Origin of the sequence: Shimia sp. R10_1 (assembly GCF_017744095.1) — a bacterium.
Taxonomy (GTDB): Bacteria; Pseudomonadota; Alphaproteobacteria; order Rhodobacterales; family Rhodobacteraceae; genus Shimia.
Window position 1 is genome coordinate 803824 of record NZ_JAGHQX010000001.1, and the last position, 56655, is coordinate 860478.

A 56655-nucleotide genomic window follows, 5' to 3' on the forward strand; every position below is an offset into this window, starting at 1 on the left:
CCCTCAAAGGACACGCCGTCTTCTCATTCACAAAATATCCTGGGGTAGACACCGCTTGCGGTGGCAGGGGCAACGCCCCTCCCTTCCTTCTCAGCGCAGCAGCGCCCGAAAGGTCAGGATCAGTCGTCCGCCTGCGCGTCCGCGCGGCTCATGCCCGCCACATCCATCGCCAGCGTCGCCGCCATAAACCCGTCCAGATCGCCATCGAGCACCCCTTTGGTGTCGCTGGTTTCATGGCTTGTGCGCAGATCTTTCACCATCTGATAGGGCTGCAGCACGTAAGAGCGGATCTGGTTGCCCCAGCCTGCATCGCCTTTGGCCTCATGCGCCGCGTTGATATCTGCGTTCCGGCGGTCCAGCTCCATCTGATAGAGCCGCGATTTCAACGCCTTCATGGCGATATCGCGGTTCTGGTGCTGCGATTTCTCCGAGCTGGTCACAACAATGCCTGTCGGCATGTGGGTGATCCGCACCGCAGAGTCGGTGGTGTTGACGTGCTGACCACCCGCCCCTGAGGAGCGGTAGGTGTCCACGCGAATGTCTGCCGGGTTCACCTCAATCTCGATGTTGTCATCCACCACCGGATAGACCCAGACCGAACTGAAGGAGGTATGGCGCTTGGCAGCACTGTCATAAGGCGAAATCCGCACCAGACGGTGCACACCGCTTTCCGACTTCAGCCAGCCATAGGCATTGTGCCCGGAAATTTTATACGCTGCGGATTTGATGCCTGCCTCTTCGCCCGGTGTCTCGGACTGCAGCTCAACCTTGTAGCCCTTCTTCTCCGCCCAGCGCACATACATCCGCGCCAGCATAGACGCCCAGTCACAGCTTTCCGTGCCACCCGCACCAGAGTTGATCTCAAGGAAGGTGTCATTGCCGTCCGCTTCGCCGTCGAGAAGCGCTTCAAGTTCTTTCTCCGCCGCCTTCTCCGCCAGCGTTTTCAACGCGGCCTCAGCTTCGGAAACAACCTCTTCGTCCTCTTCCATCTCGCCCAGCTCAATCAGCTCGACGTTATCAGACAGCTCGGTCTCGATGGATTTCACGGTGTCCATCGCATCCACAAGCAACTGACGCTCCCGCATCAGTTTCTGTGCGCCTTCGGCATCGTTCCACAGGTCCGGATCTTCTACGCGGGCGTTGAATTCTTCAAGACGATAGGCTGCCGTTTCCCAATCCATACGCTGGCGCAATAGGGTCAGGGATTTCTCGATCTCTGTAACAGTATTCTGAGCGTCCGCGCGCATGATCTTAGCCTCATTCCGGTTCAGATCAGGGTGATAGCGCAGAGCCGCAAAGGGGGCAAGGCACGAGGCGCGCCTCACAGCCAAACCAGAGACCATCAATGAAGATACATGACATGTTTTCGGAAAATTGTCGGTTGAAAGGCGCTCTGAATTTTACCGAAGGCTTAAGACTTTGTGGCAACAGGAGTGTAGATTTTTTCAGGATGCACCTTATGCGAAAGTTCGCCAAACTCTCCCTCTCCATCTTATTTTGCTTTTCTGGCGCTGCGGCAGCGATGTTTGGGGTACATCAGGTATCCGTTCCAATTGTGGAAACCCTGATGGAAGCGGATCTGCGCAAACACTCCGAACTCTGGCAACGCCGGGTGATCCTGCATCTTGATGACCCCGCGGGGACCTTCCTCAATGGTGAGCTGACCAGCAATAACATAAGCTACTTTGAGCTGCTGCCAGAAGCCTCCGATGTCTATCGCTTCAAACTCTATGACACCGAGGGGCTGGTGATCTGGTCCACACGCTCCGGCGACAAAGGGCTGTCGGATGCCGACACCTTCCCTGCGCAGGAGATCTTGCAAGGCAAGACCTCCTACCGCCGCACCCAGAAACCCGCCGCTGAAATCGATGGGCTGGCGCTCCACGCTCTCTCACAGGATGTGGCCACGCATGAGGTCGCAGAAATTTATGAACCCGTCATTTCTGATGGCCGCGTGATTGGCGCGCTTGAGTTTTACACGGACATCACCGACACCCGCGCCCGGTTCCTCATGCGGGTTCGCGTGCTTTTGGCAGGCCTCACCGCTCTGGCAATTGCAACGGTGACTGCCGTGGCCTTTGTGCTTTTCCGTGCAAACAGGCGCCAATATCAGGCCCTCACCCGTCGTACCACCAAAGAAAAGAAACTGCTCAGCGAGCAGCTCAAACTTGCCCGCGACGTCAAAATTCTGGGTGAGCTGAACGAATGGCTGCAATCCAGCCGCTCTCTGGATGAACTCTTTGACATGGTCAAACGCTTCATGACCCATGTGCTTCCGGATGCCGAAGGCAGCGTGTACGTCTACTCCAACTCCCGCGATGTGCTGGATGGCTGGGCCAGCTGGAACGGTGGCAACCACAAAGACCACATTCGCCCGGACGAATGCTGGGGCCTGCGCCGTGGTCGCACCTATGAATATGGCGATAGCGAGATCAATTTCACATGCTCGCATGCTGAGCCACACAACGATCACCCCTATTTCTGCTTCCCAATTCTGGCGCATGGCGAAACCGTCGGCCTGCTGCACCTACGTGCCAAAAGCAACGATTCAGAGATGTTTCACGCCAATCGGGATCTGGCGCAGATGTGCTCTGAGCAGATTTCGATGGCCATCGCCAATGTGCGCATGCGCGACGAGCTGCATGACCAATCCGTGCGCGACCCGCTCACAGGTCTGTTCAACCGCCGTCACATGAACGAAACCCTGCGCAAAACCATCGGTGACAGCCAGCGCAGCACAGAACCCTTTGCGGTGATCGCGATTGACGTGGACCACTTCAAAAAGTTCAACGACACCCACGGCCATGATGCCGGGGATATGGTGCTGCGCGCCGTAGGCTCGGTGCTGCAACAGGATTGCGACCGCGACGATGTGGCCTGCCGCCCGGGCGGCGAAGAGTTCACGCTTATTCTCCCGGGCACCGGGCTCGATCAGGCTCAGGAACGCGCAGAGAACCTGCGGCGCGCTGTGGAAAACATCAAAGTGCGCTATAGCGAGAAGACTTTGCCCCGCATCACCATCTCTGTTGGTCTGTCCATGTATCCAGAACACGGCACCCTGCCCCAGATGCTGCTGCGCAGCGCAGATGATGCCCTCTATCAGGCCAAGGCACTGGGACGAAACAAGGTGGTTGTGGCCGATAGTCTCGAGACCGGGGAACATGAGGGGGAGCCGTGGGAAAAAACAACCCCGACGGCCTTACCATCCGCGGCCACTGAAGCGCCTGAAGACACAGACGACGCACCCCAAAAGAAGGCAGGCTAAGGCTAAAAAACACCAAGCCCCACCAAATCTGGTGGGGTTTTTCTATTTTACAGAGGGAAATTCCCCCGCCCCTCCCTCTGCACAGGGCAGAACGCTTGCACCCAAGCCGCCACAAATCTTGACGAAAAATTAAACGTCATGGTGTACACTACAAATCTTCTAAATTTTGCCTAATTCTCTTAATACCCCTGCGGAAACCGTGGGGTCACTTCGGTTATAGTACATTTGGTTTGCGATCCGCTGTGGCTCACCACAGAAGAGATCGCCTAACGCGCACAGAGAAAGAATTTCACGTGCCCAGTTTCAGCATCAGTGGTGGCAATTCCACCACCTACACCGATCCAACACCGGGCAATGGTTTTGTCATCGACTTTGATCGTCTCGACAACAGCATCAATGTCCAAATCAACGGTGTGGATCTGTTTGTTGGCGGCCCTGCGGGCGCCCCGAACGAACTGCAGTTTCAAACAGCGGCCACAGCGGGGCAAACCGTGCGTTTCGCCGATGGCGACCGCTACGGCACCAACACGCCAGAGATCTGGCAGCTGCGCAATTCCGGGGTCGATCCCGACCCAGTGTTTCGACTTGAGATCAATCCCGACGGCACCATCGCTCTCTATGGCATGAAATTTAACAACGGCCCCCTCGAAGAGCTGGAGCTGTTCAATGGTCTCACCGTCAACTCAGCCGCCATCGCAAGCGCCTGGAACGACGATGGGCCCAACACCGTTGTCGTGGATCAGTCGGTCACCGGCCCCACCAACGCAAGTGGCGATTTTGAGGACGTGCCCTGTTTTGTCGCAGGCACCCAAATTGAAACGCTGCTTGGCTCCAAACCGGTTGAGGCGCTGCATGCTGGCGATCTTGTGCTGACCTATGACGGCACCTACGAACCCATTCGCTGGATCGGGTCATGCGCACTGGATGGCGCGCATTTGCGGGCCACACCAAAACTCAAACCGATCCTGATCAAGGCAAACGCCCTGGGGCTCGGGTATCCGCAACGCGATCTTTGCGTGTCTCCCCAGCACCGGATGCTGGTGTCCTCAAAGGTTGCCATGCGCATGTTTGGCACCAGAGACGTGCTGGTCCCGGCCCATAAACTTCTGCCACTGGATGGCATCGAGGTGCTTGGTGACACGTCGGAGGGCGTGACCTACTGGCACATCCTGTTTGATGACCATCAGGTCGTCTGGTCCAACGGTGCGCCCTCCGAAAGCCTATTCACCGGTCCGCAGGCGCTCAAAGCGCTCTCACCGGCGGGTCGCGCCGAAATCGAAACGCTGTTCCCTGAAATCTGCGCGCCCGGTTTCAAACCCACCTCCGCCCGCCACATCCCCGCTCAAGGCAAACGGGTCAAAAAAATGGTCGCCCGGCACCAGGCCAACAACATGCCGATCTATTGCCACTCCTAGGCTGAGGCGACGCCTCAGATAGAAATGGCCACTGCAACACTGACACCCTGCTGTTCCCCCGCACAGCCAAGCCTGACAAACCTTGCAAGCCCAATCGGAAAAGCCCCAAACGTGCGCCTCAAACACATTTCCGGCCATTTCGCTGTGGCAAAACTCCCATCGGACGCCGCGCTGCCGAGTTGGTTCACCGGCAGGGCCTTCTCTGCCATGGTGAGAGCGGAGGATGAGCTGACCCTTGTGTGTGAGGCCCATCTCGTCCCGCCAGAGGTCACAGCCCAGCGCGGATGGGCCTGCTTCCGCACGCTGGGTCCATTCGCCTTTGACGAAGCCGCCATTGTCGCCGCACTCATAGCGCCCATATCCGCCGCCGGCATTGGCGTGTTCGTGCTCTGCACCTTTGACGGAGAGCATATCCTTGTCCCTTCAGAGCATTTTGACAGTGTTCAGAACCTACTCACTGCACAGGGGCACGAATTTGTCGCCTAACGCCTGACAATCGGTCCGACAACGCCCCCTGAAACCAGCGTACCCGGTCTCAGGGGCTTTGCCAGACCACAGCCCTATGCGGCCATAAAAAGGGCCCCGGTCACCATCTGACCGGGGCCTCATCGTGTCACATGTTGCGCGTGTCAGGCGGTTAGATCAATAAAGCCCACCCGAACTCACCGTACCAAAGTCAGCCTTTGGCCCCACAATCCCGGTGCCACCGCTTGAGGTGGTCACCTCTCGGCCAGCCGATTTGGCAACCTCTTCCACCAGCGGCAGGTTCTGCCCCATCGCAAAACCACCGTCATAGGTGATGCCAAAAATCGGCTCTTCGCCATCGCGGAAATACTCCGCCACCACATTTGCGCCGCTGGCATCGCCATCCAGCCGTGCGCCGGTGTAGCGGTCAATCTTGATGAAATGCCCACCCGGCGGCACGCGGAACTTACCACCGCCGTATTTCTGCACGGCCTCTTCCATAAATTCCTGGAACACCGGCCCACAGGTGGTGCCACCATACGCCCCACGCCCCAGCGGCCGCGGCCGGTCATAACCGATGTAACAGCCTGCCACGATATTGCTGGTGAAGCCGACAAACCACACGTCTTTGGCCTCATTAGTGGTGCCGGTCTTACCCGCCACCGGTACAGGCAGGTTGATCTGGCTGCTTGCCGTACCGCGCGTCACCACGCCTTCCATCATCGAGGTCAGCTGATAGGCAGTCACCGCATCCATCACCCGCTCCCGATTGGTCACGATCCGCGGCCCCCGTGTGGCCGGGATACTTGGGTCGAGACAATCGGTACACTCGCGCTGGTCATGACGATAAATCGTCTTGCCATAGCGGTCCTGCACTCGGTCTACCAAGGTCGGCTCAACCCGCTCACCGCCATTGGCAAACATCGCATAGGCCGCCACCATCTGATACAGCGTGGTTTCATCCGCGCCCAGCGAGTTCGCCAGAAACGCCCCCATATTGTCATAAACACCAAACCGTTCTGCATAGCGCGCCACGGTCTCCATCCCGACCTCTTGCGCCAGACGAATGGTCATCAGGTTCCGGCTCATCTCAATGCCAGTGCGCAGCGGGGTCGGCCCGTAGAATTTGTTGGTCGAGTTCTTCGGGCGCCAGACCCCCTGCGGTGTGTTGATCTCAATAGGCGCGTCAATCACGATGGTCGCGGGGGAATAGCCGCTGTCCAGGGCCGAGGCATAGACAAAGGGCTTAAAACTAGATCCCGGCTGACGCTTCGCCTGCGTCGCGCGATTGAACACCGTGTCCTGATAGCTAAAGCCACCCTGCATGGCGATCACACGGCCGTTGTTCACGTCCATCGCCATAAAGCCGCCCTGCACCTCCGGCACCTGCCGCAAAGACCAGCGCACAAAATCGCCACTGTCGTCGTTAGTGATGGCACGTACCAGCACCACGTCACCCTCAGAAACCAGATCGCCCGCTACACGCGCCTTGCGGGCAAGCGAACCATCCGCAAGCCGTTTGCGCGCCCAGGTCACATCTTTGGCACTGATCCAATGGCCGTCGGCGTCATCTTCCACGCCCTCGATCCCGATCCGCGCATCATTGCTGCCAACGTCCAGCACAACCGCCGGATACCATTGCCCCTCAAGATCCACATCACGTGGCACCAACACATCCGCCAGCGCACCGCGCCATGCAACCTCATCTGTCAGCAGGCCGGCCTCAATCACCTCGCCTGTGCCCCGCCAGATGCCACGGCTGCGGTCATATTTTTCAAGCGCACGGCGCAGCGCTCGCGCCGCCACATCCTGCATCTCCGGGTCCTCGGTCGAACGCACGGTCATCCCGCCGGAGAAGAACTCGTCCTCGCCAAAGTCACGGCTCAACTGTCGGCGAATCTCATCCGTGAAATAATCCCGCGATGGCAGAGTTGATTTGAAGCTCTCATAATCACCATTCTGCACCGAGCGCAGCGGCAGCTCCTTTTCAGCCTCATAGACCGCCTGCGTGATATAGCCGTTTTCGGCCATTTCCTTCAGCACAAAGTTGCGCCGCGCCAGCACCCGCTCTTTGTTGCGTACAGGGTGAAACTTGCCCGGCGCTTTGGGCATGGAAGCCAAAGTCGCCGCCTCATGGGGGGCAAGCTCTTCCAGCGACTTGTTAAAATATGTCTGCGCGGCTGCGGCCACACCATAAGAGTTCTGCCCGAGGAAAATCTCGTTCATATAGAGCTCAAGGATCTGATCCTTGCTCAGCGTCTCCTCGACGCGGGTCGCCAGAATGATCTCTTTGATCTTACGTTCAATGCGCCGGTCACCTGACAACAGGAAGTTTTTCATCACCTGCTGCGTGATGGTCGAGGCCCCGCGCACGCTTTCCCCACGGCTCTGCACCGCTTCTACGGCCGCCGCTGCAATCCCGCGCGCATCAAAGCCCGAGTGGTAGTAAAAGTTCTTATCTTCTGCGGAGATAAAGGCCTCTTTCACCATATCCGGAATCTCTTCCGCAGGCACAAACAAGCGCCGCTCTTTGGCAAATTCATCAATGATATGGCCCTCACCCGAATAAATCCGGCTGATGGTCGGCGGCTTGTACTGCGCAAGGCTCTCATGGCTTGGCAGCTCTTGCCCATAGATCCAGAACACCGCCCCAATAGAGAGCGCCACAACGGCCAACCCCATGGTGACAAAGGTGAAAATGGTTCCGAAGAAAGACAGAATAAAACGTATCACGCCGAAGGCCCTTAAGTCGCAGCTCAGAGCCTCTCTATATAGGGGCGCGCCGGGCGGGTCAAAACACCTCTCTGTGCCTCAGGCAAATAAGCGCTGCGTCATACGGTGCTTTTCAAGACGCCGACGCGTTCTCTCGCTGCTCCAGATACTCCGCCAGCCGCGCTTTCATATTGGGCACCGCATTGTTCATTCGCAAAAACCGCGTCACATCCCACATGCGCCAGGCCTGCCCTTCCTCCCCCAGCCGCAAGCGGTTGATGTCCAGATCCGGCACTTCCGCCACAAAAAACCAAGTGACCACCTCACCCTGTCGTCCAGAAGCGTAGCGGCGTTTGTAGGTCAGCGCTGCTTCAGGCAGCGCCAACCCCAATTCTTCGCGCAATTCGCGCAGCACACAGGATTCGGGGCTTTCTCCATCCTCGCGCCCACCGCCGGGGAAATCCCACATGTTCGGAAACGGAATATCCGCCTTGTCGTCCCGCAGAATAGAGACCAGCTGATCGCCTTTCAAAAGCGCCATCTTGGCCCCGTCAAAATCGGTAAATTCGCGCATTTCGACCCGTCTGTTGTGTTCGTCTTCCCCCGGCAGCACTCGACGGTGTTTGCGGCGCAAAGGGAAGTCATCTTTCCTCAAGTTTGCGGCAATAGGCGGAGCTTTGCCACTCACAACCGCACATGTCTGGAAAGTCATTGGCTGGTGGCCGTCGCGCGGCGAGGCCTATTGGCGCACAAGCGCCCGTGTCGCTTTGTCCTCTTCGATCCACGCCAACAACCCGTCGCGCAAACCCGCCGCCATCGCCGCGCGCCATCCAGCATCCTGCAAATTGGCCAAATCCTGCTGATCTGACATGAAGCCCAGCTCAATCAGAACCGAGGGCACATCCGCCGCCTTCAAGACGGAAAAAGCGCCTTCTCTCAGGGGCTTACGGTTCAATCTTATACCACCTTCACGCAAGGAATCTGCCAAGGAATGGGCCAGTTTGTCGGTGCGCGGCTCCGTCTCCATCCGCGCCAGATCCAACAGCACATCGGTCACTTCATCATCCGCGCCGGACAGATCCACACCAGAGATGATGTCCGCGCGATTGTGCCGTTCTGCCAGCAAAGCAGAGGCCGCGTCACTCGCCTCTTCTGACAGGGTGTAAATCGTCGCGCCCTTGGCATTGCCCTGGCTCAGGCTGTCGGCATGCAAGGACAAAAACACATCGGCCTGATGCTGATGCGCCAATGCGACCCGCCCCTCAAGCGAGACAAACACATCCGCATCCCGAGTCATGATCACCTCAAAGTCCCCAGCCCGACGCAGCAGGTCACGCAGCTCGCGCGCAAACATCAACATCAGCGCCTTTTCCTGCACGTCCCCCCGCTCAGCTCCCGGATCAATTCCGCCATGCCCCGGATCAATCATCACCCGTGTCGGGGCCCAATCCGGGCGTGGCGCAGGCGCTGCCTCTGCTGCGGGCGCAGGCAAATCCCAGCGTGGATCATAGGGCGCGCCAGCCGCTGCCGCAAAAGCCGCCGCATCCGTCGGCGCCAGTCGCAGCGCCAGCGTCGCCGCCCCCGTGGCCTCGGCCACAGCCATCTCCGCGCTTTCCACATCAAATGGTCCCGCCAAATCCAGCACCATCCGACTCCACCCCGGACGATAGGCCCCAAAGCGCAACCCGCTCACGCCTTCTGCACTGCCGAGTTCCCCCGCCTTGAGGGTGCCCCAATCAACCTCGCGAAAGTCCAGCACAACCCGTCGTGGGTCGTCTAATGTAAACACCCGCCACGGCACCCCTTGGCTCAGACTGAGGCGCAGGTCCGTGACCCCACGCCGCCCGTCAGACAGGCCACTCTCGGCCACATCCAAACGCGCCAACGCGGAAAACCCATCCTCCTGCGCGCCCGCAAACGTCGGCCCCAAACCCACGCACAGCCCCAAAGCTGCCGCCCGTAGAAAGCTCATAGATCTGCCAAATCGCGCGCTCAAAATCATGCCTGCCCCACCGCTGTTCCGCGTGTCTTTGGGCACACCCTATATCAGCGCGACCGCCTATACCACGCCCGGTTTACCCAAGCTTGGACAGACCAGTGTTTCACACCTTTGGATCCGGGTTCACCGTAAAGCCATCCACGGCAATCACCTGCCCGCTGATCATCCGCGCTTTGTCGGAACTCAAGAATACCGCCATATCCGCCACATCACCCGCCTCCACAAAGGCGCCCAGCGCTGTGCCTGAGGCATAGCCCTCATAGACCGCATCCCGCGTCATGCCTTTGGCCGCCGCTTCCCGTGCCAGAACGCCCTCCATACGCGGCCCTTCCACCGCGCCGGGACAGATCACATTGGCCCGCACACCAAAGCTGCCCAGCTCCATCGCCAGCGTTTTGGTCAGCCCGATCACCGCCCATTTCGCCGCTGCATAAGGCGCGCGATACGGGTAGCCGTATTGCCCCGCCGTTGAGCTGGTGATCACAATCGCCCCCTGCCCGGCCGCCTTCATCATAGGTGCGGCATATTTGGCCGCCAGAAACGCGCCTTCCAGATTAACCGCCACGCAGGCCTGCCAATCTTGCAGTTTTATGTCCTCCACCGCCGCTGTTGGCCCAGCAACTCCGGCATTTGCGCAAAGCGCATCCAGCCCGCCCCATGCGGCCTCCACCTCCGCAAAAAGTGCGGCCACGCCCGCCTCATCCGTCACATCAAGCTGCGTCTTGCGCCAGCTATCCGGCACCTCCGCCAAAGCCGCGCCATCCAGATCCGCGACCCAGATCTGCCAGCCGTCGCGCGCAAAAGCCTCCGCCATCGCGCGCCCAATGCCAGAGCCGCCCGCTGTGATCAGAACCCGGCCGCTCATCGTGGCTGCCCCACATAGCGCCCAGCCCCTTCCGGAGCAGGCAGATCCGCCTGCGCGGCGCAGATCATCTTCAGATTGGCGGCGATCTCTTCGCTAAACGGCGCTGGCCGCCGCGTCTCAAGGCTCACATGAATCAGGATATGCTCCCCCGTCGCCAAGAGCTTTTCGCCCGCATACATCTCATGCCAGACATGCATCTTCTTGCCTTCGCCCATCAGCACGCGGGTGCGCACCTCAATCACGCTGCCCAAATGGGTCTCGTCAATGTGCCGGATATGGGTCTCGGCGGTGAAAAAGCTGCCACCCGTGGCGATATAGGCCTGATCACAGCCGATGATCTCCATCAGCCGGTCAGTGGCATCGGCAAAGGCATGCAGATAGCGGCTCTCGGTCATATGCCCGTTGTAATCCAGCCAGTCGATCGGCACCGCCCGGCGCACCGTCACAATCGGCTGGCTTGGGTCCGCAATCTCGCTGGCTGTGCGCACCATGCCCGCCTCGGCAGAGAGCTTGGCGTCATGCTTGTTCAGCACCGCACCGGAGGCAAAATCCTGCGCCTTCAAGGCCCGCATCATCGACACAAGATTGTTGTCGCGAATGCGCTCCATCTCACGAATGCTCATATGGCCGGATTGTGCGTCAGACTGCCCCGCAATCAGATCCACCAGCTCTTCGGTGAACTCCGGCACATCCATCAGCTTGGTCCAGGGCCATTCCAGCGCAGGGCCAAACTGCGCCATAAAATGCTTCATCCCGGCCTCGCCACCCGCCACGCGATAGGTGTCAAACAGCCCCATCTGCGCCCAGCGAATGCCAAAGCCCATGCGGATCGCCTCATCAATCTCCTCGGTGGTGGCAATCCCGTCTTTCACCAGCCACAGCGCCTCACGCCACACCGCCTCCAGGAAGCGATCCGCAATATGGGCATCAATCTCCTTGCGCACATGCAGCGGGAACATCCCCACCCCGGACAAAATCTCTTTCACACGCGCCACCATCTCCGGTGGGTTTTTCTCGGTGGGCACCACCTCTACAAGCGGCATCAGGTAGACCGGATTAAACGGATGGGTCACCACAATCTGCGCCGGTCGCGTCGCACAGCCCTGCAGCTCGCTCGGTTTAAAGCCACTGGTGGAGCTGCCAATGATGGCCTCCTCGGCGCAATGCTCCTGCAGCGTCTGATAGACCTTCCGCTTCAGCTCCAGCCGCTCGGGCACGCTCTCCTGAATCCAAGCCGCGCCGTCCACAGCTTCAGACATGGTCTCATGAAAACTTAGCGTCCCCTCGGCTGGCAAAGCCGTGTCACTCAACCCCGGCAGGCTCACCCGCGCATTGGCAATCACCTCGCCAATCTTGCGCTCTGCCTCCGGGTCCGGATCAAACACCCGCACATCCCAACCATTGAGCAGAAACCGCGCCGCCCATCCGCCGCCAATCACCCCGCCGCCAATAATCGCTGCTGTCTTTGTCATCCCGTGTCCTTTCCGCATGATACGGGTCGCTGCACCTCTGTGCGCGCCCTAGTCTCCCTCAAAAAAGGAGACCGCCTATGTCTGTTCATTTTCATCCGCTGCCCGCCGCCGAGGTGGCCGCAATCCGCGCGAGCGGCATCGACGCCTATGGCAACCCCGTGGAACGTGCGATTTGTGACGGCCCCGGTCATCCCTGCCGGTCGTGTCTGACGGAAACCGCCGCTGGGCAGCCGTTCCTCACGCTGGCCCACCGCCCCTTTGAAGGCCAAAACGCCTTCACCGAAACCGGCCCGATCTATCTCTGTGAAAGCTGTGCTGGCACGCCGCCAAGCGCCGCCCTTCCGGCGATCCTGAGCGCGCCCAGCCATATTGTGCGCGGCTACAGCGCGGAGGAGCGCATTGTCTACGGCACCGGCCAGGTCACCCCGACGGCAGAGATCAGCGCCTATGCCGCCACACTGCTCGCGCGGGACGACATCGCCTTTGTCGATGTGCGCAGCGCCTCCAACAACTGCTTCCTGTGCCGGATCAAACCCGCCTGAAACTCGCCGCTCTGCCGCGCGCAAAAAAGGCCGCGCAACGGCCTTTCTTAACCATTGCAGCGCCGACTCAGGGGCCGTTTTTGGCACCGACGCAATACCGTAGGGATACCGACGCGATACCGACGTGTTGTGTTTTTGGCCAAACAGCGCGCGGTAGGCACAAAAGCCTGCAAAGCTTACCCCGCCGCACGCAGCTGTTGCGCCGCCCTCCCGCAAGGCCTCAGCCCTTCGGCGCGCGTTTCACCAAGCCAAGCTTTTCGCGCACTTCTGCCGGGCCAATCACCCGCGCGCCCATGTTCTCAATGATGGTGCCCGCGCGCTCCACAAGCTGCCAGTTTTCCGCCAGCACCCCTTTGTCGAGCCACAGATTGTCCTCCAGCCCCACGCGCACATTGCCGCCTGCCAGCACCGCAGCCGCCACATAGGCCATCTGATTGCGGCCCAGAGAAAACGCGCTAAACGTCCACTCATCCGGCACATTGTTGACCATCGCCATAAAGGTGTTGAGGTCATCCGGCGCGCCCCACGGCACGCCCATACAGAGCTGAACAAGCGCATTGGGCTCCAGCACGCCATCTTTCACAAGCTGTTTGGCATACCACAAATGCCCGGTATCAAAGGCCTCAATCTCGGGCTTAACCCCCAGATCCGTCATCATTTTTCCCATCGCCGTCAGCATGCCCGGCGTGTTGGTCATCACATAATCGGCTTCGGCAAAGTTCATTGTGCCGCAATCCAGCGTGCAGATCTCCGGCAGGCATTCCGCCACATGCGCCACCCGCTCCGTGGCCCCCACCATATCTGTGCCCGCCACGGTGGGCAGCGGGGTCTCGACACCGCCAAACACCATGTCACCGCCCATGCCAGCGGTCAGGTTCAGCACCATGTCGACCTCACTGTCGCGAATGCGGTCGGTCACCTCGCGATAGAGGCCCAGATCACGGCTCGGCGCACCTGTTTCCGGATCACGCACATGGCAATGCACCACCGCCGCGCCCGCCTTGGCCGCCGCAATCGCGCTGTCGGCAATCTGCTTCGGGCTGCGCGGCACATGCGGGCTGCGATCCTGCGTCCCACCCGATCCGGTCACGGCACAGGTGATGAAAACCTCACGATTCATTTGCAGCGGCATGGCGATTCCTTTCTTGCTCCTTGCCCAACCGTACTGCTCTTGCGGCGCAACACTTTTCACCTTACGAAAATTACATGACTGAATCCGCAAAAATTGGCGTTTTTCACCCTAATCCCGCGCCGCTCAACACCGCCATTCTGGTGCTGGATGAGTGCAACACGCTGAGCTTTGCCGCCACCGTCGACCCCATGCGCGCCGCCAACCGCCGCGCCGGAAAAACGCTCTTCAAATGGCAGTTCTTCACGGCTGAAGGCACACCCGCTGCGCTCACAAGCGGCCTTGAAATCACCGGCCCTGCGCTGTCTGAGCTGGACAGATGTGATCTATTGTTTGTGGTGGCGGGTTTCCGTCTGGAGGAACAATCCACCCCGCGCCTGCGCGCCTCGCTGCGCCGTATTTACAATGCAGGCGCCTCGCTCGCCGCCATCGATGGCGGCCCCTGGCTACTTGCCCGCGCAGGGCTGCTCGATGGTCATGAGGCCACCACCCACTGGGAAGACCTCGAAAAATTCTCTCAACAGTTTCCGCAGGTTAAAACGCTTCAGGACCGGTTTTGCCTGTCAGGGCGCATCGCCACCTCGGGCGGCGCAAGCCCCTGCATCGACATGATGCTGCACCTGATTGCCAGCCGTTTCAGCCCCGATCTGGCCCGCCGTGTTGGAAGCGCCTTTCTCTATGATCCAATGCCCTCTCAGGCACAAAGCCCCACCTCAACCCCGCGCCAGATGCGCCAGCACCCGCAGGTCGGGCGCGCGCTGGATGTCATGGCCCGCGCGCTTGACACGCCGCTCTCCATCCCCGCTATCGCCTCCATCATCGGCACCTCAACCCGCACGCTGGAGATGCGCTTTGCCGCGCATTTGAACAGCTCCCCACAGGCCACATATCTGCATCTGCGCCTTGAAGAAGCCCTCCGCCTCGCCACAGACACCCGCCTGACAGTACGCGACATTGCGCTGGCAACAGGCTTCAACAGCCCCACCAGCTTCGCCCGCGCCTTCAAAAACGCCCACGGCAAGTCTGTCCGCGACCTGCGCCGCAGTCGAATCTAACTCCTTCATTTTGCTAAAAATACTCCCGCCGGCGGCATCGAAGTTTTAGCGCGCAGCCGCCAAGATGCCATCCACATCCAGATGTGTTTCCACATGATCTGCCAGACGATCCAGCACCGCCTGCACGGTGACGTCATAGCCCTCATTGCCCACCTGCGCACCCAGCGCAGTCAGCCAGGCCCGGCGGAAGACATCATCGCGGAACATGCCGTGCAGATAGCTCCCCGACACCTGCCCACCCGCAGAAACCGCGCCCTCATCACGCCCGTCCACCTGCGCAAAGGGCCGCGCCCGATCCGGCCCATCCGTGCGCCCGATGTGGATTTCATAGCCCCGGAAGGCCTCGCCAGAGGCCACATGCACGGCTTCGGTTTCCGTCAGACGTTTGTCCGGTGTCATCACCGTTTCCACGTCCAAGAGCCCAAGGCCTTCGGTTTCTCCAGCCGGGCCTTCGATGCCCTCAGGGTCCTTCACAACCGTGCCAAGCATCTGATATCCGCCACAAATCCCAAGAACATGGCCACCGCGCCGCACATGCGCGGCCAGATCAACATCCCAGCCCTGCTCCCGCAGAAACGCCAGATCACCACGGGTCGACTTGCTGCCCGGAATGATCACCACATCCGCATCGCCAGGAATCGGCTCACCCGCCCGCAACATGGTCAGCGACACGCCCGGCTCCTGCGCCAGCGGGTCCAGATCGTCAAAATTCGCAATCCGCGACAACCCCAGACAAACCACTTTCAAGCCGCCGTCCCGCTCGGCATTCTTGATATCAAGCGCATCTTCGGCGGGTAGTTTCCATGCCTCCCCGAAATAAGGCAACACCCCAAAACCATCCCAGCCTGTGGTCTCTTTGATCAGATCATAGCCATCATCAAACAGGCTCGGATCACCGCGAAATTTGTTGATCAGGAAGCCCACAACCAGCGCGGCGTCCTCTTCCGAAATCACCGCCTGCGTCCCGACAACCTGTGCAATCACGCCGCCCCGGTCGATGTCTCCAGCCAGCACCACAGGCACCTCTGCGGCCTGTGCAAAGCCCATATTGGCGATGTCTCCGGCCCGCAGATTGACCTCCGCCGGGCTGCCCGCGCCTTCTACAATCACCAGATCACTCTGCGATTTCAACCGGTTAAAGCTCTCAAGCACCGCCTCAAGCAACTGCGGTTTAAGCTTGGCATACTCCCGCGCCTTCACCGTGGTCAGCCGCTTGCCCTGCACCACCACTTGCGAGCCCACATCGGTTTCCGGCTTCAACAGCACCGGGTTCATATCCACGGTCAGCGCCTTGCCGCAGGCCAGCGCCTGCAACGCCTGCGCCCGGCCGATCTCGCCGCCATCAGAGGTCACAGCCGCATTGTTGGACATGTTTTGCGGCTTGAACGGTGCCACAGACAGCCCCCGCCGCGCCGCCGCCCGGCACAACCCCGCCACAAGCATCGACTTGCCCACATTGGAGCCCGTGCCCTGAATCATAATTGCCTTGCCCATGGCTCAGCCCTGTTTTGGGAGGAAGGCCTCCACCGCCGCTGAGGCAATGACAAGCACGTTTCCGTCATCGGGATTTGTCACATTCATCCCACCAAAGACCGCTTTCACCGCCGCGCACCCGCGTGGCAAATTCTTAACCAATGCGTCACAATCCACCTCTTCCGGTGCCTGTACCCCCACCGTCACCTGCACCCGCATCTCTTTGGAATCCTTACCCAAAGAGGCAAACATCGGGATCGAAGAATGGCGAATCGCATCCTCGATCGCACGGGCCGCAGCCTTGGTGTAATCCTGTCCGTATTGGTCGTTGCCCATGCCCATTTCGATGATGAAACGCTGCTCGCTCATGCCGCGACCTCCACATCCAAAGCCACCGAAATCGCCACATTGGCCATCACCGTTGGGTTGCCCCCATCCGTGCGCGGCACGTCCAGCCCGCCTTTGACCGGCACAACCGTGACCCGCCCATAAGGGAAGATCGCCGCAATCACCGCGGTGTCAATCTGCTCCGGTTGCTGCACCGCCACCTCAACGGTGATGATCATCTCTGATTTGTCCTTGCCAAAAAGCTCCGCCAGATTGATCGAATTGTGCCACAGCGCATCTTTCACAGCCCGGCTCGCCGCCTCGGTATAGTCCTGACGTCTGAGCGAAGAGCCCATGCCAAATTCGGTGAGCAGACGTTTGATCATTCAGATCTTCCTTTGAAATTTGAACGGACAAAGACGATCAAGGCTATGGCAACCAAAGCAAGTTCTACCTTGAAAGTCCAATGGGACAAGAACGACTTAATCCAGTGATCATGGGTTGCTTGCACAGTCACAAGCGTCATCGAAACCTCAGAAAAGGGCCAGCCCCAGGTCACCTTCCCAGCGATGCTGTCTAGCGCAAGATGCAAAAGCCCGCCGGCTCCAAGCCCTATCAGGAACCCCGCCTTAAAAAGCGCCCCGATAAGAAGTACAGCGGCCCATAAAATCGGGCGATGTGTCAGATAGTCGTGATGATGTGTACTGCCCTGATCGACCAAGTAGAACCACAACATATCCAAATCGGGCACCACACTCCCAAGCAAAACACCCCAGAAAACCGTGCGCGACGCACGCGCAACTACAGGCGATTTCGCGAAGAGATATCCAGCAGGAAGGTGCCCGATGAACATGCTTTAAAATTCCACCCCCGCCTGCGCCTTGATGCCATCGCGGAACGGATGTTTCAGCAGGGTCATCTCTGTTACCAGATCAGCGGCCTCGATCAGCTCCGGCTTGGCATTGCGGCCAGTCAAAAGAACGTGAGTCATCTCCGGCTTTTCGCTCAGCAGAAAATCGACCACTTTGTCGATGTTGAGATAGTCATTGCGCAGCGCGATGTTGATTTCATCCAGCATCACAAAGCGGTTCTCAGGGTTGCGGATCAGCTCCTTGGCCAATTCCCAGCCTGCTTCTGCTTTGGCAATGTCGCGCTCCCGGTCCTGCGTTTCCCAGGTAAACCCTTCCCCTGACACATGAAATTTCACTTCTTCCGGGAAATGCTCTTCCAGAAAGGCCCGCTCACCCGTGGCCATCGCGCCTTTGATGAACTGTACCACAGCCACCGGCATGCCATGTGCGATACAGCGCATAATCATGCCAAAGCCCGACGAGCTTTTGCCTTTGCCCGGCCCGGTGTGCACGATGATCAGACCTTTTTCCTCGGTCTTGGTGGCCATCATACGGTCCCGCGCTGCCTTGATTTTGGCCATCTTGGCCTTGTGGCGTTCGTTCTGATCCGTGTTTTCAGACATTCGTGCCTCTCCGTTCCCGCTTGACTTGGCCGCAATCATTGCCCATTCGAGGTGTCGTTGGTTCCTGCTCCCTCGGGGCAGGTGAAAAGGGAATGTGAAACGGGTCCGACGTCAAGGCCCAAAGCGCAGCCGCCCCCGCGACCGTGACCGGAGAGGTCCGCCACAGCCACTGGAGCGATCCGGGAAGGCAGGAGGGCCACCAGAGCGCAGGCTCTGAAATCTGCAAGCCGGGAGACCTGCCAGCGGAGAAGACATAAACCGGACGGGGTGTTTCGGTGTTGGGCTCTCTTGATGATGTCCCGTGTGCCCCCGTCCCTGAAAAGGGACCAAAACTGATGGCTGATGCATCCGCTCCAGTCGACCTGCTTGTCTGCACCACCTGCCGTGCAGGTCAGCCCACCGACATTGAAGGGCCACGCCCCGGCACCCAGCTGTTCGAAGCCCTCAGGGCGTCAGATTTGCCAGAAAACGTGACCGTTAAAGGCGTGGCATGCTTTTCCAACTGCGACTCTGGCTGCTCGGTCACCATTCGTGGTGGCGATGATCGCTGGACATACGTCTATGGCAATTTCACTGGCGCAGATGACGCGGATCTGGTTGCCGAGGGCGTGACCAAATACGCCGAAACCGTCGATGGGCTGGTGCCTTGGCGCGAACGCTCGACTCACTTCCGCAAAAACTGCATTGCACGCATTCCCCCACTGGAGATCCCTGAATGAGCACTCTTGAAAAACTTCCCGTCACCGTCATCACCGGCTTTCTGGGATCCGGCAAAACAACGCTGGTGCGCAACCTGATGACAAAGCCGCAGGGCAAACGCCTCGCGGTGATTGTGAATGAATTTGGCGATGTTGGTGTCGATGGCGAGATCCTGAAATCCTGCGCAATTCCGGACTGTCCAGCGGAAAACATCATGGAGCTGGCGAATGGCTGCATCTGCTGCACCGTGGCCGATGATTTCATCCCCACGATCGAAGCTCTGATGAACCTAGAGACCCGCCCAGAGCACATCCTGATTGAAACCTCTGGCCTGGCCTTGCCAAAACCGCTGCTGAAGGCGTTTGACTGGCCTGATATCCGCTCCAAGATCACTGTGGACGGCGTGATCGCACTGGCTGATGCGGAGGCTGTCGCCGATGGCCGCTTTGCAACTGATGTGGCTGCTGTGGATGCGCAGCGCGAAGCGGATGAAGGTCTGGATCACGAAACCCCTCTGTCTGAGGTGTTTCTCGATCAGATCAACTGCGCCGACATTGTGCTTTTGACAAAACCAGACCTCGCAGGCCCCGAGGGCGTTGCCAAAGCCAAAGAGATCGTGCTCTCCAAAGCACCACGCGCCCTGCCGGTGGTCGAAGTCGCCGAAGGTGATGTGGACCCGCGCGTTATCCTTGGCCTTGAAGCCGCCGCAGAAGACGATCTGGAAGCCCGCCCCTCCCATCACGAAGATCATCATCACACGCATGATCACGACGATCACCATCATGACGACGACCATCATCATGATCACCACCACGACCACAATCACGATGCTTTCAACAGCATTGTCGTAGATGTGCCAGAACAATCCGATCCCGCGGCTTTTGCCGCTAAGATCGAAAAAATGGCCAAAGATCTCAACATTCTGCGCGTCAAAGGCTACGCCGCGGTGGAAGGCAAACCCATGCGGCTTCTGGTACAGGCGGTGGGCGCGCGCGTGCGGCATCAGTTTGACCGCCCATGGAAGGCCGAAGAAGGCCGTCAGGGCCGTATGGTCGTGATTGCCGAACATCATGACGTAAATGTGGATGCGATCCACGCAGCTCTGGTAGACTAAGCCGCCATGCATGTAGTCTTTCGCGAAAGCCATGGCCTTGATGAGGCCGAAACCCCAATGGATCTGGGTCAGTCACCGGCTGACCTTGTTGTGCTGTCTTTTTCTGACAGCGACCTCGGGGCTTTCGCGGCAGGCTGGCACCGCAGCAATGGCGATCTTCCAACGCTGCGCCTTGCCAATCTGACAGCGTTGAAACACCCGCTGTCAGTGGACACCTACATCGACCAAACGCTGTCTGGTGCCAAAGCCATCCTGATCCGGCTGATCGGTGGGATCTCATATTGGCAATACGGCATTCAACAGGTTCAGGCGCTGGCTGCGGAAAAAGGCATCGCCCTTGCAGTACTGCCCGCAGATGGCCGTCCGGACACGCGATTGGATGAGGTCTCGACTCTGCCGGTCTCTACCCTGCATCGCCTCACGCATCTCTGTGACACCGGCGGCGCCATTGCGGCACAGGCCGCTTTGGCACAACTCGCCCTGTCTGCCGGGCTTTATGCCAAGCCGGTCATGGGCTCCAAAGCCCTGCCAGACCACGGCGGCTGGACGCCTGAGACAGGCCTATCTGATCCTCTTGCAGCGCGCGATCCTGCAAAACCACTGATTGCCCTGACGTTCTATCGCGCCTACGTCAGTTCCGCCGATACCGCGCCGATTGAGGCCATGTTTGAGGAGTTTCGCGCCCGAGGTTTTGATGTGGTGGGCCTATTTGCCCCGTCCCTCAAAGTGCCCGCATCGGCCGCATGGCTAGCCGAAACACTGCGCACACTGGCCCCTGCCGCCATTGTGAATGCCACGTCGTTCTCCGGCAAAGGGGCCGATGGCACCTCGCCGCTGGATGCCACCGAAGCGCCCGTTTTTCAGGTGGCTCTGGCCACCTCCCGCAAAAAAGCCTGGGCAGAGGCGGAACGTGGCCTCGCGCCTTCTGACCTCGCTATGCATGTGGTTCTGCCCGAAGTAGATGGCCGCCTCTTTGCCGGCGTCGCCTCTTTCAAAGAGCCTGGCAAAAAAGACCCCGCGCTGGAATACTCCCGCTTTGCCCACCGCCCGGTGCCAGAGCGGATCACGGCGATTGCCGACAAGGTCGAGGGCTGGGTGCGACTTGCGAAAAAGCCCAACGCAGAAAAGCAACTCGCCTGTGTGCTCTCCACCTACCCCGGCAAAGACTGGAACATGGCCCACGCGGTTGGGCTGGACCCGCTCGCAAGTGTTGAGGCGATCCTGTCTGACTTTGCCGAGGATGGTTTCGAAACCGGTCATGCAGACAGCACATTGGCAGAAGCGCTCCTTGGCGCGCCCCTCACATGGTCGCTGGCGGAATATAAGTCCGCTCTCAGCACCCTGCCGCAGGCGCTGCAAGATGATCTTGCCACTGCATGGGGCGCACCTGAGGATGATCCCACCGTCGCAGGCGATGCCTTCACCTTCAAGGCCACAAAACGCGGCAATATCCTGATCGCGTTGCAACCAGAGCGCGGCACCGCTCAGCTGCGCGAAGATGAGTACCACGATCTTTCCCGCGTGCCGCGCCATTCCTATGTGGCCTTCTATCTCTGGCTCCGCCAGACACAGGGTGTTGACGCGCTGCTGCACATTGGCGCCCATGGCACGCTGGAATGGCTGCCCGGAAAATCTGTCGCCTTGTCTGAAGCCTGCTGGCCCGAAGTGCTGATTGGCGACGTGCCGGTGATCTACCCGTTTATCGTGAACGACCCCGGTGAGGCCGCACAGGCCAAGCGCCGCATCAACGCGCTCACATTGGGGCATGTGCCCCCGCCGCTCAAAGCCAGCGCAACGCCGCAGCGTTTTGCGCGTCTGGAAACGCTTCTGGATGAGTTCTCCAATGCTGACGGCTTGGATCCCAAGCGCCGGGACCGTCTGCAATCAGACATCAAAGACGAAGCCGAAGCCCTTGGCCTGCAATCAGAACTTGGGCTGGATGAAGCCACCTGCCTTACCGAGGCGATCACCCGCATCGACACTTTTGTCTGCGACATCAAGGAAAGCCAGTTTGGCGATGGTCTGCACGTTTTTGGCCGTGCGCCCTCAGTCGAAGGGTCGTTTGACGCCAGCGCCTCTGCGGAGGCTGAACGCGCATCCCTGACCCGCGCACTTGCTGGCAAACGCATCGAGGCCGGCCCTTCCGGCTCCCCTTATCGCGGGCGCAAAGACGTGCTGCCCACGGGCCGCAATCTCTTCACCACCGATCCGCGTTCGGTGCCCTCCCGTTCGGCCTATGCACAGGGCGTGAAACTGGCCGAAGAGCTGGTGCGCCGCCACCTTCAGGAAGAAGGCGACTATCCCAAAAACCTGATTGTGGATCTTTGGGGCAGCGCCACCATGCGCACCGCAGGCGAAGAATTTGCCATGGCACTGCACCTTCTGGGCGCAAAACCTGTCTGGGACGAAGGCAGCGAGCGCGTCTCCGGCGTTGAAATCTTGCCCATCGCCCTACTCGAACGCCCCCGCATTGATGTCACCCTGCGGGTCTCTGGCCTGTTCCGTGATGTCTTCCCAACGCTGAGCACCCTCTTTGGACAGGCTGTCAAAGCTTTGGCAGAACGCGACGAAGCCGCCGACTGGAACCCATTCGCGGGCCGCATCACGGCCCCTCGCGTCTATGGCCCCGCGCCCGGCAGCTACGGCCTTGGCATGGGCCACGACATTGAAAATTACTCTGACGAAGGCCGCAAAGCCGCAGGCGAGGCTTGGCTCAACGCGTCCTCTTATGCTTTTGACGGCGACAAGATCACCAAAGACGCAGACGGCATTCGCGCGTTGGTGGGGGCCGCAGACAGCTTTGTGCATCTGCAGGACATGCCGGAAACCGACCTCCTGCTGGCGTCTGATTATGCCACCCACGAGGCCGGCTTTGCCGCCGCGCAAAAGATCACCGGCGGCAACGCCAATCTGTATCATGTGGACAACACCAACCCGGAAAATCCCCGCGCCCGCAGCCTGACCGAAGAAATCGCGCGTGTGGTACATGCCCGCGCCACCAACCCGGATTGGCTTGCCGGCATGATGCGTCACGGTTTCCGCGGCGGTGCCGAAATCGCCGCAACGCTGGAGCATATGGCCGCCTTTGCCAATCTTGCAGGCGCGGTACCGCCACAGCTGTTTGACGCCTATCATGATGCCACTCTCGGCGATGATGGCGTTGTCGAGTTTCTACAAAAAGAAAACCCGCAGGCATTGGCCGCGATGCGCGATCGTTTCGCCGCGCTCTATGAGGCCGGGCTCTGGGTCACCCGCCGCAACTCAATTCTTGCGGAGCTCGAGCAACTGCCATGAGCCGCCCCGCCGCCAAAGGCTGGTGCCCCGGCGCCTACAAGCCCATGATGTCTGGCGACGGACTGGTTGTGCGCGTGCGCCCGATGCTGGCGCGGCTCACACAGGCGCAGGTGCTCGGCCTCTGCGCAACGGCACAGGAATTTGGCTCTGGACTGATGGACCTCACCAGCCGCGCCAACTTGCAAATCCGTGGCGTGGCAGAAGCCGATCACGAGGCCGTTCTGGCACGTCTCGCAGATCTTGGCCTGCTGCCAGATGATCCCATGCTGGAAAGCCGCCGCAACATCCTGATCCCGCCGCTCTGGCAGGCCGGAGACGAAACCGATCAGATCGCAAACGCGCTGGTGGCCCGTTTGGGTGACTTCCCCGAGCTGCCCGCCAAAATGGGCTTTGCCATCGACATCGACGGCGCATCGCAATTCACTCAGAACTCGGCGGACTTTCGGCTGGAGCGCTCTTGTGATGGCGCATTGATATTACGCGCTGATGGGGCCTCACATGGGCGGCTTGTGACCGCAGAGACAGCCGTTGATGCCCTCATCGAAATGGCAAACTGGTTTGTCAAAACCGATGGCCCGTCTCACCGACGCATGGCTGCGCATGTGGCGCTGACCCCGCCACCGGCGGATTGGCAAGACGCCCTGCCCGTAGCAGCAGCGCCAGCTCTGAAACCCGGCAGAGTCGAACTGGGAACCATCTTTGGCGCAGCTTTTGGCCAAATCGAAGCCGAAGCTCTTGCAACCCTAGTTCGTGAAACCAAAGCGGAAGCCCTGCGGGTCACCCCTTGGCGCCTCTTCCTGTTGGAAGGTGCTGCCACCGTTGAAACCACTGATTTCATCACTGAGGCGCGCGACCCGCTTCTGCAAACCGATGCCTGCCCCGGCGCGCCGCTCTGCACATCCTCAACCGTGGAAACGCGCAGAATTGCCCGCACTCTAGCAAAACACACAAGCGGGCCGCTGCATATTTCTGGGTGCGCCAAAGGCTGCGCCCGCCCGCGCCCCTGTGCCACCACCCTTGTGGGCAACGACGGCGCATTTGATCTTGTCAAAAACGGCCGTCCATGGGATGCGCCCACAAAAACTGGTCTGACACCTCAACAGCTGACCACCGCCTTGGGAGAGTTTTGATGCCTTATGAATACGAAAAGAATGGTCAGGCGATCTATGATGAAAGCTTTGCCACCATTCGCCGCGAGGCGGAACTTGCTGACTTCGATAAAGACGAAGAGCAAGTTGTTGTCCGTATGATCCACGCCGCGGGCATGGTCGGCTTGGAAAAGCACGTGAAATTCACCCCCGGCATGGTGGCTGCGGCCCGCAAAGCCATGGAAGACGGCGCGCCGATCTTCTGTGATGCGCGCATGGTCAGCGAAGGCGTGACCCGCCCGCGCCTGCCCGCAGACAATGATGTGATCTGCACCCTGCACGCCGAAGGCATCCACGATCTGGCCAAAGAGATGGGCAACACCCGCTCTGCTGCGGCGTTGGAGCATTGGCGTGATCGTCTGGGCGGCGCCATTGTGGCCATTGGCAATGCACCTACTGCGCTGTTTCACCTCCTGAACATGCTCGAAGATCCCGAGTGCCCCCGCCCCGCTGCCATCATCGGCTGCCCCGTGGGCTTTGTCGGCGCAATGGAAAGCAAAGACGCGCTTTGGGCGGATCAACCTGTGCCCTGCATGATTGTCGAAGGCCGCCTGGGCGGCTCCGCCATGACAGTGGCCGCCATTAACGCCATCGCGAGCCGCAAAGAATGACACAGACAGGTACCATCCACGGCGTTGGTCTCGGCCCCGGCGATCCCGACCTCATGAGCGTGCGCGCGCACCGTCTTCTGAGCGGTGCCAAACATGTAGCCTTTTTCCGCAAGGCAGGCCGCAAAGGCCAGGCCCGCCAGATTGTCGAAGGGCTGCTGCCCGAAGGTGTAATCGAATTCCCGATGGAATATCCGGTCACCACCGAAATCCCGCTGTCTGATCCACGCTACAATGAAATCCTGTCGCAGTTTTATGAGGATGTGACCCAGCATCTGATCCGCCTCGCCCAAGCTGGCGACGATGTTGTTGTGCTCTGTGAGGGCGACCCGTTCTTTTACGGATCCTTCATGCACATCTATGAGCGCGTGCGCAAAGTTGTGCCCGTCAACGTGGTGCCCGCCATCACCGGCATGTCCGGCGCATGGACAGCCACAGGCGCGCCGATCACCTGGGGTGACGATGTGCTCACCGTGCTCACCGGCACCCTGCCGCAAGACACGCTGACCGACTACATCTCCCGCACAGACTCCCTGGTGGTGATGAAGATCGGCACCAACTTTGAAAAAGTCATCGCCGCCCTCAAATCCGCAGACCGCTACGAGGATGCTTGGATCGTGCAATACGCCACCATGCCCAAGCAGACGGTGACAAAACTCTCAGAAATGACCGACGACGTGACGCCTTACTTCTCGATCATAGTTGTACACGGTCAGGGGCGCCGCCCATGAGCACGTCAGAACAAGGCTGGGTTCAGATCGTCGGCATCGGCCCCGGTGATGAAGCGCTGGTGACCCCACAGGTGCAGGCCGCGCTGGCTGAGGCCACCGATGCGGTGGGCTATATCCCCTATGTGGAACGTGTGGCCGCCAACCCGAACTTGACCCTGCACCCGTCAGACAACCGTGTTGAAATCGACCGCTCCCGCCACGCGCTGGAAATGGCCTCTGAGGGCAAACGCGTGGTTGTGGTCTCCTCCGGCGATCCGGGTGTGTTTGCTATGGCCGCTGCGGTGTTTGAGGCCGTAGAACATGGCGAGGCCGCATGGCGTGATCTCGACATCCACGTGCTGCCCGGCATCACAGCCATGCTGGCGGCCTCTGCGGCTTGCGGCGCGCCACTGGGCCATGACTTCTGCGCCATCAACCTCAGCGACAATCTCAAGCCTTGGGAGTTGATCGACAAACGCCTACGTCTCGCCGCAGAGGCCGATTTTGCCATGGCCTTTTACAATCCGCGCTCCAAGTCGCGACCGGAAGGCTTTGAAAAAGCGCTCAAAACCCTGAAAGACGCCTGTGGTGACAACCGCCCGATGATCTTTGCCCGCAATGTGTCGCGCCCCGATCAGACCATCAAGATTGTGCCGCTTCAGGACACCACACCGGATATGGCGGACATGCGCACCGTGGTGTTGCTTGGCTCCAGCCAGACCCGCATCATCGACCGCGATGGCACGCCGATTGTCTACACGCCCCGGTCGGTGGCTGGCTGAATGTCGGTCATGGCCCCTCGCAAAAAGGGCCGCGACCGATCCTGGGAGGAAGCAAAGCGCCCTCCCATGGGGAGGGTCGGGCGCGGCCCGTCTACGCCGGGCCAAACTTCAGTTATTGACCCAAGCCATAACCGCCTCCGCTGTGGCCAGCTCCGCCCTCGGCGGCAGTTCAGGCCGGTCAATCATAATCACCGGAATGTTCAACGCCCGCGCGGCATGCAGCTTGGCCTCCGCCCCAATGCCCCCAGCGTTTTTGCAGACCACCACTTCCACGCTGTGCTGCTCCATAAGCGCGCGGTCCCCAGCCACATCAAACGGCCCCCGTGCCACAACCACGGTGTGATGCGGCACGGCAGGCGGGGTGTCCGGCTGATCTACAAGGCGCAGGACATAATGATGCTGCGGCTGGGCCGCAAAGGCAGGCAGATTGAGCTTGCCCAGCGCCAGCAACACCCGCTTGGCCGCCCCATCAAGCGCCGCCACAGCGCCCTCAATATCCGCCACATGGTGCCAGTCATCCCCGGCCTGCGCCCGCCAGGCCGGACGGGTCAGAGCGATCAGCTCAACGCCCTCCTGCGCACAGGCGTGATAAGCGTTCCAGCTCATTTGCGCGGCAAAAGGATGTGTCGCATCAATCACATGGGTGATGCTATTGTCCCGCAAATAGGTAGCCAACCCGTCAACACCGCCAAATCCCCCCACCCGCATGGGCAAAGGCTGCTCTTTGGGCTTGGCGACACGCCCCGCATAAGAGAAAACCGCGTCAATACCGGCTTGCGCCACGGCTTTGGCCAAAGCGCTGGCCTCGGTTGTGCCGCCAAGAATAAGGAGTTTGGTTGTCATGTCAGTTGATCCTTGGCTCACCATCGTCGGGCTCGGCGAAGATGGCCCAGATGGCCTTCCCCCTGCAAGCCGCAAAGCGCTTGAAAATGCCGAAGTTGTCATGGGCGCGGCACGGCACCTTTCGCTGCTGCCCCAGATCACCGCTAAGACTGTGACATGGCCCGTGCCTTACGCGGATGGCCTCACGCTTTTGCTGGAAAACCGCGGTCGCAAAACCGTCGTGCTCGCGTCTGGCGATCCGTTCTGGCATGGCGCTGGTGGCAGCCTCACCAAACACTTGGAGCCGGGGGAATGGCGCAGCCTGCCCGCCCCCTCCACCGTGTCTCTGGCCGCGGCCGCGCTTGGCTGGCCGTTGGAAAGCACAACCACCATGGGCCTGCATGCAGCCCCCTTTGCGCGCCTGCGCCCGCATCTCGCCAATGGCGCACGCGCCATCGTAACCCTGCGCGACGGGGATGCTGTTTCCGATATTGCCGCTTGGCTCACCGGTATCGGCTTTGGCGCAAGCACATTGCACGTGCTTGAAGCCCTCGGCGGCCCCCGCCAACGCATACGCCAGTCCGCCGCCCAAGAGCTAGCCTTCACCGATATCACACATCCCGTTTCTGTCGCGATTGAGGCACTGGGAGGCCCCGCCCTCACCACCGCCTCAGGCCGCCCGGACACCTTTTTTGACAACGATGGTCAGATCACCAAGCGCCCTGTGCGCGCCCTGACGCTTTCTGCACTCGCTCCCCTGCCCGGCGAGCACCTCTGGGACATCGGCGGCGGCTCAGGCTCCATCGCCATCGAATGGCTGCTGGCCCACCCCCGCACCCGCGCCACCAGTGTGGAGATCAACCCAGAACGGGCGCAGCGTATTGCAGCCAATGCTGCAAGCCTCGGCGCAGACCGCCTGTCAGTTGTCACCGGTGATGCGCCCGCAGCCCTTGCCGGTCTTGAGCCCCCTGACGCCGTTTTCATTGGCGGAGGCATCAGCGAAGACATGCTACAAGCGGTCTGGCAGCAAATGCCAGAAGGCGCGCGATTGGTGGCCAACGCGGTAACGCTTGAGGCAGAGGTGCTTTTGGCCAATTGGCAGGCACAAAACGGCGGCGACCTCTTGCGTATCGAGCTGGCGCATGCCAACCCCTTGGGCCGAAAACGCGGCTGGAAATCCGCTTATCCCATTGTGCAATGGAGCGTCACAAAATGAGAGTTGCAGGTTTTGGCTTCCGACAATCCGCCACGCTGGAAAGCCTGCAAGCCGCTTGGCAGGCCGCGCAGCCCGTGGATGTGTCAGCGATTGCCGCACCGGAAGACAAAGCGCAGGCGCAGGCATTTGCGACCTTTGCCGAGGCACTCTCTCTGCCTGTGATTCCCGTGGCACCACAGGATATGCACGCAGCCTCCACAGTGACCAACTCCACGAAAGTACGCGAAAAGCGCGGCACCGGGTCGGTGGCAGAAGCCTGCGCGTTGGTGGCTGCGGGTGCATCGGCGACATTGCTGCAAACCCGCGTCATCTCAGAAGACCGTATGGCCACCTGCGCCATTGCTGAAGGAAGTACCACATGACCGTTCACTTTATCGGTGCAGGCCCCGGTGCGGCCGATCTCTTGACCTTGCGGGGGCGTGACCTGATCGCCTCTTGTCCGGTCTGCCTCTATGCGGGCTCTCTTGTGCCGGATGAAATCCTGTCCCACTGCCCCGAGGGCGCGCGCATCATCAACACTGCACCGCTGGATCTCGATGCCATTGTGGCCGAATGCAAAGCGGCCCATACAAAAGGCCAGGATGTGGCCCGCCTGCACTCTGGCGATCTCTCTGTCTGGTCCGCCATGGGGGAGCAACTGCGCCGCCTGCGCGCTGAGGGTATCCCGGTCTCTGTCACCCCTGGCGTGCCAAGCTTTGCCGCCGCCGCAGCGGCGCTGGAAACCGAGCTCACCCTGCCCGGTCTGGCGCAATCGGTGGTGTTGACCCGCACCCCTGGGCGCGCCTCCTCCATGCCAGAAGGCGAAACGCTTAAGAATTTCGCAGCCACCGGCGCGACCCTTGCCATCCACTTGTCCATTGGCAACCTTGATCACGTGATCGCTGATCTGACCCCCGCCTATGGCGCTGGCTGCCCGGTGGCCGTGGTCTACCGCGCCAGCTGGCCCGATCAGCAGATCATCCGCACCACACTCGCCACCCTGAAGGCCGATGTGACCGAAAATATCACCCGCACGGCGTTGATCCTTGTCGGCCCCGCCCTCGCAGGCGAAGGCTTTGACGAAAGCTGCCTCTACGCCACCGAATATGACCGCCGTTATCGCCCGCAGACCGCAGACAGCCCATGGTCGAGCTGGCAGCATGGAGACGACTGACATGACCACCACCATGCCCCCCGGCATCCTGATTTCCGCCCCCTCCTCCGGCACCGGCAAAACCACCGTGATGCTTGGCCTTCTGCGTGCTCTGGCCGAAGATGGCCTGAATGTGCAGCCGTTCAAATCCGGCCCGGACTACATCGACCCGGCGTTCCACCACGCCGCCGCCCGCCGCCCGGCGTTCAATCTGGACACATGGGCCATGCCGCCCGCCCTTGCCGGCGGCATATCAGAACAGGCGCAAGGCGCAGACATCATCGTCGCCGAAGGCTCCATGGGCCTGTTTGACGGCGTGGCCACACGTGGTGAAAACGGCTTTGGCAGTTCCGCGGAAACCGCGCTGATGATGGGCTGGCCGGTTGTTCTGGTGATCGACGTGGGTGGTCAGGCGCAATCGGCGGCCGCCACCGCGCTGGGGTTCAAAACCTACAACCCAGATCTGCCCTTTGCCGGAGTGATCCTCAACCGCTGCGCCTCTCCGCGTCATGAGCGCCTTGCGCGGCTGGGCATGGATCAGGCCGGTATCAATGTGCTTGGCGTACTCCCCCGTCGCGGCGATCTCGCCCTACCTGAGCGCCACCTCGGCCTCATTCAGGCAATCGAGCACCCCGATCTTGAAGAAGCCATCACCGGCTATGCCGCCTTCCTGCGTGAGAATGTGAACTTAGAAGCCCTCAAAGCGGCTGCCAAAGCTGGCCCCGCGCGCTCTGGTCAATTGCCCAAACCTCCAGCGCAGCGCATCGCCCTTGCACGGGATGCCGCCTTCAGCTTCACCTATCCGCACCTTCTGACTGGCTGGCGCAATGCAGGTGCAGAGATCCTGCCCTTCTCCCCACTTGCCGATGAAGCCCCAGACGCAAGCGCCGATCTTGTCTGGCTCCCAGGTGGCTACCCGGAGCTGCACGCCGGCACGCTTGCCGCCAATCAGACCTACCTCACTGGCCTGCGCAAACACGCCGAAACCAAACCGGTGCACGGCGAATGCGGTGGCTATATGGCCTTGGGTCAGGCGCTGATCGACAAAGAGGGCAACCGCCACGAAATGGCAGGTCTTCTGGGGCTTGTGACCTCCTATGAGAAACGCAAATTCCACCTCGGCTACCGTCAAGCAACATTGCAGGCCCCCATGCTGGGCTTTGAAACGGGCGCGCGCCTGCGTGGCCATGAATTCCACTATTCCACCATTCTGGAAGAACCTGATGCCCCGCTCGCCCAAGTTGGCGATGCAGACGGCAACCCGGTGCCGGAAACCGGCTCGATCAAGGGCCACACCACCGGCACCTTCTTCCACCTGATTGCAGAGGCCTCCGCATGACCGGCTTTGTCAGTTTCGTAAGCTCCGGCCCGGGTGATCCCGAATTGCTCACATTGAAGGCTGTTGATCGCCTCGGGAAAGCAGAGGCCGTGCTGTTTGATGACCTCTCCGCAGGCCCCATTCTGGAGCACGCCAACAAAGAGGCGGATCTTGTTGGCGTGGGCAAACGCGCGGGCCGCCCCTCGCCCAAGCAACACCACGTCAGCCAGCTCTTGGTGGACTACGCCCAATCCGGCGCCCATGTGGTGCGCCTGAAATCCGGCGACAGCGGCATTTTTGGCCGTCTAGAAGAAGAAATCACCGCCCTCAAAGAAGCAGGCATTGATTTTGAAATCATCCCCGGTGTGACGTCGGCCAGCGCCGCCGCCGCTGCAGCTGGCATCCCGCTGACCCGCCGCCTTGTTGCCCGCCGTGTGCAATTTGTCACCGGTCACGATGTGGCAGGCGCCCTGCCCGGCGATATCAACCTTCAGGCTTTGGCGGATCCTGGCGCCACCACAGTGCTCTTCATGCCCAAACGCACCTTCCCGGAACTGGCCGAAAAACTCTTTGCCACCGGCCTGCGCCGCGACTGCCCTGCGCTCTTGGCCGAAAGCGTGTCCCATCCGGAACAGACGCTCACCCGCACCACGATGGAAGACCTCGCCAAACAGCTGGCGGAAGAGATTTCCACAGCGCCGGGCATCATCCTCTTTGGCGAACTGGCAGATCCCAAATGACAACGCTTTCCCTCGTTGGCATCGGCTCGGGCAACCCCGACCACCTCACCCGACAGGCACTCAAAACGCTGGAGGCCGCAGATGTCATTCTGCTGCCCCGCAAAGGTGACGAGAAAACCGAGCTCGCCGATCTGCGTCGCATGATCGCCGCAGAGCTTCTGACCACCGCGCCTAGGATCGTCGAATTTGACTATCCGGTGCGCGACGCAGACACGCCGAAATATCTTGACGGCGTGAACACCTGGCATGATGCGCTGGCCGCAATCTGGCAGGATCTCATCGCCACGCATGCCCCCGCTGATGGCCATGTCGCTCTGATGGTCTGGGGCGACCCTTCGCTCTATGACAGCACCCTACGCATTGCTGATCGCCTGATCGCACGCGGCATCCCGCTGACTGTGAACGTGGTGCCCGGCATCACCTCGCTGCAGATGCTGACCGCCGCCCACGCCATTCCGCTCAACACTTTGGGCGATCCGGTGCAGATCACCACGGGGCGCAAACTGCGCGAAGACGGCTGGCCCGAAGGTGTTTCAACCGTGGCCGTAATGCTGGATGGCAGCTGCTCCTTCCAGCATCTCGATCCCGCAGGTCTGCACATCTGGTGGGGGGGCTATGTGGGCATGGATCAGCAGATCCTGATCGAAGGCCCGCTGGCAGAGGTCTCTGCCAAAATCATCAAGGCCCGCGCAGATGCACGGGCCAAGATTGGATGGATTATGGATATCTATCTGCTGCGCAAAGCGGCTTAGATCGTCGCTTCAAACAGCGCTGTGAGGTTCGCCTCAGTCAGTTCCACCGGGTTGCCACCGCAGCTCGGATCAATCAGCGCGCCTTTGACCAGATCAGGGATGGCATCCGCTTTCACGCCCAGATCAGACAGCTTGCGCGGGATGCCAAGGCTGTCGTTAAAGCCCTGCACAAACGCACGGAAGCCTTCAAAGCCGCCTTCAATCCCCAGGTAACCCGCGGCCAGATCAAAACGTGCTGAGATCTCAGCTGCGTTCAATTCCAGAACCGCTGGCATGCAGACCGCATTGGTGGTGCCGTGGTGCGTGTTAAACATCGCGCCCACCGGGTGGCTCATGGCATGGATGGCTCCGAGACCTTTTTGGAACGCTGTCGCCCCCATCATTGCCGCGCTCATCATATGCGCGCGCGCCTCCAGATCGGTGCCATCCGCATAGGCGCGCGGCAAGTTCTCGATGACGAGCTTCATGCCTTCCAATGCGATCCCCTGGCTCATCGGATGATAATGCGGGCTGGAATAAGCCTCAACGCAATGGGCAAAGGCATCAAGCCCGGTGCCTGCGGTGATAAACTTGGGCATGCCCACAGTCAGCTCTGGATCGCAGATCACGATGGCAGGCAGCACCTTGGGGTGGAAGATGATCTTCTTCTCATGGCTGACCGAGTTGGTGATGACACTCGCGCGCCCCACTTCAGAGCCGGTTCCTGCGGTGGTTGGCACAGCGATAATGGGTGCAATCCCATCAGGATCCGCACGGGTCCACCAATCGCCAATGTCTTCAAAATCCCAAACCGGGCGCGTCTGGCCAGACATAAAGGCAACCATTTTGCCCAGATCAAGACCAGAACCACCGCCGAAGGCGATCACCCCATCGTGGCCCCCAGCGCGGTAGACCTCAAGACCGGCCTCAAGGTTTTTCTCATTTGGGTTCGGATCCACGTCAGAGAACATGGCGCGCCCCAGGCCCGCCGCCTCCAAAAGATCCAGAGTGGCCGTGGTGATCGGTAGATCCGCCAACCCTTTGTCTGTCACCAGCAGCGGCTTTTTCATGCCGGTGGCCGCACAGGCCTCTGCCAGCTCTTTGATGCGGCCAGCGCCAAATTTCACTGCGGTCGGATAGGACCAGTTGCCAACAAGTGTCATGATGTCACCTTCTTCAGATGGTAAGATTTCGGGCGTGTCAGGTTCTGGAAGCCGATCACAGACAATCCGCCGCCGCGCCCGGTGTTTTTGCAGCCGGTCCAGCACAGACCCGGATCAAGGTAATCCGCCCGGTTCATGAACACGGTGCCAGTCTCAATTTCATTGCCCACACGCTCGGCACGTTCCACGTCTTTGGTCCACAGGCTCGCCGTCAGACCAAACTCGCTGTCGTTCATCAGGGCAATGGCTTCTTCATCAGAAGACACCTTCATGATGCCCACAACCGGCCCAAAGCTCTCATCGCGCATCACACGCATGTCGTGGGTCACATCGGTCAGGATCTGCGGCGTCAGATAAGCCCCGCCATCATCCTCAGCAAAGGTCTCAATATGCGCGGTTGCCCCAGCGTCCAGCGCTTCCGCAATCTGGGCGCGCACCTCATCAGCAAACCGCACATTGGCCATCGGGCCAATTGTGGTCTCTTCCTCCAACGGATTGCCAAGTTTGTAGCCGTTCACAACCGCCACCGCCTTTTCTACAAAAGCGTCATACAGGCTCTCATGCACATAGATCCGCTCGATACCACAGCAGCACTGGCCAGAATTGAACATCGCTCCGTCAATCAGCGTGTCCACCGCCGCATCAAGATCTGCGTCTTCCATGACATAGCCCGGATCTTTGCCGCCAAGCTCCGTGCCAACACCCGTGAATGTGCCCGCCGCCGCGCGTTCCATCGCCTGACCACCACCGACGGAACCGGTGAAATTCACAAAATCAAACGCATTGCCCGCGATCAGATCATTGGTCACGTCATGGCTCAGGAAAACGTTCTGGAACACATCTTCTGGCACACCCGCGCTCTGGAAAGCCTGCGCCATGCGCTCCCCCACCACGAGGGTCTGGGTGGAGTGCTTCAGCACAACGGAGTTACCGGCAATCAGCGCTGGCGCCACAGTGTTGATCGCCGTCATGTAAGGGTAGTTCCACGGCGCCACCACAAACACCACCCCATGCGGCAGGCGCTTGATATAGCGCTTGAACGTGTCGTCTTCGCCCACCTGAATATCCGCAAGCGACTCCGCCGCGATATCCGCCATATGGCTTGCTCGTTCATTGAACCCGCCAAATTCCCCGCCATAGCGCACCGGGCGGCCCATCATCTTGGCCAGCTCGGGCACGATCTCATCGTTCATCGCGCCCACAGCGGCCACACCGGCCATCACCAGATCAATCCGCTCTTGCAGCGGACGCGCCGCCCAGGCTTTCTGTGCCGCTTTGGCGCGCGCCGCTGCGGCAAACGCCTCATCTGCGCTCAACACAGGGCGTTCTGCAAACACCGATCCATCGATCGGAGAGATACAAGTCAACATGCCGCTCATGGCAACACTCCATCCATAAGGGGCACAACGCCCCGCTTTCTCATTCGTCAAATATCCCGGGGAGTATGAGGGGCTGGCCCCTCACCTCTTCCGGTTTACGCCCGCTCAAACCCGCGTGCAATTTCCCAATCAGTCACCACCGCGTCAAAGGCTTCCTGCTCCCATTCCGCCATCCGCACATAATGGTCAACCACGTCACTGCCCATGGCCGCGCGCAGCATGTCAGAGCCACGCAGCGCCTCGGTGGCATCCCGAAGACTGGTCGGGATCACATTGTCGCCCGCCTCATAGGCATCCCCTGTCAAAGGTGCACCGGGATCCAGCTGTTCCTCAATCCCTTTGATGCCTGCCGCTAACATCGCCGCAATCGCCAGATAGGGGTTCATATCCGCCCCAGGCACCCGGCATTCCACCCGCACGGCTTTGCTGCCATCGCCACAAAGCCGGAAAGCCGCTGTGCGGTTGTCCACCGACCAGACCTTGGCAGTTGGCGCAAAGCTGCCTTTCTGGAACCGTTTATAACTGTTCACATAGGGCGCAAGGAACACGGTGATGTCATCGGCATATTTCAGCAGGCCACCCAGATAGTGCCGCGCCAGATCGGACATGCCCAGATCCTTATCCGCATCAAAAAACGCAGGCACGCCGTCTTTTGTCCAAAGCGACTGGTGCACGTGGCTCGCACTGCCCACTTTGTCATGGTGCCACTTCGGCAGGAAAGACACCGCATGCCCCTTTTGCCAACCGATTTCCTTGGCTGCATGTTTGGAAATCGTGTGGTTTTCAGCCGCATCCATCGCGCTGCCATAGCGGATGTTGAGCTCTTCCTGCCCGGTCTCTGCTTCACCCTTGGAGCCTTCCACCGGAATGCCAGAGGCATAAAGCCCATTGCGCAGCGCGCGCATCACGCCCTCTTCCTTGGTGGTCTGAAGGATGTGATAATCCTCATTATAAGCACTGATCGGCGTCAGATCGCGATAGCCGCTCTTGCTCATCTCCTCAAAGCTCTGCTCAAAGATAAAGAACTCAAGCTCGGTGGCAGACACCGCCTCAAACCCCATCTCCGCCAGCCGCGCGATCTGCTTTTTCAGCATGGCACGGGGCGAATGGCCAATGTCATGATGGCCGTGGTGATCCATCACGTCACAGATCACCAGCGCAGTACCCTCCAGCCATGCTGCCCGGCGCAGGGTTCTGAGGTCAGGCTTCATCAGATAGTCACCATAGCCCGCAGACCAACTGGTCGAGGCATAGCCCTCAACCGTGTGCATCTCCAGATCGGTCGCCAACAGGTAGTTGCAGCAATGGGTCTCTTCCCAGGCGCTGTCCACAAAATGCTGCGCCACAAACCGCTTGCCCATCAAGCGCCCCTGCATATCCACAATACAGGCCAAAACAGTGTCAATCTCGCCGCTCGCGCTCAGCCCGCGCAGCTCTTCAAGGGTCAGGTTGCCAGACATCAAATGCGCCTTCTTTGTTGCGTATCAAAGCCCCATCCGCTGACGGGGCTTTGAAAAATGTGATTTCAAAAAGACTTAGCCGTAACGGTACGGACGACCCGCCGCCTGCATGTCTGCGTTATACTTGCGGAAGATCTCCACAACCTTCGCCTTGGTCGGGCTTTCTGCTGCGATCTCATCCCAGAACTTCACGGCAGCGGTTTCCACCTGAGCCCATTCTTCATCTGGAATGGAGGTCAGCTGCATCTTGGTGCCGTTCACACGCAGGTTGGCTTCACCACCCCAATACCACCACTGACGATAGTAGTGCGACTGATCGGTACAGACGCGGAACAGGGTCTGCAGATCTTCTGGCAGTTCATTCCAGCGGTCCATATTGGCAAAGAAGCTGCCCGCCCAGGCACCGGAAATGTTGTTGGTGAGGAAGTAGTTGGTCACATCGGCCCAACCCACGGTGTAATCCTCGGTGATGCCAGACCATGCAATACCATCAAGCTCGCCGGTCTGCACCGCCACTTCGATATCTTCCCATGGCAGGGTCACTGGCACGACACCAAACTGGCTCAGGAAGCGGCCCGCGGTTGGGAAGGTAAAGATGCGCTTGCCCTTCAGGTCTTCCAGAGAGTTGATCGGATCTTTGGTGGCAAAGTGGCACGGATCCCAGGCACCCGCGCTGATGTGTTTCACACCCACTTTGGAATACTCTTCGTCCCAAATCTCGTTCAGGCCGTACTGGTTGAACAGCACAGGCACATCGAGGCTGTAGCGAGAGGCAAACGGGAAGTAGCCGCCAAATACCGTCACCTCGGTGGGCGACGCCATGGAGTCATCGTCAGACTGCACCGCATCAATGGTGCCGCGCTGCATCGCACGGAACAGCTCGCCGGTTGGCACCAGCTGATCCGCATAGAACAGTTCAATCTGCATGCGGTCGCCCGCAATCTTGTTGAACATCTCAATCGCTGGATCAATCACATGCGCCGCCAGCGCAGGACCGGCATAGGTCTGCATGCGCCACTTAATGGTGCTCTGCGCAATTGCAGGCGCCGCGAGCGGTGCGGCCATTGCGCTCACACCTGCGGTCTGAAGAAACTTACGTCTTGTCGTCATTTCTCTATCTCCTTGTTGAAACTGGCACCGTTTGCGGCACTCTGTAGGTTTATTATTTTCCGTAAACATAGTTGGGCAGCCAAAGCGCGATCTGCGGGAAGACCATGACCAATGTCAGCGCCAGCACCATCACAGCCACAAATGGCACGATGCTCCGGTAGATGTCGCGCAGAGTGACTTCGCTCGGCGCCATGGCCCGCATGAGGAACAGGTTATAGCCAAACGGCGGCGTCATATAGGCGATCTGTGTGGTGATCGTATAAAGCACGCCATACCAGATCAGATCAAAGCCAAGCACTTTCACCAATGGCACGTACAGCGGCGCAACAATCACAAGCATCGCCGTGTCATCCAGGAAAGTCCCCATCAGGATGAAGCTCAGCTGCATAAGGATCAGGATCATCCATGGATCCAATCCCAGCTGTTCGGTGAACAGGTTGTCGATCGCTTTCACTGCGCCCAGACCGTCAAACACCGCGCCAAAGCCCAGCGCCGCCAGAATGATCCACATGAACATGCAGGAGATGCCAAGCGTGCTGCGCACCGAGGTTTCAAACACTTCCCGCGTCATCCGCCCCTTCAGCACCGCTGCCACAAAGGCGGTGATCGCCCCAATCGCCGAGCTTTCGACAAGCGAGGTCCAGCCATTCACGAAAGGCACCATCATGGTGGCAAAGATCACCACCGGCAGCAGACCGGCACGCAACAGGCGCAGCTTTTCCGCGCGGGTGATATCGCGATCCGCCTCCGGCAAGGCCGGGCCAAGCTCCGGCTGAATGCGGCAGCGGATCACCACATAAAGGATGAACATCGCCGCCATCATCAGCCCCGGAAACACACCGGCCAGCCACAACTGCCCCACTGGCTGCCGCGCAATCATGGCGTAAAGTACGAGCACCACAGAGGGCGGCACAAGAATACCAAGGCTCGATCCCGCCTGAATGACCCCGGTCACCATGCGTTTGTCATAGCCGCGTTTCAGCAATTCCGGCAGCGCAATGGTCGCGCCAATCGCCATCCCCGCAACGCTGAGACCGTTCATCGCAGAAATCAGCACCATCAACAGGATCGTGCCAATCGCCAGACCACCGCGCACCGGCCCCATCCAGACATGGAACATCTTGTAAAGGTCGTCTGCAATCTTGGATTCACTCAGCACATAGCCCATGAAAATGAACATCGGCAGCGTCAGCAGCGGATACCATTTCATCAGCTTCATCGCGGCAGAGAAGCCAATGTCGCTGCCCCCCGTGCCCCACAGCAGCACCGCTGCCAGCACTCCCACAAAACCAATTGCGCCAAAAACGCGCTGCCCGGTCATGAGCATCAACATCATGGTCGAGAACATCAGAATGGCGATCATTTCATAAGACATCAGTAGTCAACTCCACGCATCCGCGCGATGTCTTTGAACAGTTCAGAGACCGCCTGTAAGAACATCAGTATAAAGCCAAAAAGCATGATTAGTTTGATCGGCCACAAAACCGGGCGCCAGGCCGTTGGGCTGCGCTCGATATAGCCGATCACTTCGCTGGCAGCCTCGCGGCCTCCCGTGACATAGGCCCAGACCAGATCACGATAAAACGCATAAGGCTCGACGCCAAAATGCCCCAGTGAATAGGCGCTGGAGCCCACAGCCCCGTGGATCAGGATCGCAATGTAAAACAGCAAGAAGAACACGGTCATCGCGTCCACCGTCGCGCGCTGGCGCAGAGTCCATTCGCCGTAGAACAGGTCCATCCGCACATTGGAGCCAAGCTGCATCGAATACGGCCCGCCAAGGATGTAGTAAGTCACCATGGCAAACTGCGCCATCTCCAGCGTCCAGAGCGAAGGCGTCATGAAGGTCTTGGAGAAAGAGGACCACAGCAAAATCGCCATCATGGCAAAGATGCCATACATGATGAATCGCCCAATGCGCCGGTTAAACCCGTCGACACCGCGAATATAGAGCCGGATCAGCTTCGGCATTTATCGGCCCTCTTCCGTTTTTGTGTCTTTGGCAAGCCCCGCAAGTGCGGCTTGCAGCGCGCCTTCGATCACGTCAGCCATATGGGCAATCTGTGTCTCCGTCCGCAGCAGGTCGTTGCGCACTTCAAGCATCACATTGGCCGTCTGGGTCGCGAGCCCGTAAAGCTTCAGCGAGTGTGTCACGCCATCTTCCGGCCCATATGGCGCATTGCGCTGTACATCATGCGGTGCACCCGCCAACGCCTCAAGCATCCCATCTGCCAAACGTGTGTCCCGGTCATGCAGGATGCCAATCTCCACATCGCGCTTTGCGCCGTGATAGATCGGTGTGAACGAGTGCACCGTGACAATCGCCTTGGGCTCAAGCATGGCAATCACCTGCTCAACCGCCCCCCGAAACGGCAGATATATCTGTTCGACACGGGCCTCGCGCGCCGCGTCAGACAGCCCAACGTTGCCGGGGATGTCGAAAATCTCACTGCGCTGAGGGATTGCACTCTCCGCCACCGGTGGGCGGTTGCAGTCGTACAGCAAACGGGAGACACCACCCGCAACAAGGCTGCTATCAAAGCGTTCCGCCAGCAGTCGCGTCAGCGCAAGCGCCCCCGGATCCCAGGCCACATGGCTTTCGCGGACCTCATCACTCAGCCCAAGATCACCGAACGATTCTGGAAAATAATTGGAGGCATGTTCACAGACAAACAGCACATCACAAGGCGCCACGGCGCCCTCAACATGAACCACTTCGTCATCTTCTAGCGTCATCAGCGCCTCCCTTTGTGAACAAACTTCTTCAGGAGCCCCCACCCTGTCAATAATTATTCTGAAAATTTTTCTTCTTATAATTGAATTATGAAACTATGCTTACAGAAACAGCAGAAAGAGAATGGGGTCCAAGTGGCAGACACCGCACAGGAAAAGATCAAAAAGATCTATGAAAGCCTGACCCGCGCAGAGCGTCAGCTCGCAGGGGTAATTCTGGAAAATTACCCGATGTCGGGGATGGGCTCGATCACGAGACTGGCTGACAAAGCGGCGGTCTCCACCCCAACTGTTGCTCGTATGGTCCAGAAACTTGGCTATTCGGGGTTCCCTGAGTTTCAAGATACGTTGCGACAGGAAATGGAGGCGCGCTTCTCCAATCCGATCGCGAAACATGAAAGCTGGGCCGAAAGCGCACCAGAAGAGCACCTCCTCAATCGCTTCACGGATGCCGTGATCGGCAATATTCGCCAGACGTTGGCCAGCGTTGACCCTAAACAATTCGATGCGCTGGCCGAAATGCTCGCGGATGAAAGCAACGCGCTGTATATCACTGGCGGGCGTGTCACCCATGCCCTCAGCGAATATTTGCACCTCCACATGCAGGTTATTCGTGCCCGTGTGCGCCACATCAGAGGCACCTCCAACGCATGGCCGCATGACCTTCTTGATATCAATGAAGGTGACGTTGTGCTGATCTATGACATCCGTCGCTATGAAAACTCGACATTGCGCCTCGCTGAAATTGCAAAGGCGCAGGGCGCACGCGTCGTTCTCATCACCGACCAATGGCAAAGCCCGATCAGTCAATATGCCGAAATCTCACTGAACTGCCGCATCGAAGCCCCATCTGCTTGGGACTCGACCATTGCAATGATGCTCCTGTCCGAAACACTGATTGCCGCCGTACAGGAAGCCTCTTGGGGCCGAACAGAACAACGCATGCGCACGCTCGAAGATATGTTTGACCAAACCAAAATCTTCAGAAAATTCGTTTAGCACGCAGCACGCATTGTCTAGAGTCTCGGCGCAACAAAGCCCCCGGCCGACGCCTATCTTTCTACGCAGGCAGTGACGCACTTCATGGGTGCGCATGGACGATCAACTGCCTTGTTTGTCGCCAAAGCAGAGACAAAAGTTAACAAAACCTTACTTTTTTCACGACACGTCACGCTTTTGCCCCGATCTGGACGCATTCGCTTTGCAAGGTCGCCCTTGGATCGAAAGACAGAATGTTCTTCGAACCGTGTTGGTTTGTGTTGAAAACGCTATCCATCGGGCAGCCACAGAAAGGGCTGAGACATGAAAATACTGGCCGTCGATGACGACGAAAGCATCTGCGCGCTTCTGGAAGAAGCGGTCGCCGCCAAAACCGAGCATACTTTGGTCACCGCACCATCAGGTCCGGAGGCGATCCGCATCATTGCAAAGGCCAAGGTGCCATTCGATTGCTTTTTGCTCGACATTCAAATGCCGGTGCTAGACGGCATCGCTCTGGCGGCGAAGATCCGCAAAACCAAAGGGTACGCGCGCACGCCGATCATCATGCTGACGGCCATGTCTCAAAAGAAATACGTGGATGCCGCCTTTGCCGCAGGCGCCAGCGACTTTGTGACCAAACCCTTTGATTTCTTGGAACTGTTCAGCCGCATCTCTATGGCTCAACACATGGTTCTGGAGCAGCAACGCACCCATGATGCGGCGGCTGAAATGGTCGCGCTGAAACGAGAGCTGCGCGAAACAGTGACACAAAGCCTTGATGAACCCATTGAGCTGACAGGTGTCACCCAAGTGGTCGGCTACGTGAGTTTTGAAGATCATTTGTTGAACATGTCACGCCGCGCGGTGCGCAGCAGCTGCGCATTCGCTGTCAAAGTGGACACGATCCAAAGCGCATTCACAACGCTGTCCCCACATGCGTTTCGGCGCATGTTGACGGATATTTCCAGTGAATTGATGTCGGTGGTGGCTGACAACGCTGCAATCGCAACATACCGTGGAAGTGGTGACTACCTCTGCATTTTACCGCGCAGTAGGCGATTGCAGACAGAGCAAATCGAAGCGGACTTGAACGACCGCCTGCGCTATCTGCCATCCACGCAGATCGACGGGCTGGTCAGCAGAGTAACCGTCGGGCAACCCCAAAAACTGGCAACGCTTACACGCGCAGGTGCCCTGCTGGCCCTCCAACGGGCCCTTGCAAATGTGCAGTCACGCGCCCAGCACCGCAACGTGCACGCGCCTTGCTTGCGCAAGCCCCTACGCCAAACAGGCAAAAGTGGCTTCCAAAACGAAATGGAACGCCGCGCTTATGAGCATCTGCTGCATGATGCCCTGCGCGAGGATGTTGCCTCACGTCGAACCGCAACGGCCTTCGGCTAGCACTTCGCTCGCTCTGGCCGTTCAAACACAGATAGATGCCTGAAAACGCAGAACGTTTAATGGCGATGACTGTTTGACAAATCCATCCGCGCGACCTGCACAGGCACCCCGTCGATCATCATAACCGGTCCGGCAGCGCATGCCACAAGTCCCAAGCGCCTGATCCAGCGCGGCCACACCGCAGGAACAAGCCCCAGCACTTCCCGCGCATTCATCGCTCGGGCAGAGGAAATCAGCTTTTCCATCAACTGTGTCTGAACTTCCATCCGTTGCTCAGCAGGCACATCACGCGCCACAAATACGCGCGTCGCGTCCAGCACGCGCGGATCGATCGGCGCTTCGTCAAACAAAAGATTGCTCGGTATGGAGTCGAGCATGCCTTTTTGCGCATCCCGTAACATGTAGGAATACATCCCACAACGCGCAGTTGTTGGCGTCAAACGGACACCAGCCATCACGCGTTCCCCTTCATGGACCGCAATCCAGCTACTCGCAGGCGTATCGTATTGATCGTACTCCATACCTGCCACCTCGGGCAGGTCCCATTTATTCTGCACAATGAAGGACTGTTTGCGCGCCTTTAACAGGTTCACCATCAATTCCCCATGCATGTGCATGTTCTCAAACGAGAGAGTCGTCGTCAGCATATCCATGAACTCTCCGGATATATTGTTTCCCCAAAACACCAAATCACACTGACACAAGGCGCCCTTCAACAGCGCGCCTGACACATACCCACGCACTCATCACCACACCCTTTGGGCGAACGGCACACTCCGAGAAAAACAACAAGAAACCCAAATACCCGACGCAGAAAAAACAGGTATAACCAAATAAACCAGCAGCTTAGCCAATATTTCTAGCAATTCAGCCACTCAGGCAGGAGCGCCCCCAGACACCACTAAGTAAACTGAGCCACAAATTTTACTCAACATCTACTGAAAAAGTTCACGACTTTAAGATTCTCGACTGTTTCTGCATTGAGAACACAGTTTTTACAATTTGATCAAAATTTTCTGCTAATTGTTTAGTCTCTGTAAACTATTTTAAGGACATCGTCCTCCTCACACTCAGGCGTGAGACTGCGTTCGCAAAATCTCCCAGCCTACAACATCAAATTGCCTCCTTCTGCCCGTGAGTTTGAGCAAGCACTGGGTATTTTAGGGTACGGTTGCCATGGGGACGAAAATGCACGCCTACTTTCTTAAGTTTCACGTTAAGGGCGAGATTGCACACACACTGCTGCTGTCTGAGCCTGAGCCGAAGCTTCTGGTGGACATTTCAGCCGAAGCCGCCCGAGACTCTGATGCGCCGGGGTTTCGCTATCCAAAACGTGTCAGCTTCACCGTGCGCGATCAGGATCTGATTGAACGGTTCCGCAACTCTGTCGCACCGGGCGATGTGATTGAAGCGACCGGAACCTTCGATCAGTCTGGCTATGTGCCACATCACAAGGGCCACATCGACACAACATTTGAGCTGCTCGACTTTGTCCATTCTCCGGCCCAGGCAGATCTCAAACATGCAGGGCGTGTTTTCAGGACTGTGCAGGACGCCCGCCCCAACTAGGCCTAATCTCAACACGGCGCGATCCCGCCCACATCCCGCCACGATCCCGCCACAATCGCGTGTTTTTTTCTACCTGCCAGAAGGTAGGGGCGTCTCAGTCCTTTTCACGCAATTGGACGTGGCAGAATGCACGCAGACCAAAGACGACAGCCAGCACAGCACCGCAGGTCATTCCTGCTACGGGCATCAGACCGCCTGCGAAATTTGCTCATCTCAAAGCCCCCCGCAGAGGCACAAGCCCGCAGATTCCACCAAGAAATTCATGACTTTGCCAAAGGCGGCGTTACGCTGTTTTGGCAACGGCAAGGCATCTACTCAGGGGCTGCGCTGCTGTGCGGTGTTTACTATTCATGGCCGCTCGCGGCCTTTTGTTACCTGCTCGTGCAAGCCGCCGATCTGTTTGACAACACCATTTGTTATCAGGTGATTCAGCGCACAGACCATTCTTTGCGCCACAGCCAGCGCCTGCTGCGCCGCCTGTCTTGGGCCAATGCGCTGTCAGCCGCCTCTGTTGCCACATTTACGCTGCTGCTTGCCCGCCTAGAGGGGCCGGGCGAACACTTCATGTCGCTGTTCTTTGTCTTTGCGGCGGGTTTGTTTGCGGCCGTCAACAATCACCAACTGCCCCAGATTCTGGCTCTGCGGCTCATCACCTATGGCTGCGTCTTCATCTATATCCCTGTGTCGGACATCCTGCGAGAAAACGCCCCGCTCGAATCAAAACTGTGGCTGCATTTTGCGACAGCGCTTTTCGTACTCTACTTCGTGCTGGAATGTGCCGCCATTTTCTTGCGCATGTATCAGCGCACGCTCGACCACATGGATGAGCTGCGTTCCGAGCGCGACAAAGCCCGCGCCGGATACGAACTCAAATCACAGTTCGTGTCGGTGGTCAGCCACGAGCTGCGCACCCCGCTGACTTCGATATCCGGAGCGCTCAGCCTGCTGCGTGAAACGGATCTTGCCCAAAACCCTGACAGCGCAGGTCGCATGCTCGACATCGCCCACAAAAACAGCAAACGGCTTGGAAAATTGATCAACGACCTGCTCGACATCCAAAAAATGGAAGCTCGAAAAATGGTCTACGACTTCGCGCCGGTCGAATTGGGCGCACTGATTGCAGAGGCGGCACAATCCATCACGCCCTATGCCAGCCAAAGAGACATCACCGTGCGCACATCCCCGCCTGCGGACCCGCTTTGGGTTCGGGGCGACCACCAGCGCCTGATGCAAGTGCTCGACAATCTGCTGTCAAACGCGGTGAAATTCTCTCATGAAGGCAGCTACATCGAATTGGTCGCACGCCTCGAAGACGGTTGCGCCCGACTGGAGGTCCGCGACTACGGCATCGGCATCCCTCCAGAAAGCAGCCATCTGGTTTTTGGCATGTTTCAACAGGTGGATGCATCTGACAAACGCAAATTTGAGGGCTCTGGCCTCGGCCTTTCAATTGCCTACCAAATTACAGAAGATCACGGCGCCTCGCTCGACTTCGACAGCAAACAGGGCGAAGGCAGTTGCTTTTTCGCGGTGTTCCCACTCTGTGACACCGAAGAAAACACGCGTGTAGAGCTGCCACAGCCTGCAACCGCAAACTAACAGACACAGCCCGCGATGCTTCCATCAAAATATAAAAAGAAACTCGCCGGTTTGCGCCGTCGCTTTCTTGCGGGCCTGCCCGCGCGTGAGGCAGAGATCGAAGATCTGACAGCGACATTGCTGGAGCATGGCCCGATGCCTAACGCGCTCAAAGATCTCTATACGGCAACCCACAAGCTTGCCGGCACAAGCGGCACCTATGGGCTGAACGCACTCAGCCTGTGCGCCGAGCAGGTTGAACAGCTTTTGGAGCCCGCCCAACACCGCCGCCCAACAGAGCCAGAGCTTGTGCGCATCCTGGTCGCAACCGATATCCTTTCAGAAAAGCTGAGCGACACGATTGCAGCGGGCTAGACTTCAGGCCCGTGCAGGTTTACGCGCCGCCACCATCCGGCGAAGTTGATCAGGCAACGTCACGGGATCAAACGGCTTCTGGATCGCTCCAATTGCGCGGTCACGTATGTCGCATTCGTCCTGCGCACTGACATCTCTTGAAGTCAGAAACACTGCAGGGATCTCTGCCAAATCAGGTATCTTGCGCATGGCAATAAGCGTTTCAATGCCACTCAAGCCAGGCAACATCACATCCAGAAGCAAGAGATCCGGCTCAAATGCCGTCGCACGCAGCAGCGCGTCTTCGCCATTGTCACATTGCAGCACATCAAACCCGCCCAACTCTTTCAAAGCCAGCAGCGTGATCTCGCGAATGTCGGGATCATCCTCAACATGTAGTATCCTGTGAAACTCTGCCATGTCTTGCAAACCCAGAACCTGATTTCATCAAACTAAAATACACCTTAACGTGTGCATCCTCACAGGAAAACCCTACATTGTGCCGACCTCCGCAAAACGTGACGCCGCGTTGCCCAAGCCCCTCCGACTTGAGTGACGCCACATTTTGCAGCAGCCTCACTCCGTCAGTCAGCACAGAGGTAACACCATGGCAACGCCCCCCCTTCTGAACGAACGTGTCGGCAACGCAGCGGTGCTCACGTTCAACGATCCCGATCGGCGCAACCCAATCGGGGCGCCCTTGCGCGGTGCGCTCACGCAAGCCCTCATGGAGATCGAGACTGACAGCAGCGTGCGCGCCATCATTCTCACTGGAGCCGGGGGCAACTTTTGTTCAGGTGGCGACATCGCAGCAATGGATGCGCCCATGCGCGACAAACGCATCAACTTTCAGCAGGTCAAACATCTGGCCAACCAAATCGCCGGTGCCTCTGTCCCCGTTATCGCTGCTGTCGAAGGCTGGGCCGCCGGTGCTGGTCTGTCCATCGCAATGATGTGTGACACCGTGATTGCCACGCAATCCGCGCGTTTTCTATCTGCCTTCACCAAAATTGGCCTAATGCCCGACTACGGCCTGCTCACGTCCCTGCCCGCACGCATCGGCCACGCCCGCGCGCGCCAGATGATGCTCTATGCCAAACCTGTGGATGCGCCCACTGCGCTCGCCTGGGGCATGGTTGATGACCTTGTCGAAGACGGCGGCGCGCGCGCGGCCGCGCTCGATCTTGCCCAGCACATCGAAACACTCGGCCCAGAGGCACTGCGCGCCATCAAAGCCTTTGACAGTGGACGCTTGGACCGCGCCATCGACTACGAACGAGACGCACAACCTCAGCTTTTGGGCAGCGCAAACGCGCAGGAAGGCCGCGCCGCTTTCTTCGAGAAGCGCCCCCCCAAATTTCGCCCTAACTAACAAAAAGCCCGCCGATAAAATCGACGGGCTTCTCAGCTACGATCCCTTAAAAATCACACAAAATCAATATGATGATACAAGGGAAGCTCACGTATCCGCTGTCCGGTCGCCGCAAAGATCGCGTTGGCGAGCGCAGGCGCAGCAGGTGGCACAGGCGGCTCCCCGATGCCACGGATCTTGGGCGCATTTTCCAGCCCCTTCACGAAGATTTCCGGACATTGGTACATCCGCATCCCCTCAGCATCCCAATAGTTGGCCTGCTCCGCCATCCCATCAGAATAGGTGATTTCACTATTGATCGCATGGCCCAGCGCAAAGACCACACCACCCTGCACCAGATTTTCAAAGTTCACCGGATCCAGCACGCGCCCCACGTCGGCAGCGACCCAGACCTTATCGATCTTGATGCCCTCCTCCGTGCTGGTGACTTCAATCACCTCTGCGGTCGGCACGCCAAAGCTCTCCACAAAGGCGACGCCGCGTCCTTTGCCTGCGGCCAGCGGGCTGCCCCAGCCTGACATCTCACCGACAGCTTCCAACACCTTGCGCGCCACCGGGTTGCCCATCAGCCGAATCCGCTCTTCCAGCGGGTCTGCCCCTGCTTCATGGATCAGCTCATCCAACATGCAATCAAAGAAAAAGCCCCCCGCCGAGGCGCCAACCGAGCGCCAGCTGGACACAGGTGCCAGCTCTGGTACGCGGTAGGCCCGCATCCGATAGTTGTCGAGCGTATAGGGCACATCCCAGGCCCCCGCCGCAATCTGCGTATCAGGCCCCGGAATATTCAGTCCCACGCGCCCCATTTGCGACACCACAACAGAGGGCATTGCAATCTGCAAATCGGCGGCCACGACTTTGCCATTCTTCACAGCGCCTTTGGCGCGCGCCATGCCAATGTGGCGTGTGAAGTCATGGGCAAAATCCTCTTCGCGGCTGTAAGTCAACTTCACGGGTGTCCCACGCATCTGGTTCGCCACTTCAGCGGCCAGCTTCACCTGTTCGAACTCAAGCCGGTGTCCAAAGCTTCCCCCCATGTAGCGGTTGACCAGATCAACCTGCTCAGGGTCGTGCCCCGTGATCACCGCCACCTGCTGTTGCAACATCACCGGGATCTGATGGCCTGTCCAAACCGTCACCTTATCGTCTTCGACCAGCACAGTGGCGTTCATCGGCTCGAGCGGCTGATGGGCCACGTAAGGCACGCGATACTCCACCTCAATAGCAGTGCCTTCCTGCGCAATCGTCGCGTCCGCATCGCCCTCGTCACGCCACTGCTTGTCCAGCTGATCATCATTGAAGCTGCGTGCCACGGCCTCCCAATGGCCATCCTGCTCTGCAGGATACGGCGCGGGTCCCCACTCAAAGTCAATCGCCTGCGCCGCCTGAATGGCACGCCAGGTGTTGTCAGCCACCACAGCCACGCCGCCCGTGACTTCCACAATGGCTTTGACGCCGCGCATCTCTTTGGCCGCACTGGCATCATAGTTGGTGAGTGCGCCGCCTTTGCGCGGGTTGCACACCACCGTCGCATGCACGGCGCCTTCGACCTCTACATCGATGCCATACTCCTGCGTGCCCGTCGATTTGGCAATCATATCAAGTCGCTGCATGGGTTTGCCCAGCATCCGCCACTCGCTTGGATCCCGCAGCTTGATGTCCATCACCGGCTCAAGCGTTGCCGCTTCAGCTGCCAATTCCGTGTACTTCAGCTCCGTGCCATCCGGCAGCTGCACCGCCCCATGCGCCGTTGTGAGCTGCGCCACAGGAACGCCGCTCACATTGGAGGCCGCAAGCTTCAGCGTCTCTCGCGCCACAGCCCCCGCTTCGCGCAGCTTTACAAAGCTGTCAGGCACCGCACTGGAGCCTCCGGTGATCTGCAACCCCAAGAGCTTGGCCACACCGCTCATGACACTGCGCGTCGCTTCGGCTGCAAAACTCGTATCGGTGGAGCGAAACGGCACCCCATCCGCAGACAGCGCCCGGTTCCAATAGGCCTTGTCCGGCTTGCCGAAACTTGTCTCCACCTGATCCAGCTCGATATCAAGCTCCTCAGCAATCAGCGCCGCCTGCACATGCGCAACGCCCTGCCCCTTGTCCCCATGAGGCCCGATGAGCGTCACCTTTTCGCTGTCGATGATCACCCAAGGGTTAAACGTTGCCGCCCCATCGGCAAGCCCGTCTTTCAGCGGATTCTCATAAGGCGTGCGCACCTTATAGACGCCAAAGGCAACCCCCCCGGCCACCGCGGCTGCGCCAAGCAGAAACGTGCGGCGTGCAATTTTTCCAACCTTCCCCATGGCTTACACCTCCTGCAATTTGGCAGCGGCTGTTTTGACAGCGGCGCGAATACGTGGATAGGTGCCACAGCGACACAGATTGCCACTCATTGCGTCATCAATGTCGGCATCACTCGGGTTGGGAATGTCTGACAGCAGAGAGGCCGCCTGCATGATCTGACCGGACTGACAATAGCCGCATTGCGCCACCTGATGTTCCACCCAGGCTTCCTGCACCGCATGCAGCGCCCCCGGCTGGCCAAGACCTTCAATCGTGGTCACTTCGCCATCCACATCGGCCACCGGTGTCTGACAAGAGCGCACCGCCACGCCATCAATATGCACCGTGCACGCCCCGCAAGCGGCAACGCCGCAGCCGTATTTCACACCTTTGATATTCAGCTCATCTCGGAGCACCCAAAGAAGCGGCATGTCATCCTCGACATCCACCTCATGTTTTTGTCCATCCACGATCAATTGCATAAGCTGTCTCCCGTTCGTTGGAACCTGTCGCGTTGTCTCCCAGATACCTCAGCTTTGCGTAAATTCACTCGCAGATCGTGCCAAAATCACCCACACCGCATCGCAGTGAGCACTGCGCCTCACAAAACTTGCGCGGCTGCCCAGTCGTGCAAACCAACAAAGTGATTCGAAGACGCCTGTTTCAGATCACGCCGCGATTTCGTTAACCAACAATTTACAAACCGCCGCCCAATGATAGCGCTACCGTGAGCGGAACCGATATCGCCACCGATAGCGGAACCGGCGAAATTTATCGCTAACACACTCATATTTCACGGGATTTCACCTTCCGAAGACCTCCCATCACGACTATAGATTTGGCCAATCCCTATTCATCAGCGCAACATAGGAGCGCCTCATGACTGTCACCGTCGGCATCAATGGATTTGGCCGTATTGGCCGTAGCACCCTCATGCACATTGCCGAGGAAGCGCGCGAAGATGTGCGCGTTGTGAAAATCAACGCCACAGGCCCGCTGGAAACAGCCGCCCACCTGATCCGCTATGACTCTGTGCACGGCCGCTTCCGCAACGAAGTGATCGCAGGCAACGGCACCATGGACGTGGGCCAAGGCCCGATGCGCATGTATTCCACCTACGACATGGACGAGCTGGATTGGGACGGTGTCGACATCGTTCTGGAATGTACCGGCAACTTCAACGACGGTGAGAAAGCCAAAAAGCACCTGGAGCGTGGCGCGAAAAAAGTGCTGATCTCCGCCCCTGCGAAGAACGTGCAGAAAACCATCGTCTTTGGCGTGAACGATCATCAGCTCGAAGCCAATGACAACATGATCTCCAACGGCTCCTGCACCACCAACTGCCTCGCGCCTGTGGCCAAAGTGCTCAACAACGCTTTCGGCATCGAAAGCGGCATCATGACCACAATCCACGCCTACACCGGCGACCAGCCTACGCTGGACCGTCGCCACAACGATCTCTACCGCGCCCGCGCTGCGGCCATGTCGATGATCCCAACCTCCACCGGTGCCGCCAAAGCCCTGGGTGAGGTGCTGCCTGAACTCAAAGGCAAGCTCGACGGCTCCGCCATCCGCGTGCCAACCCCAAATGTCTCTGCTGTGGATCTCACCTTCACCGCTTCCAAAGACGTGACAGAGGCTGATGTGAACGCCGTGATGGCCGAAGCCGCCGCTGGTGAAATGAAGGGTGTGCTGGGCTACAACGACCTGCCGCTGGTGTCTGTTGATTTCAACCACACCACCGAAAGCTCCACCTTCGCCGCAGATCAAACCAAAGTCATCGGCGGCCGCCTGGTGCGCGTGCTGGCATGGTATGACAACGAATGGGGCTTCTCCGCACGCATGGCCGATGTCGCGGCCAAAATGGGCCGCATCTAAGCCCAAAGCCCCTAAAACAGACGACAAAATCTTGCGCCCTCGGATGGGGTCAGGCATATCTGCTCTGACCACGACCATCCGGGGGCGCAGCGCTTCATGACCAATCCCATCGCGATTTTCCTCGGCGCTGTTGTTTTGACAGGACTGGGCCTCGACGTGGTGTTCAACAACAGCGCTGCCTCATTTTTCCTCGCCCAGAAATTCATCGACCTGATCGAATGGCTTGCCTTCTGGCGATAGTGCCTTCCCCTCAGGGCACGTTTCAATAACCAACGCAGCCTCTCTGTTCCTGCGTGTGAAGCCCTGCGCAGATGCGCGCTCTCCCCCCGCTTTCTCATTCTTCAAATATCCCCGCCGGAGGCATCCGCCAGCGCGGCGTAGACCCGGCAAAAGAAAAGGCGCCCCAACCGGAGCGCCTTTCCACATTTTATCCTAAACCGGATCAGTCGATCATGGTCAGCAGCTTATCAAGGCTCGCCTTCGCATCACCATAGAACATCCGGGTGTTCTCTTTGAAGAACAGCGGGTTCTCGATGCCGGAGTAACCTGTGCCCTGCCCCCGCTTGGAGACAAACACCTGTTTCGCTTTCCAGCACTCCAGAACCGGCATGCCAGCAATCGGGCTGTTCGGATCTTCTTGCGCCGCTGGGTTCACGATGTCGTTGGAGCCGATCACGATGGCCACATCCGTATCCGGGAAGTCATCATTGATCTCATCCATCTCCAGAACGATGTCATATGGCACCTTTGCTTCCGCCAAGAGCACGTTCATGTGGCCTGGCAGACGGCCCGCAACCGGGTGGATCGCAAAGCGCACGTTCTTGCCTTTGGCACGCAGACGACGGGTCAGCTCCGCCACATTCTGCTGTGCCTGTGCCACCGCCATGCCGTAGCCCGGAATGATCACAACACTGTCTGCATCCTCCAGCGCTGCCGCCACACCGTCAGCCTCAATCGCGATCTGCTCGCCTTCCACTTCCATGGCCGGACCGGATGCGCCACCAAAGCCGCCCAGGATCACCGACACAAAGGAGCGGTTCATCGCCTTACACATGATGTAGGACAGGATCGCACCCGAAGAGCCCACCAGCGCGCCCACAACGATCAGCAGGTCGTTGCCAAGGGAGAAACCGATCGCCGCCGCAGCCCAGCCGGAATAGCTGTTCAGCATGGAGACAACCACCGGCATGTCGGCGCCACCGATGCCCATGATCAGGTGATAGCCAATGAACAGCGCCGCAATAGTCAGGATCAACAGCGGCAGCAGGCTGGCAGAGTTCATGTACCAGATCAGGCACAGAACAGAGATCGCAGCCGCTCCGGCGTTCAGCATGTGGCCACCGGGCAGTTTTTCCGCCGCCGAGGTCACACGGCCAGAGAGCTTGCCATAGGCAATGACGGAGCCCGTGAAGGTCACCGCACCGATCCAGATGCCAAGGCTGGCCTCGATCCGCAGGATGCCCACTTCCACCGCATCTTTCTTCGCCAGAAGCGCGGCAAAACCGTCCAGTGACTTATACTCCTCCACCAGCGCCTTTGTTTCGGCAACCAGCGCCAGTTCCGCAGGCCAGACAAAGCCTTTCGGGCTGGTCAGAATGCCCGCCACCTCTGGCAGCAGGGTCACAATCGCGCCTTTCAGCGCCAGCACATTGGCCAGCTCAAAATGCGCGTTGAAGCCCACAAACACAGCCGCCAGACCGACCAGCGCGTGCATGCCTGCCACCAGTTCCGGCATCTGGGTCATCTCAACCTTGCTGGCGAGCTGATAGCCGATCGCGCCACCGGCGACGATCAGCGGTACAGACAGCCACCACAGGCCGGCACCGGGGCCAATCAGCGTGGCAAACACCGCCAGCGCCATGCCGACAATGCCATACCACACCGCGCGCTTCGCGCTTTCCTGATTGCTCAGACCACCCAAGGACAGGATGAAGAGCACTGCCGCAACAACGTAAGCGGCGGTCGTAAAACCAAAGTCCATTGCTCAGACCTCCTTAGGATTTCTGGAACATGGCGAGCATGCGCCGTGTCACGAGGAAACCGCCGAAGATATTGATCCCGGCCATGAAAACAGAGAGCGCCGCCAGCAGGATCACGAGGAAGCTCCCCGAGCCGATCTGCATCAAGGCACCCAGAATGATGATCGACGAAATCGCGTTGGTGACCGCCATCAACGGCGTGTGCAGGCTGTGCGCCACGCCCCAGATCACTTGGAAGCCCACAAAACAGGCCAGCACAAACACGATGAAATGCTGCATGAAGCTCGCCGGGGCCACCAGCCCCACCAGCAAGAGCAGCGCACCACCGACACCCAGCAGGGTCACCTGCTGTTTGGTCTGCGCCTTAAACGCCGCCACTTCTGCCGCGCGCTTCTCTTCCGGGGTCAACTCCGGCACCACCTCTTTGGGCTTGGCTGCAATCGCCTGCACTTTGGGCGGTGGCGGCGGGAAGGTGATTTCCCCCTCAAAGGTTACGGTCGCACCACGGATCACGTCATCTTCCATGTCGTGATTGACCTGCCCGTCTTTCTCAGGCGTGAGGTCAGACATCATGTGACGGATATTGGTCGCATAGAGGCTGGAGGACTGCGCCGCCATCCGGCTTGGGAAGTCGGTATAGCCCACAATGGTCACGCCATTGTCGGTCACAACCTTCTCATCCGCAACGGTGCCTTCCACGTTGCCGCCGCGCTCTGCAGCAAGGTCAACAATCACGGAACCCGGCTTCATCGCCTCAACCATATCCTTGGTCCAAAGGATCGGTGCTGCGCGGTTCGGGATCAGCGCTGTGGTGATCACGATGTCCACTTCGGGTGCCAGCTCACGGAACTTCGCCAGCTGCGCTTCGCGGAATTCGTCAGACTGCACAGAGGCATAGCCACCAGTGGCCGCGCCATCCGCCTGCTCTTCCTCAAAGTCGAGATAGACAAACTCCGCACCCATGGATTCGACCTGCTCCGCCACTTCGGGGCGCACGTCAAACGCATAGGTGATCGCGCCAAGGCTGGTGGAGGTGCCAATCGCGGCCAGACCGGCCACACCGGCGCCCACAACCAGCACTTTGGCTGGCGGCACTTTGCCCGCGGCGGTCACCTGACCGGTGAAGAACCGGCCAAAGTTGTTGCCCGCCTCGATCACGGCACGGTAGCCCGCGATGTTCGCCATAGAGGACAGCGCGTCCATTTTCTGCGCGCGCGAAATACGCGGCACCATTTCCATGGCGATCACATTGGCGCCTTTGGCCTTGGCCGCCTCCATGCCCTCTTCATTGCCCGCCGGGTTGAAGAAGGAAATCAGCGTTTTGCCTTTAGTCAGACGCTTGAGTTCAGTGGCGTTTGGCTGGCGCACCTTGGCAACAATATCGACCTCTTTCCAAAGGCCCGCTGCGGTTTTGACCACCTCAACGCCCGCTGCCTCATAGGCCGCATCGGAAAAGCCTGCGCCGGCACCTGCACCACTTTCGATGGCACAGTCATAGCCCAGTTTCTGGAGCTGCTTGGCCGAATCCGGCGTCATCGCGACCCGGTTTTCGCCCTCAAACACCTCTTTTGGTGTACCTATTTTCACCTTTCTTATCCCCCTTCAGAGTCAAAGCAATAATATTTCACGCAAACGTTCTGCACTTGCATAAAGTTTTAACGCCAATTTTTTGCTGCACAAGCAAACAAGCCATCAACTGGCGCAGTCGACGCAACGGCATCACAGCCACCGCCGCGTTTTTTCGCAGTATTTTGCAAAATCCATGCGGAACTGACGCCGCAAACGGTTTTCTTCCGGGATCACAAAGCGCCGCTCCAGCATCCACAGGGACAAGGGCACAAGCGGCAGCGAAAGCACCGCATCCCAAAACAGGATAAACCCTGTCAAAATCATCAGGTCCGCAAGGTATATTGGATTGCGCGAGCGACGAAAGATCCCGCTCTGAACCAAATGCGCAGCGTCATGGTGTGGATGCAGTGTGGTGCGATGCCGCCGCATCTCCATGATCGCCAACATGACCAGCACGCCACCGCCACCCACCAGCAACCCGCCCAACAGGTCTGCCCAAACCGGGCCGAAACTTAATCCTAACGAAAAATACCGCGCCTGACCCCAAGAGAAAAGCAGGGCCGCCACAAGCCACACGGGTGGCAGGTCACAAAAATACCGTCTTGCGGCGATGGTCATGCACAGGCTCCTAGACTGGCTTGCGACGCTTCGTGCGTCTGCTCCGACGCAACAGCGTCCCCTCCCGTTTAGCGATCTCAGCCGATGACGCAACGGCACAAAATGCCTCAATTGCGAAAAAGGACAGAATGTCTGCTGTTTTTGGAAAAATGAAACGAAAAGCACACAGGTTTTGTAAGGATCGTGCCGCCGTTCCATGCGATGCGCTCAAAATGACGGCGCGGCGTTTGCAGCCACACTGCTTGTCAGAACCGCCGCTCCCGCTACTCTCACGCTAAACCACAGAGGGAGGAGATCACAATGTCACTGCACGGAAAACACGCTCTTGTGACAGGCGGCGGCACCGGTATCGGTCTTGCCATTGCCCGCGCGCTGGCGGCTGAGGGCGCAGAAGTCACCATCACGGGGCGGCGCTTGAATGTTCTGGAAGAGGCCGCCACCGATGGTCTGCATCCTTTGGCGATGGATGTTGCCGATGAAAGCTCCGTCGTCGAAGGCGTGGCTGCCGCCGTTGCGGCGCGTGGCCCGATCCAGATCTGCGTCGCCAACGCAGGCATTGCCGAAGGCCGCGCACTGCACAAAACCGATATGGAATTCTGGCGCAAGATGATGTCCATCAACATCGATGGCGTTTTCCTCACCATCCGCGAAAGCCTCAAATCCATGACTCAGACCGACTGGGGCCGGGTCATGGTGATCTCCTCCATCGCAGGTCTGCGCGGGCTCA

Annotated in this window: 54 protein-coding genes and 1 riboswitch (1 of these 55 only partly in view); of the genes, 27 read left to right on the forward strand and 27 right to left on the reverse strand. The window is 59.1% G+C overall.

The features are described 5' to 3' along the window. Positions 1 to 119 precede the first annotated feature (119 nt). Positions 120 to 1247 (reverse strand): peptide chain release factor 2, encoded by a 1128-nt coding sequence (prfB, locus tag J7413_RS03780; protein WP_209096541.1) that lies wholly within the window; start codon positions 1245 to 1247, stop codon positions 120 to 122. A gap of 212 nt (positions 1248 to 1459) precedes the next feature. Here prfB and J7413_RS03785 point away from each other — a divergent pair, with 212 nt between their 5' ends. From J7413_RS03785 to J7413_RS03795, 3 genes are all read left to right on the forward strand, one after another. After that, entirely contained in the window at positions 1460 to 3265 is a 1806-nt protein-coding gene (locus tag J7413_RS03785) for a diguanylate cyclase (protein ID WP_247743301.1), read from the forward strand. Between the two features lie 293 nt (positions 3266 to 3558). After that, positions 3559 to 4680 carry a Hint domain-containing protein gene (locus J7413_RS03790; protein WP_209096545.1) on the forward strand — a complete coding sequence of 374 codons (1122 nt, stop codon included), beginning with the start codon at positions 3559 to 3561 and terminating at the stop codon, positions 4678 to 4680. A 24-nt stretch (positions 4681 to 4704) separates the two neighbouring features. Beyond that, a complete protein-coding gene (locus J7413_RS03795) occupies positions 4705 to 5166 on the forward strand; it encodes an ACT domain-containing protein (protein WP_209096547.1) in 462 nt (153 codons plus the stop codon). 156 nt (positions 5167 to 5322) lie between these two features. Here the strand turns inward: J7413_RS03795 and J7413_RS03800 are convergent, their stop codons facing one another. From J7413_RS03800 to J7413_RS03820, 5 genes are all read right to left on the reverse strand, one after another. After that, complete coding sequence (locus J7413_RS03800; RefSeq protein ID WP_209096549.1) at positions 5323 to 7878, reverse strand: penicillin-binding protein 1A; 2556 nt, start codon at positions 7876 to 7878, stop codon at positions 5323 to 5325. Positions 7879 to 7990: 112 nt separating this feature from the next. Continuing rightward, complete coding sequence (locus J7413_RS03805; protein WP_209096551.1) at positions 7991 to 8431, reverse strand: NUDIX hydrolase; 441 nt, start codon at positions 8429 to 8431, stop codon at positions 7991 to 7993. 165 nt (positions 8432 to 8596) lie between these two features. Further along, the gene (locus J7413_RS03810) at positions 8597 to 9829 is read right to left on the reverse strand and encodes an N-acetylmuramoyl-L-alanine amidase (protein ID WP_209096553.1); all 1233 of its coding nucleotides are present in this window, start codon (positions 9827 to 9829) and stop codon (positions 8597 to 8599) included. A 130-nt stretch (positions 9830 to 9959) separates the two neighbouring features. Further along, entirely contained in the window at positions 9960 to 10721 is a 762-nt protein-coding gene (locus tag J7413_RS03815) for an SDR family NAD(P)-dependent oxidoreductase (RefSeq protein WP_209096555.1), read from the reverse strand. Next, positions 10718 to 12193 carry a carnitine 3-dehydrogenase gene (locus J7413_RS03820; RefSeq protein ID WP_209096557.1) on the reverse strand — a complete coding sequence of 492 codons (1476 nt, stop codon included), beginning with the start codon at positions 12191 to 12193 and terminating at the stop codon, positions 10718 to 10720. The genes J7413_RS03815 and J7413_RS03820 overlap by 4 nt, the downstream gene beginning before the upstream one ends. Before the next feature lie 77 nt (positions 12194 to 12270). On the opposite strand from J7413_RS03820, the gene J7413_RS03825 reads away from it, so the two are divergent. Further along, entirely contained in the window at positions 12271 to 12735 is a 465-nt protein-coding gene (locus J7413_RS03825) for a DUF1203 domain-containing protein (protein WP_209096559.1), read from the forward strand. A gap of 220 nt (positions 12736 to 12955) precedes the next feature. On the opposite strand, the gene J7413_RS03830 is transcribed toward J7413_RS03825, so the two are convergent. Beyond that, positions 12956 to 13867: a 3-keto-5-aminohexanoate cleavage protein gene (locus J7413_RS03830; RefSeq protein ID WP_209078029.1), complete on the reverse strand. Its 912-nt coding sequence runs from the start codon at positions 13865 to 13867 to the stop codon at positions 12956 to 12958. 74 nt (positions 13868 to 13941) lie between these two features. On the opposite strand from J7413_RS03830, the gene J7413_RS03835 reads away from it, so the two are divergent. Continuing rightward, positions 13942 to 14919 carry a GlxA family transcriptional regulator gene (locus tag J7413_RS03835; protein ID WP_209096561.1) on the forward strand — a complete coding sequence of 326 codons (978 nt, stop codon included), beginning with the start codon at positions 13942 to 13944 and terminating at the stop codon, positions 14917 to 14919. Positions 14920 to 14964: 45 nt separating this feature from the next. Here J7413_RS03835 and J7413_RS03840 read toward each other — a convergent pair whose 3' ends face one another. From J7413_RS03840 to cobO, 5 genes are read right to left on the reverse strand one after another with little or no spacing between them, the layout of a single operon-like run. Beyond that, positions 14965 to 16413: a cobyric acid synthase gene (locus tag J7413_RS03840; protein ID WP_209096563.1), complete on the reverse strand. Its 1449-nt coding sequence runs from the start codon at positions 16411 to 16413 to the stop codon at positions 14965 to 14967. Between the two features lie 3 nt (positions 16414 to 16416). Beyond that, the gene (locus J7413_RS03845) at positions 16417 to 16761 is read right to left on the reverse strand and encodes a Lin0512 family protein (RefSeq protein ID WP_209096565.1); all 345 of its coding nucleotides are present in this window, start codon (positions 16759 to 16761) and stop codon (positions 16417 to 16419) included. After that, a complete protein-coding gene (locus tag J7413_RS03850; protein WP_209096567.1) occupies positions 16758 to 17105 on the reverse strand; it encodes a Lin0512 family protein in 348 nt (115 codons plus the stop codon). Before J7413_RS03850 ends, J7413_RS03845 begins: the two co-directional genes overlap by 4 nt. Then, positions 17102 to 17572, reverse strand: coding sequence for a metal-dependent hydrolase (locus tag J7413_RS03855; protein WP_209096568.1), 471 nt, complete (start codon positions 17570 to 17572; stop codon positions 17102 to 17104). Before J7413_RS03855 ends, J7413_RS03850 begins: the two co-directional genes overlap by 4 nt. Positions 17573 to 17575: 3 nt before the next feature. Next, positions 17576 to 18193: a cob(I)yrinic acid a,c-diamide adenosyltransferase gene (gene cobO, locus J7413_RS03860; RefSeq protein WP_209096570.1), complete on the reverse strand. Its 618-nt coding sequence runs from the start codon at positions 18191 to 18193 to the stop codon at positions 17576 to 17578. A 41-nt stretch (positions 18194 to 18234) separates the two neighbouring features. Next, positions 18235 to 18452: riboswitch (cobalamin riboswitch) on the forward strand. Positions 18453 to 18528: 76 nt separating this feature from the next. Between cobO and J7413_RS03865 the strand changes: the two genes are divergently transcribed. The 7 genes from J7413_RS03865 to cobJ are packed head-to-tail and all read left to right on the forward strand — an operon-like array spanning position 18529 to position 26548. After that, positions 18529 to 18912, forward strand: coding sequence for a DUF1636 domain-containing protein (locus tag J7413_RS03865; protein ID WP_209096572.1), 384 nt, complete (start codon positions 18529 to 18531; stop codon positions 18910 to 18912). Further along, on the forward strand, positions 18909 to 20006 hold the full coding sequence (cobW, locus tag J7413_RS03870; RefSeq protein ID WP_209096574.1) for a cobalamin biosynthesis protein CobW: 1098 nt from the start codon (positions 18909 to 18911) through the stop codon (positions 20004 to 20006). Before J7413_RS03865 ends, cobW begins: the two co-directional genes overlap by 4 nt. A gap of 6 nt (positions 20007 to 20012) precedes the next feature. Beyond that, positions 20013 to 23300 (forward strand): cobaltochelatase subunit CobN, encoded by a 3288-nt coding sequence (gene cobN, locus J7413_RS03875; protein ID WP_209096575.1) that lies wholly within the window; start codon positions 20013 to 20015, stop codon positions 23298 to 23300. Next, positions 23297 to 24430, forward strand: a complete 1134-nt coding sequence (locus J7413_RS03880) for a cobalamin biosynthesis protein CobG (protein WP_209096577.1) — start codon at positions 23297 to 23299, stop codon at positions 24428 to 24430. Before cobN ends, J7413_RS03880 begins: the two co-directional genes overlap by 4 nt. Then, positions 24430 to 25059 (forward strand): precorrin-8X methylmutase, encoded by a 630-nt coding sequence (locus J7413_RS03885; RefSeq protein ID WP_209096579.1) that lies wholly within the window; start codon positions 24430 to 24432, stop codon positions 25057 to 25059. The genes J7413_RS03880 and J7413_RS03885 overlap by 1 nt, the downstream gene beginning before the upstream one ends. After that, positions 25056 to 25787 carry a precorrin-2 C(20)-methyltransferase gene (cobI, locus tag J7413_RS03890; protein ID WP_209096581.1) on the forward strand — a complete coding sequence of 244 codons (732 nt, stop codon included), beginning with the start codon at positions 25056 to 25058 and terminating at the stop codon, positions 25785 to 25787. Before J7413_RS03885 ends, cobI begins: the two co-directional genes overlap by 4 nt. Beyond that, on the forward strand, positions 25784 to 26548 hold the full coding sequence (gene cobJ / locus J7413_RS03895; RefSeq protein ID WP_209096583.1) for a precorrin-3B C(17)-methyltransferase: 765 nt from the start codon (positions 25784 to 25786) through the stop codon (positions 26546 to 26548). The genes cobI and cobJ overlap by 4 nt, the downstream gene beginning before the upstream one ends. A gap of 108 nt (positions 26549 to 26656) precedes the next feature. Here cobJ and J7413_RS03900 read toward each other — a convergent pair whose 3' ends face one another. Continuing rightward, the gene (locus tag J7413_RS03900) at positions 26657 to 27391 is read right to left on the reverse strand and encodes a cobalt-precorrin-6A reductase (protein WP_209096585.1); all 735 of its coding nucleotides are present in this window, start codon (positions 27389 to 27391) and stop codon (positions 26657 to 26659) included. Here J7413_RS03900 and cbiE point away from each other — a divergent pair. Genes cbiE through cobF form a run of 6 tightly spaced genes read left to right on the forward strand, consistent with a single transcriptional unit; the run spans position 27390 to position 32528 of the window. Continuing rightward, positions 27390 to 28586, forward strand: a complete 1197-nt coding sequence (gene cbiE / locus J7413_RS03905) for a precorrin-6y C5,15-methyltransferase (decarboxylating) subunit CbiE (protein WP_209096586.1) — start codon at positions 27390 to 27392, stop codon at positions 28584 to 28586. The two genes, J7413_RS03900 and cbiE, sit on opposite strands and share 2 nt — an antisense overlap. Beyond that, positions 28583 to 28948, forward strand: a complete 366-nt coding sequence (locus tag J7413_RS03910; RefSeq protein WP_209096587.1) for a cobalamin biosynthesis protein — start codon at positions 28583 to 28585, stop codon at positions 28946 to 28948. Before cbiE ends, J7413_RS03910 begins: the two co-directional genes overlap by 4 nt. Then, entirely contained in the window at positions 28945 to 29739 is a 795-nt protein-coding gene (cobM, locus tag J7413_RS03915) for a precorrin-4 C(11)-methyltransferase (protein ID WP_209096588.1), read from the forward strand. The genes J7413_RS03910 and cobM overlap by 4 nt, the downstream gene beginning before the upstream one ends. Position 29740: 1 nt before the next feature. After that, the gene (locus J7413_RS03920) at positions 29741 to 31057 is read left to right on the forward strand and encodes a cobyrinate a,c-diamide synthase (protein WP_209096589.1); all 1317 of its coding nucleotides are present in this window, start codon (positions 29741 to 29743) and stop codon (positions 31055 to 31057) included. Beyond that, positions 31054 to 31776, forward strand: coding sequence for a uroporphyrinogen-III C-methyltransferase (gene cobA, locus J7413_RS03925; protein ID WP_209096590.1), 723 nt, complete (start codon positions 31054 to 31056; stop codon positions 31774 to 31776). Before J7413_RS03920 ends, cobA begins: the two co-directional genes overlap by 4 nt. Then, positions 31773 to 32528 carry a precorrin-6A synthase (deacetylating) gene (gene cobF, locus J7413_RS03930; RefSeq protein WP_209096591.1) on the forward strand — a complete coding sequence of 252 codons (756 nt, stop codon included), beginning with the start codon at positions 31773 to 31775 and terminating at the stop codon, positions 32526 to 32528. Before cobA ends, cobF begins: the two co-directional genes overlap by 4 nt. Here the strand turns inward: cobF and J7413_RS03935 are convergent. From J7413_RS03935 to J7413_RS03965, 7 genes are all read right to left on the reverse strand, one after another. Continuing rightward, positions 32525 to 33670: an iron-containing alcohol dehydrogenase gene (locus tag J7413_RS03935; RefSeq protein WP_209096596.1), complete on the reverse strand. Its 1146-nt coding sequence runs from the start codon at positions 33668 to 33670 to the stop codon at positions 32525 to 32527. The two genes, cobF and J7413_RS03935, sit on opposite strands and share 4 nt — an antisense overlap. Continuing rightward, the gene (locus J7413_RS03940) at positions 33667 to 35049 is read right to left on the reverse strand and encodes an aldehyde dehydrogenase family protein (protein WP_209096599.1); all 1383 of its coding nucleotides are present in this window, start codon (positions 35047 to 35049) and stop codon (positions 33667 to 33669) included. Before J7413_RS03940 ends, J7413_RS03935 begins: the two co-directional genes overlap by 4 nt. A 95-nt stretch (positions 35050 to 35144) precedes the next feature. Further along, positions 35145 to 36509 carry a glutamine synthetase family protein gene (locus J7413_RS03945; protein WP_209096601.1) on the reverse strand — a complete coding sequence of 455 codons (1365 nt, stop codon included), beginning with the start codon at positions 36507 to 36509 and terminating at the stop codon, positions 35145 to 35147. Between the two features lie 75 nt (positions 36510 to 36584). Beyond that, positions 36585 to 37619, reverse strand: coding sequence for a TRAP transporter substrate-binding protein (locus J7413_RS03950; protein ID WP_209096603.1), 1035 nt, complete (start codon positions 37617 to 37619; stop codon positions 36585 to 36587). A gap of 52 nt (positions 37620 to 37671) precedes the next feature. Beyond that, the gene (locus J7413_RS03955) at positions 37672 to 38994 is read right to left on the reverse strand and encodes a TRAP transporter large permease subunit (RefSeq protein WP_209096605.1); all 1323 of its coding nucleotides are present in this window, start codon (positions 38992 to 38994) and stop codon (positions 37672 to 37674) included. Continuing rightward, on the reverse strand, positions 38994 to 39590 hold the full coding sequence (locus J7413_RS03960) for a TRAP transporter small permease subunit (RefSeq protein ID WP_209096607.1): 597 nt from the start codon (positions 39588 to 39590) through the stop codon (positions 38994 to 38996). Before J7413_RS03960 ends, J7413_RS03955 begins: the two co-directional genes overlap by 1 nt. Continuing rightward, a complete protein-coding gene (locus tag J7413_RS03965) occupies positions 39591 to 40355 on the reverse strand; it encodes an N-formylglutamate amidohydrolase (RefSeq protein WP_209096609.1) in 765 nt (254 codons plus the stop codon). Positions 40356 to 40487: 132 nt separating this feature from the next. Between J7413_RS03965 and J7413_RS03970 the strand changes: the two genes are divergently transcribed. Both J7413_RS03970 and J7413_RS03975 read left to right on the forward strand, forming a co-directional pair. Next, positions 40488 to 41351: a MurR/RpiR family transcriptional regulator gene (locus tag J7413_RS03970; protein ID WP_348538716.1), complete on the forward strand. Its 864-nt coding sequence runs from the start codon at positions 40488 to 40490 to the stop codon at positions 41349 to 41351. A gap of 303 nt (positions 41352 to 41654) precedes the next feature. After that, positions 41655 to 42734, forward strand: coding sequence for a response regulator (locus J7413_RS03975; protein ID WP_209096613.1), 1080 nt, complete (start codon positions 41655 to 41657; stop codon positions 42732 to 42734). 56 nt (positions 42735 to 42790) lie between these two features. On the opposite strand, the gene J7413_RS03980 is transcribed toward J7413_RS03975, so the two are convergent. Next, positions 42791 to 43387, reverse strand: a complete 597-nt coding sequence (locus J7413_RS03980) for an acyl-homoserine-lactone synthase (RefSeq protein ID WP_348538717.1) — start codon at positions 43385 to 43387, stop codon at positions 42791 to 42793. 535 nt (positions 43388 to 43922) lie between these two features. Between J7413_RS03980 and J7413_RS03985 the strand changes: the two genes are divergently transcribed. From J7413_RS03985 to J7413_RS03995, 3 genes are all read left to right on the forward strand, one after another. Beyond that, on the forward strand, positions 43923 to 44303 hold the full coding sequence (locus J7413_RS03985; protein WP_209096615.1) for a hypothetical protein: 381 nt from the start codon (positions 43923 to 43925) through the stop codon (positions 44301 to 44303). Positions 44304 to 44429: 126 nt separating this feature from the next. Continuing rightward, a complete protein-coding gene (locus J7413_RS03990) occupies positions 44430 to 45902 on the forward strand; it encodes a HAMP domain-containing sensor histidine kinase (RefSeq protein WP_209096617.1) in 1473 nt (490 codons plus the stop codon). 15 nt (positions 45903 to 45917) lie between these two features. Continuing rightward, positions 45918 to 46256, forward strand: a complete 339-nt coding sequence (locus J7413_RS03995; protein ID WP_209096625.1) for an Hpt domain-containing protein — start codon at positions 45918 to 45920, stop codon at positions 46254 to 46256. Between the two features lie 3 nt (positions 46257 to 46259). Here J7413_RS03995 and J7413_RS04000 read toward each other — a convergent pair whose 3' ends face one another. Continuing rightward, positions 46260 to 46655 carry a response regulator gene (locus J7413_RS04000; protein WP_209096627.1) on the reverse strand — a complete coding sequence of 132 codons (396 nt, stop codon included), beginning with the start codon at positions 46653 to 46655 and terminating at the stop codon, positions 46260 to 46262. A gap of 187 nt (positions 46656 to 46842) precedes the next feature. On the opposite strand from J7413_RS04000, the gene J7413_RS04005 reads away from it, so the two are divergent. Beyond that, complete coding sequence (locus J7413_RS04005; RefSeq protein ID WP_209096629.1) at positions 46843 to 47607, forward strand: enoyl-CoA hydratase-related protein; 765 nt, start codon at positions 46843 to 46845, stop codon at positions 47605 to 47607. Positions 47608 to 47660: 53 nt separating this feature from the next. Here the strand turns inward: J7413_RS04005 and J7413_RS04010 are convergent, their stop codons facing one another. Together J7413_RS04010 and J7413_RS04015 are read right to left on the reverse strand one after the other, a co-directional pair. Beyond that, positions 47661 to 49904: a molybdopterin cofactor-binding domain-containing protein gene (locus J7413_RS04010; protein ID WP_209096632.1), complete on the reverse strand. Its 2244-nt coding sequence runs from the start codon at positions 49902 to 49904 to the stop codon at positions 47661 to 47663. 3 nt (positions 49905 to 49907) lie between these two features. Further along, on the reverse strand, positions 49908 to 50366 hold the full coding sequence (locus tag J7413_RS04015; RefSeq protein WP_209096633.1) for a (2Fe-2S)-binding protein: 459 nt from the start codon (positions 50364 to 50366) through the stop codon (positions 49908 to 49910). Between the two features lie 397 nt (positions 50367 to 50763). On the opposite strand from J7413_RS04015, the gene gap reads away from it, so the two are divergent. Further along, entirely contained in the window at positions 50764 to 51762 is a 999-nt protein-coding gene (gene gap / locus J7413_RS04020; RefSeq protein WP_209096634.1) for a type I glyceraldehyde-3-phosphate dehydrogenase, read from the forward strand. A 96-nt stretch (positions 51763 to 51858) separates the two neighbouring features. Beyond that, complete coding sequence (locus tag J7413_RS04025) at positions 51859 to 52002, forward strand: hypothetical protein (RefSeq protein WP_209096635.1); 144 nt, start codon at positions 51859 to 51861, stop codon at positions 52000 to 52002. A 202-nt stretch (positions 52003 to 52204) separates the two neighbouring features. Here the strand turns inward: J7413_RS04025 and J7413_RS04030 are convergent, their stop codons facing one another. From J7413_RS04030 to J7413_RS04040, 3 genes are all read right to left on the reverse strand, one after another. Further along, the gene (locus tag J7413_RS04030) at positions 52205 to 53743 is read right to left on the reverse strand and encodes an NAD(P)(+) transhydrogenase (Re/Si-specific) subunit beta (RefSeq protein ID WP_209096636.1); all 1539 of its coding nucleotides are present in this window, start codon (positions 53741 to 53743) and stop codon (positions 52205 to 52207) included. 13 nt (positions 53744 to 53756) lie between these two features. After that, positions 53757 to 55328: a Re/Si-specific NAD(P)(+) transhydrogenase subunit alpha gene (locus J7413_RS04035; protein ID WP_209096637.1), complete on the reverse strand. Its 1572-nt coding sequence runs from the start codon at positions 55326 to 55328 to the stop codon at positions 53757 to 53759. 132 nt (positions 55329 to 55460) lie between these two features. After that, positions 55461 to 55928 carry a methyltransferase gene (locus J7413_RS04040; protein ID WP_209096638.1) on the reverse strand — a complete coding sequence of 156 codons (468 nt, stop codon included), beginning with the start codon at positions 55926 to 55928 and terminating at the stop codon, positions 55461 to 55463. A 300-nt stretch (positions 55929 to 56228) separates the two neighbouring features. Between J7413_RS04040 and J7413_RS04045 the strand changes: the two genes are divergently transcribed. Continuing rightward, positions 56229 to 56655, forward strand: partial view of an SDR family oxidoreductase gene (locus tag J7413_RS04045; RefSeq protein ID WP_209096639.1) — the 5' portion only. It continues 326 nt past the right edge of the window; 427 of the gene's 753 nt are visible here — the first part of the coding sequence; the start codon lies at positions 56229 to 56231; the stop codon falls past the right edge of the window.

What these genes read in the sequence shown, in the direction of transcription:
- J7413_RS03850 (WP_209096567.1), bottom strand. Translation starts at nt 17,105, where the DNA reads ATGATCAAACGTCTGCTCACCGAATTTGGCATGGGCTCTTCGCTCAGA.
- J7413_RS03795 (WP_209096547.1), top strand. Translation starts at nt 4,705, where the DNA reads ATGGCCACTGCAACACTGACACCCTGCTGTTCCCCCGCACAGCCAAGC.
- J7413_RS03840 (WP_209096563.1), bottom strand. Translation starts at nt 16,413, where the DNA reads ATGGGCAAGGCAATTATGATTCAGGGCACGGGCTCCAATGTGGGCAAG.
- J7413_RS04010 (WP_209096632.1), bottom strand. Translation starts at nt 49,904, where the DNA reads ATGGGGAAGGTTGGAAAAATTGCACGCCGCACGTTTCTGCTTGGCGCA.
- J7413_RS04025 (WP_209096635.1), top strand. Translation starts at nt 51,859, where the DNA reads ATGACCAATCCCATCGCGATTTTCCTCGGCGCTGTTGTTTTGACAGGA.
- J7413_RS03815 (WP_209096555.1), bottom strand. Translation starts at nt 10,721, where the DNA reads ATGAGCGGCCGGGTTCTGATCACAGCGGGCGGCTCTGGCATTGGGCGC.
- J7413_RS03945 (WP_209096601.1), bottom strand. Translation starts at nt 36,509, where the DNA reads ATGTCTGGCAACCTGACCCTTGAAGAGCTGCGCGGGCTGAGCGCGAGC.
- J7413_RS03935 (WP_209096596.1), bottom strand. Translation starts at nt 33,670, where the DNA reads ATGACACTTGTTGGCAACTGGTCCTATCCGACCGCAGTGAAATTTGGC.
- J7413_RS03865 (WP_209096572.1), top strand. Translation starts at nt 18,529, where the DNA reads ATGGCTGATGCATCCGCTCCAGTCGACCTGCTTGTCTGCACCACCTGC.
- cobW (WP_209096574.1), top strand. Translation starts at nt 18,909, where the DNA reads ATGAGCACTCTTGAAAAACTTCCCGTCACCGTCATCACCGGCTTTCTG.
- J7413_RS03910 (WP_209096587.1), top strand. Translation starts at nt 28,583, where the DNA reads ATGAGAGTTGCAGGTTTTGGCTTCCGACAATCCGCCACGCTGGAAAGC.
- J7413_RS03855 (WP_209096568.1), bottom strand. Translation starts at nt 17,572, where the DNA reads ATGTTCATCGGGCACCTTCCTGCTGGATATCTCTTCGCGAAATCGCCT.
- J7413_RS03830 (WP_209078029.1), bottom strand. Translation starts at nt 13,867, where the DNA reads ATGCCGCTGCAAATGAATCGTGAGGTTTTCATCACCTGTGCCGTGACC.
- J7413_RS04040 (WP_209096638.1), bottom strand. Translation starts at nt 55,928, where the DNA reads ATGACCATCGCCGCAAGACGGTATTTTTGTGACCTGCCACCCGTGTGG.
- J7413_RS03805 (WP_209096551.1), bottom strand. Translation starts at nt 8,431, where the DNA reads ATGCGCGAATTTACCGATTTTGACGGGGCCAAGATGGCGCTTTTGAAA.
- cobO (WP_209096570.1), bottom strand. Translation starts at nt 18,193, where the DNA reads ATGTCTGAAAACACGGATCAGAACGAACGCCACAAGGCCAAGATGGCC.
- gap (WP_209096634.1), top strand. Translation starts at nt 50,764, where the DNA reads ATGACTGTCACCGTCGGCATCAATGGATTTGGCCGTATTGGCCGTAGC.
- J7413_RS03990 (WP_209096617.1), top strand. Translation starts at nt 44,430, where the DNA reads ATGCACGCAGACCAAAGACGACAGCCAGCACAGCACCGCAGGTCATTC.
- J7413_RS03845 (WP_209096565.1), bottom strand. Translation starts at nt 16,761, where the DNA reads ATGAGCGAGCAGCGTTTCATCATCGAAATGGGCATGGGCAACGACCAA.
- J7413_RS03940 (WP_209096599.1), bottom strand. Translation starts at nt 35,049, where the DNA reads ATGAGCGGCATGTTGACTTGTATCTCTCCGATCGATGGATCGGTGTTT.
- J7413_RS03785 (WP_247743301.1), top strand. Translation starts at nt 1,460, where the DNA reads ATGCGAAAGTTCGCCAAACTCTCCCTCTCCATCTTATTTTGCTTTTCT.
- prfB (WP_209096541.1), bottom strand. Translation starts at nt 1,247, where the DNA reads ATGCGCGCGGACGCTCAGAATACTGTTACAGAGATCGAGAAATCCCTG.
- J7413_RS03900 (WP_209096585.1), bottom strand. Translation starts at nt 27,391, where the DNA reads ATGACAACCAAACTCCTTATTCTTGGCGGCACAACCGAGGCCAGCGCT.
- J7413_RS03835 (WP_209096561.1), top strand. Translation starts at nt 13,942, where the DNA reads ATGACTGAATCCGCAAAAATTGGCGTTTTTCACCCTAATCCCGCGCCG.
- J7413_RS03825 (WP_209096559.1), top strand. Translation starts at nt 12,271, where the DNA reads ATGTCTGTTCATTTTCATCCGCTGCCCGCCGCCGAGGTGGCCGCAATC.
- cobA (WP_209096590.1), top strand. Translation starts at nt 31,054, where the DNA reads ATGACCGGCTTTGTCAGTTTCGTAAGCTCCGGCCCGGGTGATCCCGAA.
- J7413_RS04005 (WP_209096629.1), top strand. Translation starts at nt 46,843, where the DNA reads ATGGCAACGCCCCCCCTTCTGAACGAACGTGTCGGCAACGCAGCGGTG.
- J7413_RS03995 (WP_209096625.1), top strand. Translation starts at nt 45,918, where the DNA reads ATGCTTCCATCAAAATATAAAAAGAAACTCGCCGGTTTGCGCCGTCGC.
- cbiE (WP_209096586.1), top strand. Translation starts at nt 27,390, where the DNA reads ATGTCAGTTGATCCTTGGCTCACCATCGTCGGGCTCGGCGAAGATGGC.
- J7413_RS03960 (WP_209096607.1), bottom strand. Translation starts at nt 39,590, where the DNA reads ATGCCGAAGCTGATCCGGCTCTATATTCGCGGTGTCGACGGGTTTAAC.
- cobN (WP_209096575.1), top strand. Translation starts at nt 20,013, where the DNA reads ATGCATGTAGTCTTTCGCGAAAGCCATGGCCTTGATGAGGCCGAAACC.
- J7413_RS03955 (WP_209096605.1), bottom strand. Translation starts at nt 38,994, where the DNA reads ATGTCTTATGAAATGATCGCCATTCTGATGTTCTCGACCATGATGTTG.
- J7413_RS03985 (WP_209096615.1), top strand. Translation starts at nt 43,923, where the DNA reads ATGCACGCCTACTTTCTTAAGTTTCACGTTAAGGGCGAGATTGCACAC.
- cobM (WP_209096588.1), top strand. Translation starts at nt 28,945, where the DNA reads ATGACCGTTCACTTTATCGGTGCAGGCCCCGGTGCGGCCGATCTCTTG.
- J7413_RS04030 (WP_209096636.1), bottom strand. Translation starts at nt 53,743, where the DNA reads ATGGACTTTGGTTTTACGACCGCCGCTTACGTTGTTGCGGCAGTGCTC.
- cobI (WP_209096581.1), top strand. Translation starts at nt 25,056, where the DNA reads ATGACACAGACAGGTACCATCCACGGCGTTGGTCTCGGCCCCGGCGAT.
- J7413_RS03920 (WP_209096589.1), top strand. Translation starts at nt 29,741, where the DNA reads ATGACCACCACCATGCCCCCCGGCATCCTGATTTCCGCCCCCTCCTCC.
- cobJ (WP_209096583.1), top strand. Translation starts at nt 25,784, where the DNA reads ATGAGCACGTCAGAACAAGGCTGGGTTCAGATCGTCGGCATCGGCCCC.
- J7413_RS04015 (WP_209096633.1), bottom strand. Translation starts at nt 50,366, where the DNA reads ATGCAATTGATCGTGGATGGACAAAAACATGAGGTGGATGTCGAGGAT.
- J7413_RS03980 (WP_348538717.1), bottom strand. Translation starts at nt 43,387, where the DNA reads ATGGATATGCTGACGACGACTCTCTCGTTTGAGAACATGCACATGCAT.
- J7413_RS03975 (WP_209096613.1), top strand. Translation starts at nt 41,655, where the DNA reads ATGAAAATACTGGCCGTCGATGACGACGAAAGCATCTGCGCGCTTCTG.
- J7413_RS04000 (WP_209096627.1), bottom strand. Translation starts at nt 46,655, where the DNA reads ATGGCAGAGTTTCACAGGATACTACATGTTGAGGATGATCCCGACATT.
- J7413_RS03965 (WP_209096609.1), bottom strand. Translation starts at nt 40,355, where the DNA reads ATGACGCTAGAAGATGACGAAGTGGTTCATGTTGAGGGCGCCGTGGCG.
- J7413_RS03880 (WP_209096577.1), top strand. Translation starts at nt 23,297, where the DNA reads ATGAGCCGCCCCGCCGCCAAAGGCTGGTGCCCCGGCGCCTACAAGCCC.
- J7413_RS03950 (WP_209096603.1), bottom strand. Translation starts at nt 37,619, where the DNA reads ATGACGACAAGACGTAAGTTTCTTCAGACCGCAGGTGTGAGCGCAATG.
- J7413_RS03820 (WP_209096557.1), bottom strand. Translation starts at nt 12,193, where the DNA reads ATGACAAAGACAGCAGCGATTATTGGCGGCGGGGTGATTGGCGGCGGA.
- cobF (WP_209096591.1), top strand. Translation starts at nt 31,773, where the DNA reads ATGACAACGCTTTCCCTCGTTGGCATCGGCTCGGGCAACCCCGACCAC.
- J7413_RS03885 (WP_209096579.1), top strand. Translation starts at nt 24,430, where the DNA reads ATGCCTTATGAATACGAAAAGAATGGTCAGGCGATCTATGATGAAAGC.
- J7413_RS03810 (WP_209096553.1), bottom strand. Translation starts at nt 9,829, where the DNA reads ATGAGCTTTCTACGGGCGGCAGCTTTGGGGCTGTGCGTGGGTTTGGGG.